The 57,179-nt window shown below is 58.5% G+C and carries 56 protein-coding genes, 1 tRNA gene and 1 pseudogene (2 of these 58 cut by a window edge); 29 read left to right on the forward strand and 29 right to left on the reverse strand.

The features are described 5' to 3' along the window. A protein-coding gene (locus tag FV139_RS14185; RefSeq protein WP_187276547.1) for a glutathione S-transferase family protein crosses the window boundary here: on the forward strand, positions 1-305 show its 3' end. Its footprint begins 505 nt before the window's first position; only the last 305 of its 810 coding nucleotides appear in the window; its start codon lies off the left edge, out of view; the stop codon is at positions 303-305. A 500-nt stretch (positions 306-805) separates the two neighbouring features. Here the strand turns inward: FV139_RS14185 and FV139_RS14190 are convergent, their stop codons facing one another. The 5 genes from FV139_RS14190 to purU form a co-directional block, all read right to left on the reverse strand. After that, positions 806-3,121, reverse strand: a complete 2,316-nt coding sequence (locus FV139_RS14190) for a glycoside hydrolase family 3 N-terminal domain-containing protein (RefSeq protein WP_213004131.1) — start codon at positions 3,119-3,121, stop codon at positions 806-808. A 195-nt stretch (positions 3,122-3,316) separates the two neighbouring features. Beyond that, positions 3,317-4,897: a carboxylesterase/lipase family protein gene (locus FV139_RS14195; RefSeq protein WP_187276548.1), complete on the reverse strand. Its 1,581-nt coding sequence runs from the start codon at positions 4,895-4,897 to the stop codon at positions 3,317-3,319. A 78-nt stretch (positions 4,898-4,975) separates the two neighbouring features. Beyond that, positions 4,976-6,427 carry a cytosine permease gene (locus FV139_RS14200; protein ID WP_187276549.1) on the reverse strand — a complete coding sequence of 484 codons (1,452 nt, stop codon included), beginning with the start codon at positions 6,425-6,427 and terminating at the stop codon, positions 4,976-4,978. A 216-nt stretch (positions 6,428-6,643) separates the two neighbouring features. Next, positions 6,644-7,417 carry an SDR family NAD(P)-dependent oxidoreductase gene (locus FV139_RS14205; RefSeq protein ID WP_148069126.1) on the reverse strand — a complete coding sequence of 258 codons (774 nt, stop codon included), beginning with the start codon at positions 7,415-7,417 and terminating at the stop codon, positions 6,644-6,646. Between the two features lie 190 nt (positions 7,418-7,607). Continuing rightward, positions 7,608-8,465 (reverse strand): formyltetrahydrofolate deformylase, encoded by an 858-nt coding sequence (gene purU, locus FV139_RS14210; protein ID WP_148069127.1) that lies wholly within the window; start codon positions 8,463-8,465, stop codon positions 7,608-7,610. Positions 8,466-8,930: 465 nt separating this feature from the next. Between purU and FV139_RS14215 the strand changes: the two genes are divergently transcribed. From FV139_RS14215 to folK, 4 genes are all read left to right on the forward strand, one after another. Further along, a complete protein-coding gene (locus FV139_RS14215; protein ID WP_213004132.1) occupies positions 8,931-10,394 on the forward strand; it encodes an NAD-dependent succinate-semialdehyde dehydrogenase in 1,464 nt (487 codons plus the stop codon). A gap of 50 nt (positions 10,395-10,444) precedes the next feature. Then, positions 10,445-11,674, forward strand: a complete 1,230-nt coding sequence (locus tag FV139_RS14220; RefSeq protein WP_148069128.1) for a CaiB/BaiF CoA transferase family protein — start codon at positions 10,445-10,447, stop codon at positions 11,672-11,674. A 46-nt stretch (positions 11,675-11,720) separates the two neighbouring features. Further along, positions 11,721-12,116, forward strand: coding sequence for a hypothetical protein (locus FV139_RS14225; protein WP_148069129.1), 396 nt, complete (start codon positions 11,721-11,723; stop codon positions 12,114-12,116). Positions 12,117-12,214: 98 nt separating this feature from the next. Further along, positions 12,215-12,748: a 2-amino-4-hydroxy-6-hydroxymethyldihydropteridine diphosphokinase gene (gene folK / locus FV139_RS14230; RefSeq protein ID WP_148069130.1), complete on the forward strand. Its 534-nt coding sequence runs from the start codon at positions 12,215-12,217 to the stop codon at positions 12,746-12,748. Positions 12,749-12,805: 57 nt separating this feature from the next. Here the strand turns inward: folK and FV139_RS14235 are convergent. Continuing rightward, positions 12,806-13,138 (reverse strand): annotated as a pseudogene (locus FV139_RS14235) (DMT family transporter). Between the two features lie 672 nt (positions 13,139-13,810). Between FV139_RS14235 and FV139_RS14240 the strand changes: the two are divergent. Then, the gene (locus tag FV139_RS14240; RefSeq protein ID WP_148069131.1) at positions 13,811-14,002 is read left to right on the forward strand and encodes a hypothetical protein; all 192 of its coding nucleotides are present in this window, start codon (positions 13,811-13,813) and stop codon (positions 14,000-14,002) included. On the opposite strand, the gene FV139_RS21070 is transcribed toward FV139_RS14240, so the two are convergent. The 11 genes from FV139_RS21070 to FV139_RS14295 form a co-directional block, all read right to left on the reverse strand. Then, positions 13,999-14,340, reverse strand: coding sequence for a hypothetical protein (locus FV139_RS21070; RefSeq protein ID WP_187276551.1), 342 nt, complete (start codon positions 14,338-14,340; stop codon positions 13,999-14,001). The two genes, FV139_RS14240 and FV139_RS21070, sit on opposite strands and share 4 nt — an antisense overlap. Positions 14,341-14,548: 208 nt before the next feature. Beyond that, positions 14,549-15,139 (reverse strand): DUF3237 family protein, encoded by a 591-nt coding sequence (locus FV139_RS14250; RefSeq protein ID WP_148069133.1) that lies wholly within the window; start codon positions 15,137-15,139, stop codon positions 14,549-14,551. Between the two features lie 17 nt (positions 15,140-15,156). Then, on the reverse strand, positions 15,157-16,884 hold the full coding sequence (locus FV139_RS14255; protein WP_235898677.1) for an amidohydrolase: 1,728 nt from the start codon (positions 16,882-16,884) through the stop codon (positions 15,157-15,159). Positions 16,885-16,906: 22 nt separating this feature from the next. Continuing rightward, positions 16,907-19,096 carry a TonB-dependent receptor gene (locus FV139_RS14260; protein ID WP_148069135.1) on the reverse strand — a complete coding sequence of 730 codons (2,190 nt, stop codon included), beginning with the start codon at positions 19,094-19,096 and terminating at the stop codon, positions 16,907-16,909. A gap of 62 nt (positions 19,097-19,158) precedes the next feature. After that, a complete protein-coding gene (locus FV139_RS14265) occupies positions 19,159-20,409 on the reverse strand; it encodes a serine hydrolase domain-containing protein (protein ID WP_148069136.1) in 1,251 nt (416 codons plus the stop codon). Between the two features lie 188 nt (positions 20,410-20,597). After that, positions 20,598-21,731 (reverse strand): helix-turn-helix transcriptional regulator, encoded by a 1,134-nt coding sequence (locus FV139_RS14270; protein ID WP_148069137.1) that lies wholly within the window; start codon positions 21,729-21,731, stop codon positions 20,598-20,600. A 139-nt stretch (positions 21,732-21,870) separates the two neighbouring features. Further along, positions 21,871-22,932: a polysaccharide deacetylase family protein gene (locus FV139_RS14275; RefSeq protein WP_148069138.1), complete on the reverse strand. Its 1,062-nt coding sequence runs from the start codon at positions 22,930-22,932 to the stop codon at positions 21,871-21,873. 3 nt (positions 22,933-22,935) lie between these two features. Beyond that, the gene (locus tag FV139_RS14280) at positions 22,936-23,721 is read right to left on the reverse strand and encodes a glucosaminidase domain-containing protein (protein WP_148069139.1); all 786 of its coding nucleotides are present in this window, start codon (positions 23,719-23,721) and stop codon (positions 22,936-22,938) included. A 78-nt stretch (positions 23,722-23,799) separates the two neighbouring features. Continuing rightward, a complete protein-coding gene (locus tag FV139_RS14285; RefSeq protein ID WP_148069140.1) occupies positions 23,800-24,588 on the reverse strand; it encodes an SDR family NAD(P)-dependent oxidoreductase in 789 nt (262 codons plus the stop codon). Positions 24,589-24,665: 77 nt separating this feature from the next. Continuing rightward, the gene (gene folE, locus FV139_RS14290) at positions 24,666-25,346 is read right to left on the reverse strand and encodes a GTP cyclohydrolase I FolE (protein WP_148069141.1); all 681 of its coding nucleotides are present in this window, start codon (positions 25,344-25,346) and stop codon (positions 24,666-24,668) included. 107 nt (positions 25,347-25,453) lie between these two features. After that, on the reverse strand, positions 25,454-26,746 hold the full coding sequence (locus FV139_RS14295; protein WP_148069142.1) for a DASH family cryptochrome: 1,293 nt from the start codon (positions 26,744-26,746) through the stop codon (positions 25,454-25,456). A 344-nt stretch (positions 26,747-27,090) separates the two neighbouring features. On the opposite strand from FV139_RS14295, the gene FV139_RS14300 reads away from it, so the two are divergent. Beyond that, positions 27,091-28,116: a hypothetical protein gene (locus tag FV139_RS14300; RefSeq protein ID WP_148069143.1), complete on the forward strand. Its 1,026-nt coding sequence runs from the start codon at positions 27,091-27,093 to the stop codon at positions 28,114-28,116. A gap of 34 nt (positions 28,117-28,150) precedes the next feature. On the opposite strand, the gene FV139_RS14305 is transcribed toward FV139_RS14300, so the two are convergent. Further along, positions 28,151-29,461, reverse strand: a complete 1,311-nt coding sequence (locus tag FV139_RS14305; protein ID WP_148069144.1) for a DUF3883 domain-containing protein — start codon at positions 29,459-29,461, stop codon at positions 28,151-28,153. Continuing rightward, a complete protein-coding gene (locus FV139_RS14310) occupies positions 29,458-29,901 on the reverse strand; it encodes an HIT family protein (RefSeq protein WP_328592292.1) in 444 nt (147 codons plus the stop codon). Before FV139_RS14310 ends, FV139_RS14305 begins: the two co-directional genes overlap by 4 nt. A gap of 176 nt (positions 29,902-30,077) precedes the next feature. Between FV139_RS14310 and nhaD the strand changes: the two genes are divergently transcribed. After that, entirely contained in the window at positions 30,078-31,322 is a 1,245-nt protein-coding gene (gene nhaD, locus FV139_RS14315) for a sodium:proton antiporter NhaD (RefSeq protein ID WP_148069145.1), read from the forward strand. Between the two features lie 115 nt (positions 31,323-31,437). Here nhaD and FV139_RS14320 read toward each other — a convergent pair whose 3' ends face one another. Next, on the reverse strand, positions 31,438-32,646 hold the full coding sequence (locus FV139_RS14320) for a Fic family protein (RefSeq protein ID WP_213004133.1): 1,209 nt from the start codon (positions 32,644-32,646) through the stop codon (positions 31,438-31,440). A gap of 290 nt (positions 32,647-32,936) precedes the next feature. On the opposite strand from FV139_RS14320, the gene FV139_RS14325 reads away from it, so the two are divergent. The 5 genes from FV139_RS14325 to FV139_RS14345 all read left to right on the forward strand — a co-directional run bounded on the left by FV139_RS14325 (position 32,937) and on the right by FV139_RS14345 (position 37,073). Then, positions 32,937-33,896: an MBL fold metallo-hydrolase gene (locus tag FV139_RS14325; RefSeq protein ID WP_148069146.1), complete on the forward strand. Its 960-nt coding sequence runs from the start codon at positions 32,937-32,939 to the stop codon at positions 33,894-33,896. Between the two features lie 137 nt (positions 33,897-34,033). Further along, positions 34,034-34,321 (forward strand): hypothetical protein, encoded by a 288-nt coding sequence (locus FV139_RS14330; RefSeq protein WP_148069147.1) that lies wholly within the window; start codon positions 34,034-34,036, stop codon positions 34,319-34,321. Positions 34,322-34,347: 26 nt separating this feature from the next. Further along, positions 34,348-35,067: a C39 family peptidase gene (locus FV139_RS14335; protein WP_187276553.1), complete on the forward strand. Its 720-nt coding sequence runs from the start codon at positions 34,348-34,350 to the stop codon at positions 35,065-35,067. 4 nt (positions 35,068-35,071) lie between these two features. Then, complete coding sequence (locus tag FV139_RS14340) at positions 35,072-36,313, forward strand: helix-turn-helix domain-containing protein (protein WP_187276554.1); 1,242 nt, start codon at positions 35,072-35,074, stop codon at positions 36,311-36,313. Positions 36,314-36,338: 25 nt separating this feature from the next. After that, the gene (locus FV139_RS14345) at positions 36,339-37,073 is read left to right on the forward strand and encodes a pseudouridine synthase (protein WP_148069150.1); all 735 of its coding nucleotides are present in this window, start codon (positions 36,339-36,341) and stop codon (positions 37,071-37,073) included. On the opposite strand, the gene FV139_RS14350 is transcribed toward FV139_RS14345, so the two are convergent. Then, positions 37,061-37,474, reverse strand: coding sequence for a GFA family protein (locus FV139_RS14350; RefSeq protein ID WP_148069151.1), 414 nt, complete (start codon positions 37,472-37,474; stop codon positions 37,061-37,063). The two genes, FV139_RS14345 and FV139_RS14350, sit on opposite strands and share 13 nt — an antisense overlap. Positions 37,475-37,608: 134 nt before the next feature. On the opposite strand from FV139_RS14350, the gene FV139_RS14355 reads away from it, so the two are divergent. Further along, a complete protein-coding gene (locus FV139_RS14355) occupies positions 37,609-37,989 on the forward strand; it encodes a YMGG-like glycine zipper-containing protein (RefSeq protein WP_235898657.1) in 381 nt (126 codons plus the stop codon). Between the two features lie 349 nt (positions 37,990-38,338). Continuing rightward, complete coding sequence (locus FV139_RS14360) at positions 38,339-39,568, forward strand: serine hydrolase domain-containing protein (RefSeq protein ID WP_148069152.1); 1,230 nt, start codon at positions 38,339-38,341, stop codon at positions 39,566-39,568. 82 nt (positions 39,569-39,650) lie between these two features. Here FV139_RS14360 and FV139_RS14365 read toward each other — a convergent pair whose 3' ends face one another. Next, positions 39,651-40,265 (reverse strand): TetR/AcrR family transcriptional regulator, encoded by a 615-nt coding sequence (locus FV139_RS14365; RefSeq protein WP_187276555.1) that lies wholly within the window; start codon positions 40,263-40,265, stop codon positions 39,651-39,653. 152 nt (positions 40,266-40,417) lie between these two features. Between FV139_RS14365 and FV139_RS14370 the strand changes: the two genes are divergently transcribed. The 6 genes from FV139_RS14370 to FV139_RS14400 all read left to right on the forward strand — a co-directional run bounded on the left by FV139_RS14370 (position 40,418) and on the right by FV139_RS14400 (position 46,333). Beyond that, a complete protein-coding gene (locus tag FV139_RS14370; protein ID WP_235898658.1) occupies positions 40,418-41,698 on the forward strand; it encodes an aromatic ring-hydroxylating oxygenase subunit alpha in 1,281 nt (426 codons plus the stop codon). Further along, positions 41,695-42,249: an aromatic-ring-hydroxylating dioxygenase subunit beta gene (locus tag FV139_RS14375; RefSeq protein ID WP_148069155.1), complete on the forward strand. Its 555-nt coding sequence runs from the start codon at positions 41,695-41,697 to the stop codon at positions 42,247-42,249. Before FV139_RS14370 ends, FV139_RS14375 begins: the two co-directional genes overlap by 4 nt. Beyond that, positions 42,249-42,431 (forward strand): type II toxin-antitoxin system prevent-host-death family antitoxin, encoded by a 183-nt coding sequence (locus tag FV139_RS14380; RefSeq protein WP_268939946.1) that lies wholly within the window; start codon positions 42,249-42,251, stop codon positions 42,429-42,431. Before FV139_RS14375 ends, FV139_RS14380 begins: the two co-directional genes overlap by 1 nt. A gap of 332 nt (positions 42,432-42,763) precedes the next feature. Continuing rightward, a complete protein-coding gene (locus FV139_RS14390) occupies positions 42,764-44,281 on the forward strand; it encodes a lytic transglycosylase domain-containing protein (protein WP_148069157.1) in 1,518 nt (505 codons plus the stop codon). Between the two features lie 164 nt (positions 44,282-44,445). Then, a complete protein-coding gene (dbpA, locus tag FV139_RS14395; RefSeq protein ID WP_148069158.1) occupies positions 44,446-45,822 on the forward strand; it encodes an ATP-dependent RNA helicase DbpA in 1,377 nt (458 codons plus the stop codon). Between the two features lie 37 nt (positions 45,823-45,859). Beyond that, positions 45,860-46,333 (forward strand): LabA-like NYN domain-containing protein, encoded by a 474-nt coding sequence (locus FV139_RS14400; protein WP_148069159.1) that lies wholly within the window; start codon positions 45,860-45,862, stop codon positions 46,331-46,333. Positions 46,334-46,664: 331 nt separating this feature from the next. On the opposite strand, the gene FV139_RS14405 is transcribed toward FV139_RS14400, so the two are convergent. Beyond that, positions 46,665-46,955: a HigA family addiction module antitoxin gene (locus FV139_RS14405; RefSeq protein ID WP_235898659.1), complete on the reverse strand. Its 291-nt coding sequence runs from the start codon at positions 46,953-46,955 to the stop codon at positions 46,665-46,667. A gap of 181 nt (positions 46,956-47,136) precedes the next feature. Here FV139_RS14405 and FV139_RS14410 point away from each other — a divergent pair, with 181 nt between their 5' ends. The 4 genes from FV139_RS14410 (at position 47,137) to FV139_RS14425 (ending at position 50,811) form a co-directional block, all read left to right on the forward strand. Continuing rightward, on the forward strand, positions 47,137-47,475 hold the full coding sequence (locus FV139_RS14410) for a helix-turn-helix domain-containing protein (RefSeq protein WP_148069160.1): 339 nt from the start codon (positions 47,137-47,139) through the stop codon (positions 47,473-47,475). Further along, a complete protein-coding gene (locus tag FV139_RS14415) occupies positions 47,462-48,757 on the forward strand; it encodes a type II toxin-antitoxin system HipA family toxin (RefSeq protein ID WP_235898660.1) in 1,296 nt (431 codons plus the stop codon). Before FV139_RS14410 ends, FV139_RS14415 begins: the two co-directional genes overlap by 14 nt. Positions 48,758-49,277: 520 nt before the next feature. Then, entirely contained in the window at positions 49,278-49,562 is a 285-nt protein-coding gene (locus FV139_RS14420) for a helix-turn-helix domain-containing protein (RefSeq protein WP_148069161.1), read from the forward strand. After that, positions 49,555-50,811, forward strand: coding sequence for a type II toxin-antitoxin system HipA family toxin (locus FV139_RS14425; RefSeq protein ID WP_148069162.1), 1,257 nt, complete (start codon positions 49,555-49,557; stop codon positions 50,809-50,811). The genes FV139_RS14420 and FV139_RS14425 overlap by 8 nt, the downstream gene beginning before the upstream one ends. Positions 50,812-51,037: 226 nt before the next feature. Here the strand turns inward: FV139_RS14425 and FV139_RS21075 are convergent, their stop codons facing one another. Then, complete coding sequence (locus tag FV139_RS21075) at positions 51,038-51,184, reverse strand: hypothetical protein (protein ID WP_187276556.1); 147 nt, start codon at positions 51,182-51,184, stop codon at positions 51,038-51,040. Between the two features lie 169 nt (positions 51,185-51,353). On the opposite strand from FV139_RS21075, the gene FV139_RS14430 reads away from it, so the two are divergent. Together FV139_RS14430 and FV139_RS14435 are read left to right on the forward strand one after the other, a co-directional pair. After that, positions 51,354-51,593: a ribbon-helix-helix domain-containing protein gene (locus FV139_RS14430; RefSeq protein WP_148069163.1), complete on the forward strand. Its 240-nt coding sequence runs from the start codon at positions 51,354-51,356 to the stop codon at positions 51,591-51,593. Beyond that, positions 51,580-51,867, forward strand: a complete 288-nt coding sequence (locus tag FV139_RS14435; RefSeq protein WP_148069164.1) for a type II toxin-antitoxin system RelE/ParE family toxin — start codon at positions 51,580-51,582, stop codon at positions 51,865-51,867. The genes FV139_RS14430 and FV139_RS14435 overlap by 14 nt, the downstream gene beginning before the upstream one ends. Positions 51,868-51,946: 79 nt before the next feature. On the opposite strand, the gene FV139_RS14440 is transcribed toward FV139_RS14435, so the two are convergent. After that, positions 51,947-54,355: a TOTE conflict system archaeo-eukaryotic primase domain-containing protein gene (locus FV139_RS14440; RefSeq protein ID WP_213004134.1), complete on the reverse strand. Its 2,409-nt coding sequence runs from the start codon at positions 54,353-54,355 to the stop codon at positions 51,947-51,949. Between the two features lie 110 nt (positions 54,356-54,465). Between FV139_RS14440 and FV139_RS21395 the strand changes: the two genes are divergently transcribed. Together FV139_RS21395 and FV139_RS14450 are read left to right on the forward strand one after the other, a co-directional pair. Continuing rightward, positions 54,466-54,720 (forward strand): type II toxin-antitoxin system HicA family toxin, encoded by a 255-nt coding sequence (locus tag FV139_RS21395; RefSeq protein ID WP_148069165.1) that lies wholly within the window; start codon positions 54,466-54,468, stop codon positions 54,718-54,720. Continuing rightward, complete coding sequence (locus tag FV139_RS14450; RefSeq protein WP_148069166.1) at positions 54,717-55,058, forward strand: type II toxin-antitoxin system HicB family antitoxin; 342 nt, start codon at positions 54,717-54,719, stop codon at positions 55,056-55,058. The genes FV139_RS21395 and FV139_RS14450 overlap by 4 nt, the downstream gene beginning before the upstream one ends. A gap of 34 nt (positions 55,059-55,092) precedes the next feature. Here FV139_RS14450 and FV139_RS14455 read toward each other — a convergent pair whose 3' ends face one another. The 4 genes from FV139_RS14455 to FV139_RS14470 form a co-directional block, all read right to left on the reverse strand. Continuing rightward, the gene (locus FV139_RS14455; protein ID WP_148069167.1) at positions 55,093-55,494 is read right to left on the reverse strand and encodes an MbcA/ParS/Xre antitoxin family protein; all 402 of its coding nucleotides are present in this window, start codon (positions 55,492-55,494) and stop codon (positions 55,093-55,095) included. Between the two features lie 287 nt (positions 55,495-55,781). Continuing rightward, positions 55,782-55,871, reverse strand: a tRNA-Ser gene (locus FV139_RS14460). 123 nt (positions 55,872-55,994) lie between these two features. Further along, entirely contained in the window at positions 55,995-56,195 is a 201-nt protein-coding gene (gene csrA, locus FV139_RS14465; protein WP_148069168.1) for a carbon storage regulator CsrA, read from the reverse strand. Positions 56,196-56,369: 174 nt separating this feature from the next. Then, positions 56,370-57,179, reverse strand: partial view of an aspartate kinase gene (locus tag FV139_RS14470; RefSeq protein WP_148069169.1) — the 3' portion only. Its footprint extends 432 nt past the window's final position; 810 of the gene's 1,242 nt are visible here — the last part of the coding sequence; the start codon falls outside the window, past its right edge — the gene reads right to left on this strand; its stop codon occupies positions 56,370-56,372.

Raw genomic sequence — 57,179 nt, forward strand, 5'->3', positions numbered from 1 at the left:
AGCTGCTGGCGGACATGGACGACGCGCTGCAGCAGCGTGCATGGCTGGCGGGAGATCAGCTGAGCCTGGCGGACTTCAGTTACGTGCCCTACATCGACCGGCTCGATCAACTGCAGTTGTCATTCTGGTGGCGGGACCGGCCGGCCATTGCCGACTGGCTGGAGCGCATGCGTGGCCTGCCCGCTTACGGCACTGCAATCCAGCAGTGGAACAACAATGACTATCTGCAGCTAATGGCCGGGCACGGCAGGGAAAGCGCGCCGGAAGTACAGCGTGTCCTTGCCGCTCTGGTGACAGAAGCGTGAGTCGCGATGGCTCCTGATTGATGTAGTGCCATTCGCTGTTGATTTGCACCCAAAGATGACCCACAAATTGGGGTGAATCCCTGATATGGGAACTTCATTCACATTTCATTAGGCCGCTTTTGACGCAAAATATAGCTCTGGTCAAGATACTGGGTAGATTCAATCGGTGTGGTGAATCAAGCCATGCGCTTATTTGATAAACATAAATGCTTCGTAAAGTGCTGCCAGCGACAGGTGTTCTTCCAGCCCTTGCAAGGCGACATACCCAATGAGCCTTCGAGATCAGGTATCCATTAAAACTGCCTGGTAAATTAATCCTCTGCGAAGCCGTATGTAGCTAATATCCCCTACACTAAATTGGTCGGGAGTGTCGGGATGAAAACCTGCGCCCAAGTTTGTAAAGGGCGCCCCATTTTCACTTGTAGTACTGATAGGTTATCTCTTTTGGGGCTTCACTTTGAGATCTATCTGGTGCATTACCCGTACAATACGCTTGTGATTTACGCGCCGATTAGATTGAACGTGGTCGGTGTGCCTTTCTCTGCAGAGGGCGCAATCCAGACATCGAATTCGCCGGGCTCAACAGTTGGTTGTAAGTCTCGCTTCAAAAACGACAGATTCGCGGCGGTCAACGTAAAGGTTACTGTCTCGCTTTTTCCGGGTGCTAGTTTAATTTTTTTGAAGTCGACCATTTTACGTACCGGTTGCACCAGGCTTGCCACGCGGTCGTGAATATAAAGCTGAACGACTTCTTCAGCGGACCAACGGCGACTCTGGTTGGTGATAGTTGCGCTGACATCAAGTGAACCTGCGAGGTTCAAGTTCGATGCATTACACTGAGTCGGTCCATATTCCACCTCTGCATAACCCAAACCGTGACCGAACGCATACAGGGGTACCTGGGGTATATCCAAAAAGTGGGACGTGAACTTTGTAGTAGAGTCCCCTTGCGGTGGCCTGCCAGAACTTTCGCGTGCGTAATAAAAGGGTTGCTGTCCGGAAGCCAGCGGAAAGGTCATGGGGAGTCGTCCTGAGGGCGATACTTTGCCAAAAATAAGGTCGGCCAACGCCGGCCCGGTTTCAGTGCCCAGAAACCAGCCGACCAGAATTGCCTGAGCATCACGTACGGCACCATCCAGGGCCAAAGCGCGACCGTTGCGTAACACCACAACTACTGGCTTGCCTGTGGCGGAAACCGCTTCGGCCAGATCCTGTTGTGCTGGCGGAACTGTAATTTCTGTACGCGACGCGGACTCTCCGGACATGTCAGTAGATTCACCCAGAGCCAGGATAACTACGTCAGCCTCACGGGCGGCATTTACTGCCTCATCGATACCACCTGCAATCGAGGCTTCAATATCGCAGCCCTTGACCACGTTAAGGTTCGCCCGCTCCTGCATAATTCCACGGATACCGTCGACCAGTGGAACAGAAGGTCTCTCGGGTACGAAAGGTGACCAGGGACCGTCGAGATTTTCCTGGTCTGCAGCAAATGGACCAATCAGGGCAATACGCTTACCTGAGCTTGGCAGGGGCAGAAGGTTGTCGTCGTTTTTTAACATCACCACGGACTTTGTTGCCGCCTCACGCGCAAGCTTGCGGTGTGACGAGGGCGCCGGTGACCTGGCCCGTTGTTCGCTGATTCGCCGGAATGGATCATCAAAAAGGCCCGCTTCCCTTTTGACAAGCAGAATTCGCCGTACAGCCTGATCCAGTACGGATTCATCCAGCTGCCCTGCCCTGACCAGCTCCGGGACATAACGTGGAAATATTCCACTGGCCATACCGATATCGCAGCCCGCACTCAATGCAAGTCGCGCGGCATCCTTTTCATCCGCTGCGAAGCCATGCTTTATCAATTCCAGTTCACTCTGAAAATCTGATAGCACAGCGCCGGAAAAACCCAGTTGGCCGCGTAAAATTTCTGTCAGCAGGTGGTGACTGCCTGTGCTGGGTTCGCCGTCGATGGTATTGAATGCCGCCATTGTGACAATAGCGCCGGCATCAAAGGCAGCGCTAAAGGGCGGCAAATAGACCTCGGCCAGAACCCGCTCTGAAATAGCTGTACCCGCATAGTCGAGCCCTGACTCCGCTGCTCCATAGGCGGCAAAGTGTTTGACGCAGGCCAGCAGGCTGTGAAGATCGTCGCGAGACTCGCCCTGGAAACCGCTCACTCTCGCCGCGGCGAATCGGGCACCCAGAAGTACATCCTCTCCGGCACCTTCCACCACGCGGCCCCAGCGCTGGTCTCGTGCAATATCAACCATCGGCGCATACGTCATATCCAGTCCCAGGTTGGACGTCGCCTCCAGCGCGCAGGCTCGAGCGGTCTGGCGAGCCAGTTCCGGTTCAAAGCTTGCCGCCTCGGCGATGGGTACTGGAAAAACGGTCTGGTGACCATGAATGATATCGGCACCGAACAGCAGGGGGATTTTCAGGCGGGTTTCTTCCACCGCTGTCTTTTGCGCCAGAATTGTGGAATCGATATCTTCCGGTGAAGTCATAAAACCTATGGCGCCAGCGCGAATACGAGCGAGCTGATCATTCAACAGCCCTTCGGCGACTTCCGGAGTAAAATTCGGAGTGAATGGATTGATTTTCTGAAAGTTGGGCTGAATCATGCGCGGCGTGAGCACATTTTCCATGTGCAGCTGCCCCGCCTTTTCTTCCAGCGTCATGCGAACAATCAGGTCTTCAATAAACGGATCTTTCTCCAGCCCCAAGCGCCCACTGGTAGCCTTGCCGTAGGCAGCAACGCTAACGATTGCCGACGTGAGCAGGAAGTTGCGGCGGCTGATAGGCATGTTTTTATCCATGTTGTTCGCCTCTTATTCTTTTCACAGTTGCGATTCCAGGGCTCGACGCACGCTGTGGCGGCTCTGCCGGCACTGCTGGCCGCAGATCGGAGGCGTTTGGCACCCTCCTCCAGGCAGCCGAACGCATCAGATGCCTCGTTGCCCATTAAGGCTCAGGAAGACCCAGCCTTCGGCCAAGGCCCCTTCGAAACTCCTTTATAAGTCTTGTACCAGACGACGCAGGTGCGGACCATACGGCTCATCGACAACAGTCCATTGAGTATCAATGCGCATGGTCGATCGACTCTGTTGCGTATAAACCGGCCAGGACGGTGTCAACTTACTCGATGGATTGCCGGTTGCGGCAAATGCTCCCCAGCTCGATATAATGGCATCTCTGAGCTCAAAGCGGTGTCCCGACGGATCCCCCTTGGCCCGATTACCGGAGATATCTGTGTCATCCCAGATATCGTTCATGTCCAGATGATCGAAGAGGAATACGAGTTCCGTCGCGTGAGTCGCCCATTGTCCACCCAACACGGGATCACGCCAGCCGAAAAGATAGGTGTAGACTGGCGCTGCATCCATCTGCGCTTTGAGTTCCGCTTGCTTAAGCGCCCCCTTCCAGAACCACGCCAGGGATCCCGAACCTATCAATACTTCTTCTCGAGAGGCCGATGGACTGTACTTGCGAAATGCCTGCACCAGCAGGTCACGCTCCCCGGGAGTGAGCCAGGGGCAGATATTTGCAAGTTCGAGATGAAGCGCGCGATCGTCGGGTAGTGCCGGCAGGGACGTCTGTGGGTAGTAGTAAAGTGCTGCCTCCGCTTCATTCGTCCCCACCAATAGGGGAACGTGCGACCAGATTTCCCGTGACGCTCTCGTGTCGAGTTGATAGGGAACAGTCGTCGCATCAAGCACCGGCGAGAACGGCATGCTATTCAGTTCATAGCTCCAGGTCTGGCTGGTCACCTTCTGCGCCACAGAGATCAGGGTTGAAGTATCAACCTCAGCAATCTTGTCGACATCGCGGGGGGATATAGCGAGTTCGTTGAGCACCAGCATTGCTTCCCGGGAAGCAGCCTCAGGAGATCGGACTCGTGTTTGCGAGCCACTCTGCACGATCGCCTTGGAAAACAATCCCTTTGCCTCGGGCATACCGAGCAGCGTACTGATTTTCAGCCCGCCACCGGACTCACCAAACAGGGTGACATTGGCCGGGTCGCCACCAAAGGCCGCAATGTTACGCTGCACCCAGCGCAATGCCTCGATAATATCGAGCTGACCCACGTTAGCATCGTAGTCATTCCCGATGCCGCCCAGGTACAGATAGCCAAACAGATTCAGGCGATGATTCAGATTAAGGACGACAGCGCCGGCGCCCTCCGCCAGAGCCGCACAGTCGTAGAGCGGCACGCCGCCAGAACCTGTGTGGTATGCCCCACCGTGTATAAATATCATCACCGGTAGCGCCTCACTCCGGCCGCGAGGCGCCCACAGGTTCAGAAACAGGCAGTCTTCACTGCCCGGGAGAAGCGGGTCCTGCCATGCATCCAGATCGCGGCTATCCTGTGGCGCAGGGCTTCCCAGGCTCAGGGCATCACGCGTGCCGACCCACGGTTGAACGGGTTGGGGCCGACGAAAGCGATAGTGTCCAGACGTAGCCTCCCCGTAACGGATGCCTTTAAAGACATTGAGGGCCTCAGTCTGTACGCCCCGCAGCACACCTTCAGATGTCTCGACGAGCAGGGATTCTCCCGTCAACGCCGGCTTTTGCTGCAAAGATGCTGCCAGCATCGCAGGAGACGCACCCAGGGAGGCCAATGAGAGACCCACGCCACTGGATACAAGTCTTCTTCTGGTCAACATATGGATCTAAAGCCCAACCTCGGTAATACCGCTTACTGTTTTCCTGTCGCGGGCGAACGGATAGCTTCCCACTCCTGCTCGGGCAATAAGACGCATCAGCAGGTAATACAACACCGCACAACCCAACATCACGGGGATGCTTGCACCCAGGTAGCGGAAAACATCCGCTGTTTCCAGGGTCACTGGATTGTATATCCAGATATACGTTGCACTTCCCAGCGCTACCACGAGCACGGCAACCCAGTTTATCCCGCCCCAGAACCAGTATCGGCCGCCCGGCAAGCGGGCGAACAGATGCTCGGCATCGATATGCTGGCCTCTGAGCAAGTAATAGTCGGTAATACCGATCGCGGTAATGGAGACAAACTGCATACCGACATACACGGTCACCGTAGCCACCTGCGTCAGTACCCATGAGGTACTGAAGGCTGCAAGAGCCACCGGCACCAGCAGGATGGCCAGCAATACACTCCAGGGTATATGTGCCAGCGGCCGCAGTTGCTGGACTGAGACGCCCGCGAAGTAGATGAGCATACCCATGATGGCAATATTGGCAAAAAGAATGAGGATAACGATGCCCGTACCCAGCACCGGCCCACCCAGCAAGGTAATCCACGCCAGCGGATCGGAAGTGGAGAAAGCCGATGCGGCAAGTGCCGCCACGCTCGAGCAGTAGGCACCGCCCACAAGGGTCAAACCAATCATCGACGGCGTCATGACATGACGTCGATGCTTCACAGCTCGAAACATGCCGCCCAGATAGGGCCACCAAGCCAACGATGTCGCTATCCCGAATTCGAGCGCGTACGCCAGTGACTTCAACGGATCCGTGGTATACACGCCTGCCTCAGGCTCTTTGTTCGTCCACAGCGAATCCCAGCCAAAACGCCACAGCAGCAGGGCCAGGCTCAGTGTCGCCAGGGCAATGAGCGCCGGCCCTGCAACATTATTGACCTGCTGTATGAAGGTTAGCCCCTTGCGCACCAGCAACCAGCAAAGCACCACAACGACAAGGGCGACAGCAACAGTCAGCATGGCACCCTCGCCACTCCCGTCGCCGTAAACGAGCTTGGTCACTCCCTGAGCGACCATCGCCATAATAATGGTGCTCCAGGCCAGCGAAGTGCACAGGATGCCGATCATGGGCAGGAATGCGCCCCTGACACCAAACACCGATTTACTGGCATCAACTGTATCGATACCAAACCGGAAGGAGGGCACACCGCTGGCGAGTACACAGGGCACAAACCCGATGATCAAACCACTCGTGTAACCGACGATGCCGAGCTTGACGTTTCCCACAGAAGGTAACAGGCTTCCGACGAGAAACACCCATATGGCGGCACCAAAGGTGATACAGGTGGTAGTGAAGCTCCTGGCGGTCGCAAATACCCGCTCCTGCGGAAGGATCGGCAAACGTCCGTCAAGAACCGCGTGGTCTAAGTCTTCTGATTTCACGTCAGTACCAGCACCCCAGCCAACCAGACCGCAAACCCTGTCAAAGTCCACCACAACGCAGCAAGTAGAATTGGACGACTTCCGGCTGCGCAGTCCTCGTCTGGCGTTATATCACGTAACAGTGTAAGCCTTTTCGCCAATTCCTTATCCAAGGCGTCTCCAGATGGAGCGGCTATCTCACCCACAGCTACCTTTGTGTCCATTGCCAGCTCCTACTCAGGCGGGCGCAGAGTAGTACCCGGAGGTGGCCCCACCGTCGAGTGCGTAAATCATTCCGTGGGAGTATGCGGCTTCTGTAGAACTCAGGTGTGCAACGACATTTGCCACTTCTTCAGGGCGCGCAAATCGACCCAGTGGAACACTTTTCTTGTAGTAGTCCACTTCCTCAGTGCTCATACCATCGAGGAGCTGGTCTGCCATCGGTGTCTCGACAAAGCCGGGGCAAACCGCATTGCAGCGTACACCACTGGCACCATAGTCCAGTGCCATTGCCTTGATGAGACCATTCACCCCGTGCTTGGTGGCACAGTAGGCAGCAAACTCCTGGGCACCCTGGGTGCCTGCATCGGAACTGATCGCGGTGAAAGTACCGCGGGTCTTGATCAGTTCTGGCAGGGTGTACTTGGCCAGGTAAAACGTCCCACTCAGGTTTGTGGAAATCATCTGGTCCCAGGCGTCGAGACCAAAATCATTCACCAGACCTGTCAGAGCAATGCCGGCAGAGGAAACAACCGTATCGATGCCCCCATACTTTGCTACGAAGGCCCCAATCGCATCCTCTACCGCTGACGGCTGCGAGACATCGGCCTGAAGAACTTCAGCTTTGCAGCCGAGTTCCTCTACCTGGGCAGCAACCTCCCTGGCGGCCTCTTCTCTGCGCCCCATTACGCCGACCACCGCGGCTCGAGAGGCCAAACGTATGGCGATCGCCCTGCCAATGCCTGAAGTTGCCCCTGAAACAATGACCCTCTCAGTTCGTTCAGTTGTCACGGCTTATCTCTCCCTAATCTGGTTATCTTTGTTTGCTACCCTCACGCCCCGCAGATGGCAAGGGCAACAATCTGGATAGTGCATTCTTACTACCGCTTATCTACAAACGTTAGTTCTGGGCAAGCCGGGCAGGTAAGGAGAGCTTGAGCGGCCCCTACATACCCCGGATAAAACTGCGTCCGGGCCCTATCTAGCTGCGGAATACAATGGTTTTCTGCCCATCCAGCAGCACCCGGTCCTCGAGATGCAGACGGACTGCTTCGGCGAGCACTTGCCGCTCAATATCACGTCCTTTTCTGACCATATCCTGAGGCGTGTCGGCGTGAGAGACCGTTTCCACATCCTGGTGAATGATCGGTCCCTCATCAAGATCAGCGGTGACGTAGTGTGCTGTGGCACCGATCATTTTTACCCCACGCGCATGAGCCTGATGGTACGGCTGGGCACCTTTGAAGCCGGGAAGGAACGAATGGTGGATGTTGATGCAACGTCCTTCCAGATAGCTTGACATGTCATCGGAGAGGATCTGCATATAGCGGGCAAGTACAACCAGTTCTGCCCCGGTCTCCTCTACCACCTGCTTGATCTGAGCCTCCTGCTGCGGCTTCGTCTCCTTGGTAATCGGGAAGTGCCAGAAGGGAAAATGCTTCAGAGAGGTAGTCCCAATGGATTCGGCAGGATGATTGCTGATCACGCCCACTACATCCATGTCGAGTTCACCAATTCGATTCCGGTACAGAAGATCGGAGAGACAATGATCAAACTTACTGACGAGTAGCAGGACTTTTCTGGCTTGTCTCTTGTCCCTCAGTGCCCAGTCCATACCCTTGGTGTCTGCCAGCACGGTAAAGGCGTCTTTGAATTTTGCACAGGCGCTTGCCTCTGCCAGATCGAACTCAATACGCATAAAAAAGCGCTTTGCGTCTCGATCATTAAAGTTATGAGCCTCAAGGATATTGCCGGTGTACTCAGTGATGCAACTGGCAACTTCGGCGACCAATCCCGGCTGATCGGGACACTGCAGTGTCAAAATATATGTATCAGTCATTGTTCATTACCCGGCGTATTCCTACTGAACGTTAAATCAATTCGAGACGTGCCACTTACCGCTCACCCTGAGCGCCACCGTAACCAGGCAAGAAAACCAGCCCGAAGCAGCGCAGGCTTTCCTTCGGCGCCGATTGCTTTCTCCAGACGCTCCGAGGCCCAAAGCTAAAGCGTTCTTAGTACGCCATCTAGTACAGATGTCCTATACACTACCCCTGATCCAGGCGGATGACAATACCCTTGCAGCAATATTGTTCGACCCGCTGGTCATGTGCCGCCCTGCTGACTCTTTAGGGCAGCAGGACGAAGTCTGCCTGAAACCTGTTGACAAAGCCGGGCGAACCGCTAGAATTTCCCATCTAGGACTAATGTCCTAATCAATCTTGAGTCGATATCGCAGAACCGCTCGTCCGTGGGTTCTGAAATTCGCCACCGCCCACCAAATCCAATGTTAGATGAGGTAGAAATGGAGATGACGGAGTCACAAGTATCAGTAGAAATGCTGGATGTGCGCCTTCTTATTAATGGTGAGTGGGTATCCGGTAGTGAAGGGAATCGACTCACAATTATCGATCCTGCCACAAACTCGCCGTGTGGCCATGTCGCCGTCGCCTCAGAGCGAGATTTGGCGAATGCTGTTGCCGCAGCCGAGGAAGGCTTCAACGCCTGGCGTAATATTCCGCCATTTCAGCGCGCAACCATACTTGGCAAGGCCGCCACTTTGCTACGCGAGCGTGCAGGCGATATCGCGGCTGATCTGAGTGCCGAGCAGGGCAAGCCATTTGCCCAGGCCAAGCACGAGGTTTCCGGGGCCGCTGATGTCATTGAGTGGTTCGCCGAGGAAGGCAAGCGCTGCTTTGGCCAGGTCATTCCCGGGAGAACGACAGACACGCACACCTTGACACGGCTGGAACCGATTGGCCCGGTTGCGGCCTTTACACCCTGGAATTTCCCAGTGTCACAAGCGGTCAAGAAAGTGGCCGCGGCGCTGGCCGCTGGCTGCTCCATCATTCTCAAGGGGCCTGAAGAGGCCCCGGGTGCCTGCGCTGGAATGATGAAATGTTTCGCGGACGCGGGGCTTCCGAGCGGCTCAGTTGGCCTGCTGTATGGCAACCCGGCAGAGATATCCAACTACCTGGTCGCACACGACTCAATTAGGTGCGTCACGTTAACGGGCTCGGTCGCAGTCGGCAAAACCGTAGCGAGTCTCGCTGGTCGCTACATGAAACCCGTCGTCATGGAGCTGGGTGGTCACGCACCGGTAATCGTCTGTGAAGATGCCGACCTGGACCTCGCCGTGGAACAACTGGTGAAAATGAAATTCCTGAATGCTGGTCAGGTTTGTCTTTCGCCAACACGGTTCCTCGTAGCCCGAAAGATCTATGACGACTTTGTCTCGCGATTCCGCGAACGCGCCGTCGCGCTCAAAATTGATGCAGGTGACAACCCGGAAGCGGATATGGGTCCATTGGCCAGCCAGCGTCGCATCGAATCAATGGAAGCACTCGTCGCGGATGCCATTGAAGTTGGCGCAACTCTGAAGTGTGGAGGTCAACGCCTGGAGCGAACAGGCTGTTTCTTCATGCCCACCGTGCTTTCGAATGTACCTACCGAGGCGCGGGCCATGAACGAAGAGCCATTCGGCCCAGTGGCGCTGATCCGGCCTTTCGATACCGTTGAAGAAGCGCTTGTTGAGGCGAACCGGTTACCTTTCGGGCTCGCCTCTTACATCTTTACCAATTCCATCCAGACAGAAGCCTTCCTTACCGAGAACATTCAGGCCGGAATGGTCGCCGTGAACCGTATTTTTTCATCGAACATTGAAGCCCCCTTCAGTGGCGTGAAAGATTCCGGGTACGGCACTGAGGGAGGCACCTTCGCGATCCGCAACTTTCTGACCGAAAAAATGATCACCCGCTTCGTAGGGTAAAGCCACACGATATTGATATAGCAAGATTGCATAAGATGGGAGATGTTTAGATGACTTTGCCACTGGAAGGAATACGAGTTCTCGATTTGAGCCGGGTGTTAGCTGGCCCCCTTGTCGCACAAATGCTTGGAGATCTGGGTGCGGAGGTGATTAAAATCGAGAAGCCAGGAGACGGCGATGACTCGCGTTCCTACGGCCCTCCCTTTCTCCATGATACAGCCGGAGCGAGAACCCGGGAGTCGGGTTTCTACCTTTCGGCCAATAGAAACAAACGATCTCTGACGGTTAACCTTGGTTCCGAGTCCGGGCAGGAGGTTGTCAGGGCGATTGCGAAGCAGTCGGATGTCGTGATTGAGAACTTCCGGGTCGGTACCCTCGCCAAATTCGGGTTGGACTACGATTCGCTATCCAAATTGAATCCGCGGCTGGTCTACCTCTCAATCACCGGCTATGGCCAGACCGGCCGTATGGCTCATCGACCCGGTTATGATGCGATCTTCCAGGCCGCAGGCGGTCATATGGCCGTCTCTGGAGCGCCGGATAACCTCCCTGGTGGTGGGCCAACCCGTAGCGGGCTGAGCATTGTTGATATTCTGACCAGTCACTATGGAGTAACCGCGGTATTGGCAGCCCTTTCCCATCGCGATCGTTCGCCAGAGGGCAAGGGGCAGTACATTGACATTGCCCTCCTCGACTCCATGGTTGCCACTCTCAGCCACCGCGGAATGCAGTACCTGATCTCAGGCAAAATATCACCGCGCCGTGGTAATGTGGGCGGCGGTGGTTCGCCCTCCCAGGCATTCCACTGCTCCGATGGTCAACTCGTACTCACCGTCGGTAACAATACACAGTGGCTCCGCTTTTGTGATGCGATTGGCGAGCCGCAACTGGCGAATGACGAACGCTTTGCTGCACCGACCAGTCGAATCGAAAACCGTGAACTGCTTACTCCTCTGCTTGAGGAGAAGTTCATGAGCAATACCAAGGCCTACTGGCTGGATGCCCTGGAGAAGGCCGACATCCCAAGCGGCCCCGTAAATGAACTGGACGAAGTCTTCAGAGACGAGCAGATCCTCAGCCGAGGCATGCTGAAATCGGTTAAGCACCCCGAATCAGCGGATCTGCCACTCATTTCCAACCCCATTCAATTTTCCGAAACCCCACTGGATCGCTATGAGGCGCCACCCACCCTGGGCGAGCATACCGACATGGTGCTCAAAGACATCCTGGGGTATACCGATGACCAGATTGAGTCGCTCAAAGCTTCAGGAGCGGTTTGATCTCTCTTAACAGAGCCCGCGACAAGAATGTGACGAGGAATAGAATATGAGCGAAATTCGGGTCGAAATTCAGGAGACACTGGATGCGGTGGCACGAGCGGTCCATTCTGGTGTCAATGTGGAGGACATCGCGAAACTACTGTACATGCCCGATATGTTAGTAGTCGGTGAGGGATGGCCAGGCGCGATCCGCAGCATCGAAGCATTTCTCCCTGACTTCACAGAACTCGTTCAAAGTTGGGGCCCAGAGCCCGAGCTGATTTTCACTCTCGTGGATCCGCTCATCGTCGGTAGTGACGCCGTCACCTCGTTGGTCGATCTATCGATCACCTGTAAAGATCCTTCTGTACAGACCGAATACCTGAGAATCGTGTATGCATGGGTTCGATACGAGCAGGGGTGGCGCGTCAAGGCGGAAATGTACACGGTCGGGTCTTACTAGTCTCAGGCCAGGTAGAGACATGCTGGCAATGACTAAAGCATTGCACGAAGCAATCTACGTTAGATAGCAAATGCATGACGCGAAGTAGGTGACTCATTATGACCTCGCATGCTGCAAAAGTTCTTTCTAAAACTTCGCCTGATTCCAGTCCAGTGCAGGTCTACTTGGGACTGGGCAGTAACATTGAGCCGACTGAGTCCCTTTTCCTCGGCATCAATCGCTTGAAAGAAGCGTTTGGGCAGCTTGAATGTTCGTCAATCTATAAGTCAAATTCGGTCGGTTTTGACGGTGATCCATTCCTGAATCTGGTGGCCAGGATAGAAACACAATTGCCCCTCGCGGACTTGTACCGTTCCTTGCGGCTAATTGAATTTTCACTGGGCCGCCCCTTTCCCGCGTCGCCAAACAGCTCTCGTCGATTCGATGCCGACATTTTGCTTTATGGGAACACTATTGGAACATTCGATACTGTCATCCTACCCAGGCCCGAGATACTTTATAACGCTCACGTCCTCGCCCCGCTGGCAGAGCTATTACCCGGAGGTAAGCATCCACGAACTAAAAAAACGTATAAGGAATTATGGGATTCATTTGAGTTGGGCAATCAACGTATTGCGCTCTTTGACGGGTGATCGATCTTTGCGCGGGATAAGCGTAGGGGCGTCGACAACTGGGGATTTTATAGCGGCCTAATGAGTACTGGACTTTGAAAGTAAATTAAGCACGGCGATCCCACAAATTATCAACGCCATACCCAACGCACCCCAGGCATCAAGTTTTTGCCCGTGTAACAGCCACGCGACAACGGATACTAGAACGATCCCAAGCCCGGACCAAACCGCATAAGCAATCCCAACGGGAATCGACTTCAAGGTAAGGGATAGAAACTAGAATGCGGCCCCATAGCCAACAATAACAATGACCGATGGTACGAGCCGGGTAAAACCCTCGCTGGATTTCAGGCTTGAAGTAGCAACAACTTCAAAAGTGATGGCTAGCGCCAGGTATATCCAATGTTTCACGACAACCTCCTATGGGCCTATTGCGCCATAGTAAAATCGGTCAGCGAATACGATTAGCAATCTTATTCATTCCAACCCGTTAGTATCGAATCCGCCATCATTCGACTTAAGTATGCTCCACTACTGCTGCAATGCTGACACGTATAGAAAACCCCTTGACGGTCGTGGGCATCAGTATTGATCGAAGATGTATTCACGTCTGAGGTCGGTTATAGCGCTTTCGTTACCGTTACCGTTGCCGATTGGTAAACGCAGGCATTACGTCCTCAACGAGAAGCGACTCAACAGCCCGTCGGCGACAGGGTCGAGGCCAGGATCATCCTTGGCGACCTACTTTACTACAACCCAAAAGACGCAATTACGTCCCACAAGGACCAGTAGCAGTCTCCACTATACGAAATATCGATCAGCTGATGGTTTGATTATTAGCCGGTTAGTATCCCCCGCATCTTCAACACTTAATTCCCGCTGAGATGTTCATTCTTGCTTTCCAATTCGAACCCCTTCAGAAACATTAACATTGCTCTTTCCCGCCCCCGCCGTATCCTGAATTCACTTAGTCGCGGCTCACAGTCGCATTAAGTCGCAGGGCGACCTGCATCCTCCCCATCCGGGTTTCGACCCCTTGGGGACGAAGCCTGCATGGGATTCATCAAGGTAAGGAGAGTAACCATGCCGAAACACCTGAATGTGTTAGTACAGGAGCCGTTTGAATCTGGCGGTGAAATGAAAACCAGTTACACCAAAGTCGGTGTAGCGTTTCCTCGCGAGAAGGGCGAGGGTTTGAACTTCAAGATCACGATGGGGACCTCGATCTCGGGTGACCTGGTGGTGTTCCCGCCCCGCGACCAGGAATACAGCTAGGTTTCGTTCGAAAACCCCGATCGTTTTATTTGGGTTTTTCTTTTTATTGATTGACCCGCCACAAGGCCGTGCCAGACAACGGCTTCGGTTCCAAGAACAATTCGCTGGATTATGTGATCGGCTTCTACAAAATCAGCCCGGAGTTCAAGACCGAGGGCGACGGCACGACCAATCCGGGGAACGTCACCAACAACGGCTTCACCGCATTCTCCGACCCGCAGGGTTACCTCAACGATGGCAATGGCGTGGACTTGGTCATTGAGACTGACTTTACCAAGTACCCCAAGGTAGCCGTGGCTCCCACGTCGATTCAGGCATCCCACCGACGCGGCCATCATCAGCGGCCGCCTGTTAAGGAGTTTCGATTTCGACGTGGAGTCCATTGCCCGCGACACCGACGGCAACTACTGGGTGGGCGAGGAATTCGACCTATGACACCGGGTTCGTGACGCTGCGCTTCAGCAAGGCTCTGTCGGTAATGGAGATCGAGTAGTCTCGGCACCTCTGTAGCTATCGACTGGCGGGGGGGCGATCCAGGCCCCAGCGCTATCCCACCTGCGTCATCAGGTAGCAACCGATTAACACTTCCTGCTCACTGACATCGTCTATCGTGCCGACGAAGATGTGCTCGGTGAGCCAGTTGTACTTGCCGGGGGGTGTTTTGAACTTTGGACTGGTCAGGCAGTAATAGTCGCGCTCGAGCAGTTCCTCGCCAGCGGCCAGTTTTTTCCGGCCCACGGCATTGGGACGGAAGATGCCCGCGTTATCGATGATCAGCACCTGCTCATCATCGGTCTTCAGCCGGTACAGCGCCTCTATCAGGGTGACTCCGTCGTTGCGACGCACGGACATATCCGCCCCGCCGGGAATCACCTCGCCTTTGAGGCCGCGCCCACTGAAGTAGCCCCCGACAATGGGGTAGTTGATCCGGTGACCGTCTGCACCTGCGCCCATGTCCTCGATAGGCCCCAGTTTGACGTTAATCTGCAACACCAGTTCGGCATTGAGTTGGCGGCCGACAAAGGGCGGCTTCGGCGTCCAGTCGGCGGCCCTCGCCCCTGCGCTGCCCAGGCTCATCCCACCCAGAACGCCGGCCAGGCCGAGCACGGTATCGCGGCGTGTGATCTCGTGGTCCATCGTTGTCTTCCTGTCTGTTAACGGGTGATGAATTGGCCGTCTACCATGGTGCCGACCACCCGGGTGTCGGCGATACGATAGGGGTCCATGGCGAACAGGTCGTCCGCCAGAATGACGAGGTCGGCGTCTTTGCCGACGGCGATCGAACCGACCCGCTCCGGCTGCCGGAACTGGTAGGCGCCGTTAAGGGTGTAACCTTGCAGCAGCTGGTCCAGACTCAGGCGCTCGTGAGCCGGCGCCATTACCGGCCCCTCCCGCCCCAGGGCCGGTTCCTGACGGGTCAGGCCTGTCTGCATGCCGAGAAAGGGGTTGGCCCGTTCGCGCTCGAAGGGCACTACCACGTCACTGGAGAAGGTCACTGTCGCGCCGGCATCGTCAAAACTGCGGGCCCGCATCTTGTGGTTATTGCGCTCGCCCAGGGTCTGCGCGCCCCCCTGGAACAGGTCACCAAACCAGTGGGGGGTGAAGTTGGCGATAACGCCGAGTTCAGCGAAGCGCGGGATGTCGGCATCGTCGACCAGTTCAAGGTGACACAGGGTAAGGCGCGGATAGTCCCAGCCCTGCGCGCCGGCGGCCTCGTAGGCATCGAGTGCTATGCGCGTGGCCCGGTCGCCCACCACGTGCAGGTGCAGGTCGATTTTCTCCCGGTGCAGTTCGCGAATGAATTCGGTGAGCCGCTGCTGGCTGACCAGGGTATTACCGCGGTTGCCGGGCTCGTCGGCAAAGTCATCCAGCACCGCGGAGGTGCGAATCTCATGGACGCCATCGAAATGGATCTTGATGGTGTTGAAGCGCAGGCGTTCGCTGCCATAGCGACGGCGCAGGCGTTTAAGCTCGTCAACCGCGCTATCGATCTGGTGGGGCAGGTGCACGTGCACCGTGCCCTCGTACTTCAGGGGCAGGCGCCCTTCCCCGTCGAGTTCCGCCAACGCCTTGTACACCGTGTCATGCAACCAGAGATTGCCGCCGTCGTAGAGACCGGTCACGCCCTGGCTGGAGAGGTAGTACAGAAAATCGGCGAGATGTTCCTTGAACAACTGCGTGTCCTGCGGCCGCAGTACCCGTTCCTGCACCGGGGCAGTGGCGAACTCCTTCACCCACCCCGTCGGCTCGCCCTGTTCATCCCGCTGGTAGAACGCCAGGCCCGGCGCGGGGTCCGGCGTATTCGCATCCACCCCCAGCGCGGCCAGCGCCCGGCTGTTTAGCCACATGCTGTGTCCGGAGTCATCCAGCAGGGCCAGCGGTCGATGGGGCACCACCCGGTCGAGCAGGGCCTTGTCGGGGCCCTGTACACCAAAATCCCCGGTGCGCCAGAAGCCGGCGACGATAAAGGGGATATCGGGATTTTCCGCGGCGTAATCGCCCAACCAGTCGAGCAGGCTCTCGGGGTCGGAATCTGGCGCTACCGCCAGCGTGGTTGAGGCGAACAGGGAAAGAATGCCGGGATGGCTGTGACCATCGATCAGCCCCGGCAGCACCGTGGCGCCACCGAGGTCCCGCACCACCGTTCCACTGCCAATCCACTGCTGCGCCGCCTCGCGCTCGCCCACCAGGACAAAGCGGCCGTCCTTGATGGCGACACTGTCGGCCCAGGGCTGTGCCTGCTCAGCGGTGTACACCTTCCCATTGAGCAGCACGGTGTCGGCCACCGGTGCCGCCCCCTGGGCAAACCCTGCCAGCGCCAGCGTGGTCGCGCCCGCGAGCCACCGGGCGCCAGCACGCCATACCAGCCACCTTCCCGCCATCGGTTTCACGCCCACTACAGCCTCAGAACCGGAAGCCGACGCGCACACCGTACTCACGGGGCGCCCCGTAGAATTCGGTGGTGAGGAACTGGCCGCTGACATACTCCTCGTCGGTGAGGTTGGTGCCGTAGATCTCCGCCGTCCAGCGCTCGCCGGCCAGGGTCAGCGAGGCGTTGAGCAGGTCCCGCGCATCGAGTACATCCGACACCGGTGAGTAGGCGAGGTAGGTGAACTGCTCATCCACGTGGGAGTACTGCAGACGCGGTGTCAGCAGCATGCCCCCGGGCAGGTTGAGGTCATAGGCCAGCGCCAGGTTGTAGGTCCACTCCGGCGCGAACAGCGCGTTACCACCGTCGGTCTCCACCACAAAGAGCGAGTAGTCAAAGCACTGCGGCGGCGCCGAAGGCTGGCCGGGTGGGCACTGGGGCCCGAGGTTGGTCCCCGGTAGCGCACGCACGTTGACGAAGCGCTGGCCGCCGATATCGGAATCGATGTAACCCGCCGTCGCGCTGATGGTCAGGCCGCCAAAGCGCGCCTGCACCTGGGCTTCCATGCCCTGGATGGTCATATCCGCCAGGTTTTCCGATCCCTCCACCCCGGTACTGGGCTCCAGCACTGCGTACTGGAAGTCGGAGTAGTCGGTGTAGAAGGCCGACAGCTGGGTGCGAACCCGGTCATCCATCAGGCTGAACTTCCAGCCCGCCTCGTAATTGATCACCTCTTCCTTGTCGAACTGGGAGGTCGCCGAATTGAAACCGCCGGGTTTGTAGCCGGTAGAGACCAGGCCGTAGATCAGCGAGTCACCGAGATACCAGTTGAGGGCGACCTTGCCCGTGGTCTGGCTGTCGTCATAGTCGCCTGACAGGTCGGCGACCTGCAGCCCACCGGGAGGGAACACCGGTATGCCGCGACCGATGAAAATCCCGCCAAAGCCCTCGACGTCGTAGGTGGAGCGGCGGATACCGGCCTCGACTTCCAGCGACTCCAGCAGGCGGTAGTTGGCTTGGGCAAACAGGCCAGTCACCTTGCGGTCATTGCCGCCAAAAATGTCGGTGATAAAGCCGGCCTGGGTATCGGTGATCGGCACCCGGATTTCGTTTTCCTGGTAATAGGCGCCCACGATCCAGTCGAACCGGCCCTCGGTGGGGGAGATAATGTTGAACTCCTGGCTCCACTGCTTTTCGTTGGCGTGGTAAAGCTCGCTGATATCACCGTTGGCCTGGATCGGGGCGGAGCTGGCGTCCACGTCGGCTTCGTTGTCGATGGTCTTGTCCTGGTAGCCACTGAGTGAACGCAGGGTAATGCCGCCGGCGATCTCCCAGTCCAGCTTGAGGCTGACCATCTCCCCCTCGTCCTCGTAGGACACCGGCGTGTCGTACTCCAGGGTGAAGGCATCGCCGGTGCGGAACGGCGCATAGCTGGTGCCGGGCACAGGCTGGGCCGGGTAGCCGCCGGTATCGCGGTGATTGACCTGGGCCTTGAGCAGGGCTTCGAACGCGCCGCTACTCCACAGTACGCCCAACCGGGCACTGTATTCCTCGAGCTTGCCTGCCTCGTTGTCGAAGGGGCCGATGTCGTCGTAGTAGCTGTCACGGTCGGTGGTGAAGCCGGCCAAACGCAGGGCCAGGTTGTCACTGACCGGCACATTGAGCCCTGCCTCCAGGCCCCAGCGGCTGAAATTTCCGGCTTCCAGTTCGGCGTAGCCGCCGAACTCCTCCAGTACCGGGTCTTTCGAGTTGATGAAGATGGCGCCGCCGGTGGCGTTGTTACCTACGAAGGTCCCCTGGGGTCCCCGCAGTACTTCCACCGAGGCGATGTCATAGAAACTGCTCGACTGCACGATCGGCGGCTGGAACAGGCCATCGACATACACCGCCACCCCCGGGGTGATATTGGGCGTGTTGGTGGCGATGCCAATACCGCGGATATTGGCCGTGAGCGTCGGCCCGGTGTCGGTCAGGGACAGTGAGGGCGTCGCGGTCTGCAGGTCCATGATGCGGGTCACCCCCCGGTTTTTCAGGGCCTCTCCGCTCAGGGCCGTGGCCGACAGCGGCAGGTCGAGCAGGTTCTGCTCCCGGCGCTGGGCGGTCACCAGCACCTCTTCCAGCATCGCGCCGGCAGGCGCTGTTTGTGCCAGGGTGGTCGCCGGGGCCGACGCAAGTGTTGCCCCGGCACTGGCCAATACGGTAAACAGCCTCGTTTTCTTCATCATGACGTATCCTCGTCGGCGTTATTGTTCAGGAATCAGGTAGGTCCGCTCGGGCTTTCACCCGCTTACTCCGGACGCCAGCGAGCGGCGGCCTCAAAGAAACTGAAGGTTTCCCGCGACGCTGTTTCCTCTGGATCGTTGGGGGGGAAGTAGCTGAGCTTGACAATGACGGTGCGGCTCTCGGGATCGACGAAGATGTACTGGCCCTGCAGCCCGATCGCGGAGTACGCCTCGGTGTTGGAGACCGTCCACCACTGGTAGCCATAATCGAGGGGCGCTTTCTCGTCGCCGGCGGGCCGGGTGGACTCCGCTACCCAGGCGGGTGAAATCACCTGGTGGCCGTTGACCTGCCCCTCGTTGAGCATCATCAGACCGATGCGGGCAAAGTCCCGGAGCACGGCATTGAATCCGGCGCCGCTGAATTCGCGCCCCACTCCCGGCGCACCGTCCATGATGTAGAAGCCATCTGACTCCGCTCCCATCGGCTCCCACAGGGTGGTCTGCATGTAATCGGCGAGATACATACCGGTGACCCGTTCCAGCAACAGGCCCAGCACGGCGGTGTCGATGGTCTTGTAGGCGAAGACTTCGCCGGGCGCGTGGGCGCGCTTGATGGTTCTGGCCGGGTCCACAAAGCGCGACACGTTCTTGACCAGGGCCATGATGTGGTTGCGCGCCGCCAGACCGGGCGCAGAGAAGTCATAGTTTTCTTCGTAGTCCACGCCGGAGCGCATCTGCAGTACCTGGCGCACGCTGACCCCTTTGTAGGCGCCCTCGCTCAATTCCGGTAGATAGCGGGTAATGTCGTCGTCCAGGGATTTGATCAGCCCCGCTTCATGCGCGGCGCCCACCAGAATGGACACCAGCGATTTGGTCATCGACCAGCCCATGAAGTGCGTCTGTGCTTCGCTGTTGTTCAGGTAGTTCTCATACACCACCACGCCGTCTTTCATGATCAGCATCGCATTGGTGTAGGTGCGGTCGAGCACCTCATCCGCCGTGTATTCTTCGCCCTCGAAGGTGTAGTTGAAGTTCAGGTCGTGATCTTCCCGGGGCAATCGCAACACACTGCCGGAGCGCGTCACCGCTCGCGTGGTAAACAGCGAGTGCATGCTGCGGAAGGTCAATGCGTTAATCTCGGCATCGTTCATATGCCAGCGCAGGTTCTGTACCGCCATGGGCACGCTGGAAGCCGGGCCTACCGCGGCAACCTGGGGAGCAACGGCATTTTGCCCCCGGGCTGCGGCCGCCAGCAGGCCGAATGCCAGGCATCCGGCAGCAAAGCGCACAGCTGGACGGTAAAGTGTTGTTTTCATGATGTTGCGTACTCCTGCTCTTGCCGACACGCGTGCCGGGCTACGCCTTGCGGGCGGGTGACTCAAATTGCAGGAGCGATGGTACGCAGCGGTCTATTCACCGGTCATATCCAATTTGAGATATGGCCGATGAAAAAGCCTGATCGGGGCCGGGAGGGCCAGGAGTAAGCGCCAGGGGGGGCGCTGTGTCAGCTCGAGAAGGAGCGGGTCCGCGTGGTGATGGAGGAGCCGATCAGCCGAACCAGTTCCGGCTGACGATTGAGTCCGAGCTTGGAAAAAATACTTTTCAACTGGATGCGCACCGTACCGACCGCGACGCCACGCCCCTCGGCGTACTCGTTCACGGTTGCTCCCTCGCACAGGGCAATCGCCAGGCGGGCCTCCGCGGGAGTCAGGCCGTAGAGTTGAACAACTTCCTCGGGAGAGAGTTCGCTGCGCAGGGCGTCGTCGGAAAGGTAGAGGGCAACGCAGGGCCCGGAAGCAGCGAGCACTGGCACTGCGAGCAACTGAACCGGCCGGTCCCATCCCGGCCCCACCGCGCCTACAAAGCGTTCTCCAGCGGATTCGCCACTGGCGGCAGCGGCCACCAGTTCCGCCAGCCTGTTCGCGTCATCCGGGTCGGCACAACGCAGTCGGCCGTTGGCAAGCGAGAGGTGGCGGCTGCGCTGCAACACCTCCCGTGCGCTGCCGTTCAGCCAGCGCACTTCGCCCGAGGCACCCAGCACCGCCACACCGGCATTGCAGCGGTCGAGGCATTGGCTGAGGGTGTCGTTGGTCTGTTGTAACTGGCTCAGCTTTTCGTAAAGGGAGACAGACTGTTTGAGATGCGGGGCGAGCTGCTGCAGGAACTGCCCGTGGCGGTTGTCCACGGTCTGGCTGCCGTCACAGCGTGGATGCAGCAGCATGCTGAGACTGCTGTCATTGCTGTAGCGGATCCCGAGGATGATCGGGCGGGCCAGGCCCAGCAGCGCCAGTCGTTCGTCCAGGGCGCGAAATTCAGCCTGCCTCATGCGGCCAAAGCCCTGGTCGCCCTGGATCACCGCCACGTCCTGCAGAGGCAGCCTGGACTCGTCCAGCTGCAGCCGAGGGTTCTCTTCATTGTTCACCAGGCAATCGTGGGACTCGGCGTGCTCCATGGAATGGGAGTCACGCAGCACCCATTGCTGCTGCAGCCGGTTGCCGTCGACCCGGAATTTCTGCACCACCACACTGCCGACCTGCAGTTCATCCCGCACCTGGTCGAGCACAAGCTGCCAGTTGCCGGGCTGTTCCGCGCAGCGATAAAAGTCGGGCAGGAGCCGTTCGATAAAGCTAGTCGTCATGGGGTTGCCTGGCGTCGCTACAGCACATGGGCTGCAGGCCGATATGTTCAGTTCTGTGAATGGTCACCACTGTCTGTGGGACACACTATAACACCCCCGGGATCGACGGAAACCCGTCTCTTCTGGTGCACGCCTGGCCTCACTCGTTCAGCCACTGCCCTTCGCCATCGGCCACGGTCCAGATCCGCGAGTACCAGTAAAACTCCCCCGCCGTGCCGGTGCCTGCGGTGCAGTTGACCTTGTTGCGGCCGGCGGTAAATGGCGGCAGCGTCACCGTGAGTTCGCTCCCCTGGGCCGCAGTCTCCAGCGCCCCACCCGAGGAGGAGAAACAATTCACCGCTCCCGGCGCCACCGCGCCCTGCTGGAGAGTGAGTGTGAGGCTACCGGGGTGCTCCTGCCCGGCCTGCAGGAAGAAGGGCTGCGCCTGTTCGCGCTCGACGGGCAGGGGACGGGAGCGCACCGCCGTCGCGAGCCGGTCCAGGGCATCGTAACCCGTGGCCATGGCAAACCGCGGAATGCGCCGGGCCGGTACCGCCGGGCCAAAGGCACCCGATTGCTGGGCAAGGCCGCGCATGCCGGCCTCGGCCACCAGTTCCAGGGTGGCGGCGCTGTACTCGCCGAAGGGATAGGCGAACACAGGTATCGGCGGCTCAGGAAGTTTCGCGGCAAGGCGCTCGGCACTCTCCTTTATCTCCGCGGAGACGCGCTGACGCCAGTCGCTCCCGGTTTCGCCGGGCTTGCGCTGTTCCAGGTGCGCATGACTCAGCGAGTGCGGCCCGATCTCCACCAACCCGCTGGCCTGCATCTCGGCCAGTTGTTCCCAGTTCATGAAGTGGCTGTAGCCTTTATCGACAGCATCGGTAGCAACAAACACCGAAAAGGGCATGTCGCGCTCCCGCAGCAGCGGGAAGGCCGCCTGGTACACCGAGGCGTAGGCGTCGTCAAAGGTGATGGCAACCGCGTTTTCCCGGGTCTCGCCCAGCTCGTACAGATCATCCAGCAGGCGCGACAGGGGAAGGACGCTAAAACCGTGACTGTCCAGCCAGTCCAGATGCTCGCGGAACCGGGTGGGGCTGACGCGGGTGGACGCCGGCCCGTCTTCGGTAACGCGATGGTAAATCAGGATAACACCGTGGTCTGCGGCGTTGGCGCCGGCCGCTACCCCCCAGCACAGCAGTAGCGCCAGCGCCGCACGGATCATGGCTTATGCCTCACCCGCCTTCTCCAGCAGTGACCGGTTGCGGCGCATCATGCCGCTGAGCTGGCTGATGTATTCCTCGCCCCGGGTGGAATAGCCGCTTAGCCCCTTGACCAGGACTTCACCGCGCGGCTCCTCATCTTTCTGGCGCAGTTGGGCGCGGATATCACGGAACCCTCGATATTCTTCGTGGGTATTGAGGTTGTTCATGTAGCGGCGAATGGCTTCCGAGATGCTGGGGAACTCACGCACCTCGAAGCGGGCGGATTTACGCCCCTGCGGCGCAAGGCCACAACCCTCCTCGTAGCAACGCTGGCCAAACAGGTTGTTGGCCTCGACGGCGAACCGCGAGCGCCCCCAGCCGGATTCCACCGCGGCCTGGGCCATGGCAAGCTCGGGCGGTATGGTGTCCACCCGACGCTGCAGGACGGTAAGCACCTCGGGAAGGTTGTCCCCCGAATACTCGACCTCGTACTCCGCGCTGAGGTTGCCAAGCCAGCGCTGCTCCAGCCAACCGGGTTCCTCGCCCTGACCCGCCTTGTCGACCACCGTTGCCAGGCGCTGCCGGTCTTCCTGGATCAGGTCGTTGTGGTAGTGCACGATGGGCAACAGGTAGTCGTAAAAGGCCTGCTTGCGGGTGGCGGTGTCTTCAATGGCTGCCAGGTCTGGCAGATCGGGAAAGCGGGTCTGGCCAGAGACCACAAACAGCAGCGCAGCGACGAGCAGCAGTACCACCGCCGCTCCCCAGCGTCGCGCTTTCGACCAGGTCGAGAGAGTTTCAGAAAATTTCAAGAGCACACCTTCGAGCGTACGTTAACACCATGCCTGTCATGCTAGCACGGGCTTGCGGATCACTGCACGGCGGCTCCCTCAACTGCTGGTGGTATGGCGCCCCACCAGCCCGGTAATCCGCCGTACCAGCCACTTGGGTGTGACGCGCCCCGCCATCGCAGCCGCCAGATTGCTCAGCCCCGGTACGCAAATGGCCTCGCCCTTCATGCAGGCGCTGTAGCCTTCCCGGGCAACCATCTCCACCTCACCGATCAGGAACCGCGGAAAATTCAGGCCCCCGCTCTTCTGCTGGGCCTTGCTGACCATATTGGTGGCGGTTACCCCCGGGCACAGTGCGCTGACGGTCACACCGGTGCCCCGCAATTCCTCGGCGAGGGATTCAGACAACGACAGCACATAGGCTTTACTCGCGGCATAGACCGCCAGCCTGGGCATGGGCTGGAAGGCGGTAATCGAGGCCACATTCAGCACCCGGCCGCTGCCCCGCGCCACCATCGCCGGCAGAAACGCGTCGAGCATGGCGGTGAGGCTGCCAATATTCAGGTCGATGATCTGCTGATGCTCGGCGGGCTCCAGATCCACGAATAACCCGTGCTCGAGGATGCCTGCGCAATTGACCAGGATGTCGACAGCCACACCCTTGCCATCCAGTTTGGCCGCGAGCTTGCCGGCGGCACCCCGCGCGGCCAAATCAACCCGTTCCACCTGCACCTTTACCCCGTACTCGGCAGCGAGGCTCCCGGCCAGGTCGCGCAGTTTGTCGGCGCTGCGGGCGACCAGCACCAGGTCCTGGTTGCCCGCGGCAAATTGCCGGGCGAGTGCTTCTCCTATTCCCGAGGAAGCACCGGTAATGAGACAGGTGGGCATGGTGAGCTCCAGGCAGACGCGTTATTAGAGTTTTTCTGGATATTGCCCCCAGGCAACTGCGGGTGCAAGCCCCGCGGCTATCGCAGGAATTCCGCTCGCGTCGAGGGAATGCTCTTGAATGCCCCGCCCAGCGCCGTGGTGCGGGTGCTGGAGTTGCTGTCCATCACCCCGCGCGCTTTCACACAGTAGTGGGTGGCATTGATAGTGATGGCCACATCTTCGGTTTCCAGCAGGGTCTGCAGGGCCACCAGCACCTGTTGCGTCAGGCGCTCCTGCACCTGGGGTCGCTGGGCGAAGAAGCGCACGATGCGATTGATTTTGCTCAATCCGATAATGCGTTCCCCCGGGATGTAGGCCACCCGGGCGCTGCCGTCAATCGTCACGAAGTGGTGCTCGCAGGTGCTTACCAGATCGATATCGTCGATCAGCACCATTTCCTCCACCTGCATCTTGTTGTCGATCACCGCCACCTTCGGGAACTCGCCGTAATCCAGGCCGGCGAAGATCTCGTCGACGTACATCTTGGCGATGCGGTCCGGGGTATCGCACAGGCTGTCGTCGGTGAGGTCCAGGCCCAGGGTGCGGGTGATCTCCGTGAACGCGTCACTGATGCGCTGGAATTTCTCCTCCCGGTTCAAGCCGTTGTCGATCAGCGGCGTCTCCAGCCCCCGCTCCAGCAGCGCGTTGCGAACCCGACGCGCATCATCAGAGATGGCATCCCGGTGGTGGGTGGGATAGTTGGCGACGACGGCATCCATGGACTTCTCCTTGGCGATTTTTGGCTTGATACGGCGGTGGTGATGGGATGGATTCATTGCCGGCTAAAAAAGAGGCCGGGGCGCCGGAGGGGATCGGCGCGCCCCGCCTAGGCAATCGGCCAGTCGGCCGCATCCACAACAAACTCGGGTTGCGGGGCACACTCCCCTTCCCAGCGCTGCACAAACGCGCCATCGGGGTCGTACAGCGCCGCCTGCTTGTCGATATTGAAATGCCTGCCGCCGCGGGGGTCTGCGCCGACGCCGGCAATGTACTGCCAGTTCCCGTAATTGCTCGCCACGTCGTAATCGAGCAGGTGCTTTTCGAAGAAGGCGGCGCCGTAGCGCCAGTCCAGGTTCAATTCGTTCACCAGGCAACTGGCCGCAATCTGGCGGCCGCGGTTGCTCATCCAGCCCGTGGCAACCAGTTGGTGCATAAGCGCATTCACCAGCGGGTAGTCCGTGGCGCCCGCACACCAGCGGGCAAAGTTGCGCGGTTCGAAGGTTCGGAGGTGGCGCCGCTGCTTGCGGCCAGCCGCGTGGAACAGGCTGGCGCCGTCCTCATAGGCGCGCCAGTGAAAGAACTCGCGCCAGAAAAATTCGCTGTACAGGTGCCGGGTTGACTCGTTGGCCCCGTGCTCTTGCTCGTAGTCCCGCAACAGCCGGGCCACCCGGCGTATCGACACGCTCCCGTTGGCCAGCCAGGGGGACAGGAAGCTGGAAAAGAACAGGCCTTCCAGTTCGTTGCGGGTGTCCTTGTAGCTATCCACCGCCCGCTCACGCAGCATCCAGGCGCGCAGTCGATCATGCCCCGCTGCAGTACCGCCACGAACGATAAAGGCCGGGTGGGGTCGGGCCGATGGCTCGGGCACTGTCCGCACATTCAACCCGTTCGGCCTCGGTGGCAACGCCGGCACCCCCACGGGATGCTCTGCTTCCAGGCCCTGCACCCGATTTCGGAAGGGAGTGTACTGCACTGGCAGGCCGCCGCCCTGCCCCGCCAGTTGCCCAGCCGCAAACAGGGTATTCCCCTCGTGCACTATCAGGGGAACCTCCAGCAGGTGAGCCACCTGTTCCACCTCCCGACGCTCATAAACGCCGGGTGACCGCGAGACACCCACGCGCTTCACCGAATAGCGCTCGACCAGTTCGGGCAGCCACTGCTGCGGCGGGCCCTGCAACACCATCAGCTCCTGGTCCCGCTCCCGCAGTTCCGCCTGCAGTGCCGCCAGTGATTCTGTCAGGAACCGCTCCCGCTGCTCGCCCAAGCCGGTCACGTTGCACCAGCCCCGTGACCGCGGCCAGAAGTAGACGCAGAGCAGGTGAGAGGCACCCGCGTGGGCCGCCAGGCCGGGGTTATCCTCGATGCGCAATTCATTGCGGAACCAGTACAGCTCTGTCATCACCCCTTCCTGGCGTTATCACTTCCTACATTACGGAAGTCGGGCCGTACCGGTTCAGTCGCGTTGATCCATGGGCACCAGGGGTGCGTAATGCCAATGAAACACAAGGACCTGAAGCTGCAATTCACCTCCCGTGACATCGAGGGCATGGCGTACGACAGCCAGATCTAACACCGAGAGTACTCCCGGACTGAACCTCTTCATCCGGCGACTCAGATTAACCTCGAGAAGCTCACCCGTTCGCCGTTGCCTATACTCAGGAATCTCTGGCGTACATAACAGGTGGGCCAAAATGAAATATGACCGAGGCGCCGTGCAGGATGCGCGCCCGAAAGGGGAACAACATGCAGACCGGGGCACGTGCGCTACGCCAGATCATCACAACGGCTCTGCTGGTAGCGACAGCAGGCCTGGTCAGTGAACACTCCTCGGCCGAAACCGACGCGGGAGACCTGGAACTCACCGCGGTCAAACGCTCCGGTTTCAGCATGGCGCTGCCCCCCTGGACCGTGGAGATCGATGACGACATGGGGGCCAGTGGGCGCTACGTTCGCACGGCTCACCTGAAGCGGGCCGAGGTGTCCTGGTACCTCCACCCCGACACAGACCTCGCCCCCTTCGACAGCACCCTCAACGCTATGCGAGACGCCTACGACATGCGCATCGTTGAGCGCAACGCCGCCCCCAACAGCAATCCGCCGCGCCTGGAAGCTCTGCTGGATTACGATGGCCGCGCCTGGTTCTATATCACCCAGCTCGCCTGCCCCGAGGTGGGTGTGGCCGTGACCATAAGCGTTATGACCCCCGGGGCGGATGAGGCCAAAGCACTATCCCAACGCATGCTCTCCACATTTCACTGCCGCTCCGCTGAGCTCCCCCGCCTGGTGGAGCGCTGGCCCGACAGTGACCTGCCGGAGTCGTTCGGCCTTACCCTCGACGGATCGCCCGTACTGGTCCACGCCGATGGTCGCTGGGTCATGGTGGCCCGACAATCCGCCCACACGGTAAGCGGCATGATCACCGACCCGGAGCGCGCCCAGCGCGTGCTCGCTGGCTACGGTGCAGCCCTGGGCGACACCTGGTCAGTATCCGGCGACGGCAAGGAAGTGCGCAACCTGTCCGGCGCAACCATGGCCTGGAGGCTGGATTCCTCACTGGTGGGTGTCGTCGCAGCAAATGGCTTCACCTGTGGCGAGGGTGAATCCGCGTTCCTGATATTGGCGGGGGACGATACCGGCGCCAGTAAAGGCGCGGACCTGGCGAACCTAGCAGTGAGGTTTGGCTGCCCTGGGGCGACGGGTGGGGAATCGGTTGTTGAGAGGCCGTCGGCTTGTGAGGCTGGGGTGGAGGATTTTTGTGACGGGCAGTAACGATAGTCAGCTTGCTTGTAACAATCACTACGGACTACTGTGAAAAACTAGCTCTGTAACTGTTGGGAAGCAGATTTACATGCTTATCCACCGCGCCTGGCAACTGAAAAATTCTCGCCTTCTTTTTGAAGTCAAAAACCCGGTACAAAGAGTATTGCTCAGCACGCTCTTTTGAAAAAGCCAGCTCATTGGCACTGATGAAAAAAGGCTGGTACTTGCCGTTGTTCGTGGTTTTCACTTCGATGAAAAGCTCTGAATCAAGGTCGGGATCAAAGGAACGCACATCGTAACCACGACCGTCCCCCTCTTCCTTACTTGTCCACATAACTTCTGCCGCGAGATCTGCTCTCTCCAATGCGATAAGCCGGCGCCTTTCAAACTCGATAACGAATGCTTCGCCTTGCTCACCCAGCTTTCGGTTCACCCTTTCCCGTTCAGCAAAGTTGGGCCTACTTGCCAAATAGCGTCGATGCGGTTCTTGAATACTAACGATTCTTTCAGGAATTTCAGCATCAAGGACCGCCAACCAATCAATAATCTCAGGAGGTTCAGAGGAAACCTGTGTGGCCTTTTCGAGTATTCGATCAATATCGCTTTGATGTCCAGCCAGGTAAGTGAGAACAACCGATTTCAACTGGGCCTGATAGTTGAAAGCTGGCTTATAGCCTGGAATGTATGGCTGCCCCATCTCCAGCAAAATTGCACTGATATTCTGGTGCTTGTATTCAATTGACCCGTCACTACGGCCGTTGAGCGCAGCCTTCAGCTTCCTACGATGTGCTGCTTTGTTATAAGACACTCCAGACTGCTCGAGATTGAGCATTTCGAAATAATCGCCTACGACCGCTTCACACTCCAGCCAATCCCACCCGGCTCCGACATTAAGCAGCTTACTTAAATCATTTGAATTTAGATTTCTATACAAAGCCGCGCGTAGTAGTTCTCTGCATGTTCCATAACTCAACAACTCAAAGAGCTCGTCATCGAGATAAACAAAGTCAATGTTTTCCTGGATCACAGCAGCACCACTTGCTGTACTGAGGCTGGCATAAACGCCAGAACATCCAGCCTTAACCCTGTGGTGCCAGAACCCGCTGCTGCGCAAATGGAAATAAGGGAGGTGGGGGTTGTCCCGATCCCTTGGTCCGGCCAGCGTATTGAAGTTTGCGGAAAATTTCGTTTTCAGCTTTTCATTGAAATCAATACGGTTTTCATTGATTTCGTTTGCGTCAAACAGATCCAAGACTGCGAGGAGCATGGCAACTTTATGAGGGCTTTTTTCACCGCCGCCGTGTGTATTTACTTTTAGGCTAGAGAAACCTCTCTCGTAGTCAAGCAGGCTCACCGGTCACTCCAGTAACTTGCTTTCTCGGGAACTATCCAGCGAATACCTCCCCTTGGATCTACGCCTGGCTCGCAATAGCGTGGAATCAAGTGAATATGCAAATGGGGGATAGTTTGCCCTGCTGAAGGTCCATCATTTATTCCAATATTGTAGGAATCGGGACTGAACTTCTGGTCAAGGTAGGACTTAGCATGGTCAACTAAGTCCAAAAGTGATTTCCTCTCATCCTCTGTCGTCAAGAAAAAAGAAGATACATGTCGCTTTGGGATAATGAGGCTATGTCCTTCCGTAATGGGAAACCCATCAGCTATTAGAAACGCGCACGGGTTCTCTTGAAGTATTCTCCCGTTACTCCTGCCCTGCGCGATATCGCAAAATGGGCAATCATCCACCCCCATATACAGCCCTCCATTGGCAGCAGCGTTGATAATAGCAGCCATTATCTTACTGGGACCAATCACAAACCCATAATCGTGATTAGGACTTATTGATGACGCCTCCGCCTACCACAGCATGATCGACTAAAGTCCGATAGACCCAAACCAGTGAGCGTGATTTCATTCGCCCGCCGGATTTCTCCCGCCCTGAACCACTGCAAACCCAGTGAGGTAGCGCCATGTTCGAGATGTACCTGATCGCCCTGGCAGTGGTCGCCCTGGCCTGCATCGTTCTCGAGGAGGCCATACACGTCAACAAGGCCAAGACCACGCTGTTGCTGGGCTGCCTGGCGTGGATCAGCCTGTTTATGCATGCCGGTACGCGCGAGGCGCAACACCTGGTGTCGGAGCGGCTGGATGAGAACCTGCTGGAGATCGCTTCGCTGTGGCTGTTCCTTATGTCGACCATGACCTTTGTGGCCTACCTGAACGACAAGGGGGTGGTGCAGAACTTTGTGCGCAGTATTTTTCCCCAGCGCCTGTCGGTGCGCAGCCTGTTGCTGCGGGTGGCGGTCTTTGCCTTGCTGCTCTCCTCCATCTGCGACAACGTCACTGCGACGCTGGTGAGCCTGGGGCTGATCCAGGTATTCGACCTGGATCGCAAGACCCGGCTGAAACTGGCGACCCTGGTGGTATTTGCGGTGAACTCCGGCGGCGTCGCGCTGATCACCGGGGATGTGACCACGCTGATGATCTTCCTCGCGGGCCATGTGTCCATGTCAGAGCTGCTGACCCTCATGCTGCCGTCGGCAGTCGGCGTACTGGTGCTGGCCGGCCTCTTCGCCATCAAGCTGGAGGGTGAACTGGTGCTGCACCCGGTGGAGATGCGCTATGAGCGGGTGGATATCTGGATCGCCGCCATTTTCTTCACCACCATTGTTGCGACCATGGTGCTGAATGTCTTTTTCGGCATCCCGCCGGTACTGACCTTCCTCACCGGCCTGTCGCTGATGTTCCTGATTGGGCGCACAGTAAAGAGCGACAGCGAGCAGTCCCGTATTCTCGAGTACATTCGCCAGGTGGAGTACGACACGCTGCTGTTCTTCCTGGGGATTCTGCTGCTGGTCGGTATGCTCAAGGAAATCGGTACGCTGGAGATGCTGGCCCGGGCCTACGGCGAATTTGCGCCTGAGGTGTCCAATTTTTTTGCCGGGGCCATCTCCGCACTGCTGGACAATGTGCCCCTCACCGCGGCACTGCTGAAGGCCAACCCGGTGCTGAACACGCCCCAGTGGCTGGCGCTGACCTACGCGGTGGGGGTTGGCGGTTCGCTACTGGCGATCGGTTCGGCGGCGGGTATTCTGGCGATGAGCAAAATCGAGGAGCTGACGTTCATGAGCTACCTGCGCTATGTGCCGGCGCTGGTAGTGGCCTACGGTACCGGTTATGCGCTGACCCTGGCACTGGCGAATTTTATCCATTGAGTGATCACCGTGAGGCGGGCTGAAGTTCACTGGCGATAATGCTTGGGTACATGACTGAACTCTGGTTCCCGTTGTCTAATTCTTCGGTGTATTGCTGGTATGAGAAAAAGTCTTGTCACGCATCGGGAAACAACCCCGGCATCCAGCGCCCCGCCAGGCGCGCGGGAAAGGCGATGTAGAGTGGCGCCCTGGAGCTGGCTGATTGCAGCACACCCGCGCTCACCAGCGCCGATACCACGCGCCGCGCCTGGCGCTCCCCTGTGCCGACGATGCCGGGGACATCCGCCCTGAATAGCTCACCCCGGTACAGCACCGCCTCCAGGACGTTGGCGGACTTGGGCGGCAATTCACCCACTGACACCGCCTCATCCACCCACCGGCGAATGCGTCCATGCAAACTCCTGGGTTGGACCAGCGCCTCCATGAAAGCCACCTGATCGATACAGGTTTGCAGGAAGAACCCGGAAAATTCCGCAAGCGCCGCTTCACTCAGGTTACCACGGCCGTCGAGGTCGCCACGCCGGGGCTGGTCACAGGCGGCCAAATGACGTTTGTAGTCAACCTCGTGCCTGGCGAGCCCCCGGGCTATGGACCAGATGCCGCCGGTATCGAGTGCGTCACGCAGCATTGAATAGGAGACCAACCTCGCAACGCGGCCATTGCCATCGAGAAAGGGGTGAATCCACAGTAGCCGATGGTGGGCGGCGGCGGCATTCACTATCGTTGCGGCCTTGCCCTGCCCGGCGAAGGCCTGCTCGAAGCGCTGCAAAAAGCGCGGCAAAGCCCCCGGGCTGACACCAACATGATCGCCGACAATGACATCGCGCTGCCGGGGAATGCCCGGTTCGACCAGTACGCGCTCCGACGATTTCGGCTCCTGGACCCACAGCAGGTCGTCGGGCAACCGTTCGCAGAACCGGCGGTGCAGTTCGCAAATGCCGTCGACGGTGGCCGCCCGGCCCGCCAACCCGCCCTCGTCAATCCAGGCCTGCACCGCCACGTGAGCCCGCGCTTCCAACTGCAGGTCGCGTTTGCGAGGCTCATTGCTGTAATCACTGTGCAACGCCCGCTCAATATCCACCGGATGGGTATCGTGACCCTCAATGAGGTTGGAGTAGTAACAGTTCATCGACCGGACCAAAATGGAAAGCGCTGTAGTTACACCTTCGGGCAGGGAGCGACGCAAGCCAGCGGACTTCGCGGTGAGTTCGACCGCAAGCTCAGTCAATTTAGCCCGGTGAGGCGAAGCGTCGCCGATGACCAAAGGCTCCATACTCGCAATGGCCTCACCGCGATCGACAAAGCCTGTCGTGCCCGCTTTCATGTCCGCTTTTGTGTCCGGTTAATAACGCAAAATAAAATTATTTATAACATGTAGTTACGTATTTATGTATGAACATTTTTCAGCCAAATATGACCGGTTTATACGCCAATTAGATCAGGCGAGCAAGCCGGTCAGGTATCGCCAAACCCGGGACTGCGGAATCGCCGGGGTGATCTCCTCGCTGCTGGATAACGTTGTCCATTGACCGCTTGCCCGGCGGCTGAGCCGCGCTGGTCTCCGGATATTCGGTACACTGTGACGGAACCCCGCAGCCCCCGAACGGAGACACCATGAGCTTCCAGATGTATGAAGATATCGGCCACGGTATCACCCGTATCGATACCGCCATGATGCGCGAGGAACTGGCCGCCTGTTACCTGCTCGGGGGCCCTGAGTACGCCATTATCGAGACCGGCACCCACAATACGGTGCCGATCATTCTCGACCTGCTCGACCAGCGCGGCATTGCACGGGACCAGGTCAGGTTCGTCATTCCGACCCACGTACACCTGGATCATGCCGGCGGTGTGGGTGGCCTGATGCAGGCACTGCCAGACGCCACGCTGCTGGTCCACCCCGCCGGCGCCAGACACATGATAGACCCCGCCAAGCTGAAGGCGGGCGCCATGGCCGTTTACGGTGAAGCAGCCTTTGCCGAAATGTACGGTGACATCATTCCGGTGGAGGAAAGCCGGGTCAGGACCATGGCCGACGGAGAGCGCATTGAGTTAGGTGACCGCCAACTGGTGTTCTACGATACCCCGGGCCACGCCCGTCACCACTTTTGCGTTCACGACCCGCTGTCACAGGGCATTTTTACCGGCGATACCTTCGGGCTGGCCTACCCGCGGCTGACCACCCACCAGGGGCCATTCATCTTCCCTACCACGACACCGGTGCAGTTTGACCCTGCGGCATTGAAGGCCTCCATACGCCGGTTGCTGGCGCTGAACCCGGCGCGTATCTACCTCACGCACTACGGCATGGTGGATGCCCCGCAGGCATTGGGAGAGCGCCTGCTGGCGCAGGTGGACGACTATGTGGCGCTGGCGGAAGACGTTGCGGCCAGTTCACCGGCCGAACAGTGGGAAGGCGAACTGATGGGCAGGATGGCCGATTACCTGTTTGCCAGCGCGCGGGAGCACGGCTGTGCACTGTCAGAGAGTGAACTGCAGGACGTGCTGGGCATGGATGTCAGGCTCAACAGCCAGGGGCTGGCGGTCTGGTTAAGCGCTCGCAACACTGGCTGATTGAGGGATTTCAGGGAGCCGCCATGGCGCTTGCGGAGCCCCACTTCTGGACTATACTCCTGAGCGAAGATTCGGCAGCACCACCCCCTCCCCTGCCTGGCTTGTGAACGCGGGTCCTCCCGTGAAGGAGAACAGCCATGAGAATCACCCCCCTCGTATTCGCTACCGCTTTTGCCCTGGCATCCGCCACCAACGGACTCCAGGCCAACGAACCTCTCGCTACCCTCGCAGATGTTCCGGCGGTAAAAATGACCAGTGACGAGCTGGCCCAGGTCCGTGGGGAGGGTCACGTACGCCTCCTGGTGTTGCAGCAAACGGGCAAGACCGAACTGCCCACTGCAGCGGCTGCCGCTGCCACTGATGCCGCGGGATCGATAGGCGCTGTAGGTAACGATCGGCCGGCGATTCTCCGCCTCCTCAATTAGGCCTGATCATCCGGCACAGACCGGAGTTGCCACGGCTGTTTGACTGCCGGGTCATCGCGACGGCGGTGACTGCCACGCTCGTGGCCGCCGGGCCCGCTGGGGCCGCGAGCGTCTCCATCGGTAACGGGGACCGGGTCAACGCGCCCGTCACCTCCTTCCGGGCGCTGCGCGACGCCAACCTGGTGCGCCAGCAGTTTGACTTCTCCTGCGGGGCTGCTGCCCTGGCAACCCTCCTGCGCTACCAATTTGGCGATGCGGTCACCGAGCGCGAGATTCTTCACGACCTGTTCCAACTGCTACCCGAGAGTGATCAGGCACTGCGGCGCGCCGAGGGCTTTTCTCTGCTGGATCTGCAGCGTGTAGCACGCGCGCGCGGCTACCGGGCCGAGGGCTATCGCCTGACGCCGGAATCCCTCTCTCGCCTCAACGGCCCGGTGATCGTGTTTATCGAGCCCCAGGGTTACAAGCACTTTGCCGTGCTGCGTGGCACCCGCGGTGACCGCGTCTACCTGGCCGATCCTTCCCGCGGCAATATCCGTCTGGCGGGCTACCGCTTCCTCGACTCTTGGCTGGACGACCACGGACAGGGAATCATCTTTGTGGTGGAGCCGCAGCAAGGTCTGCCGGCGGCGTCGAGCCCACTGGCGGTGCCGGACACCGACCAACCCCAACCAGAGATGCTCAGCGCGCGCGAATTACTGAGCGTCGGCAGCCCCTTTGAACATTTACCCAACCTGTCGAGGTAGCGCCGTGACATTACTCGCCAACCCGGAAGCAACCCCGCATTGCAGCGGCCGCGCCCTGCTACTCGGCATCCTGATCACCTGGGCCACCACCGTGGCGGCGACCGACGGACACCAGCCGGAGCCCGCCCCGGAACACTGGCCCGAGGTCCTGACCCTGGATCAGGCCGCTCGCTACCTGCAACTGGACCCGGCAAGCCTGGGCCTGCTGGCCCTTGAGGACGGGATACCGGCCCGACGTGTCGGGAATGACTGGCGCTTCAGTCGCCAGGCATTGCAGGCCTGGCTCGCCGGGGACTGGCACCTGATCGCCTCCGCCGAACGGTTCGACGGCGAGCCCCCTCTCACAACCACTGCCCTGGCCAGTGTTCGGGGCGCGGGCACCGGGCGCACGGCGGAGGACGCCGGCGAACTCGCGAGCGAGCGCTCCCCCGAGCACATTGGTGAGGCTCCCCAGGAACGCAGCGCCGGTGATATTTTCCTGCGCGGACAGCGGGTGCTGCTGCGCCCGGGGGACGTAACGCTGGATTTCGGCAGCTTTTATTCACAGAGCAGCGCCCAGCAACTGGTACAAATCGATGATGGCATCGCCCTGGCGGACCTGGAGAGCGAGGGCCTGACCGGCCTCCTGCTGGCTCGCTACGGCCTTTTCGAGGAGACGGAGATCTTCCTGAGCACCTCCTGGTCCGACCAGGACACCAAGCTGCGCGTGGCCGACCAGACAATCGCCAGCGACAATCGCTCGGAACTGGGCGATTTTCGCCTCGGATTGCGCCGCACCCTGCTCACCGAGACGGTTGGGCGCCCGGATATCATCCTGACTCTCAACGGGCGCATTCCCAGCGACAGCGACCACTCCTCCTATGCACTGGGGGCCGGCCTTGGCGTGGTGAAAAGCATCGACCCGGTGGTGCTGTTTGCCAACCTCCACTACCGCCATACCTACAGCGATGACTTCGAGGACATTACCCGGCTGGAACCCGAAAACCGGCTGGACCTGAATCTGGGCTACGCCTTCGCCATCAACGACACCCTGTCCCTCAACACCACGCTATCGGGACTGTTTATCGACGAGACCCGTTTCGACAATGCCACCCTGCTCAGCGACGAGCTCTTCAGCCTGCAGTTCAGCATGACCTCCTGGCTGGCGGAGGGCCTGTATATCGAGCCGGCCGTCGGGTTCCGGCTGAACGGCCCAGGCAAGGGATTCTTTATCGGTATGACACTGCCTTATACTTTCGAGCCATAAGGACAAGGTGGATTGCCATACCAGTATGAGCGAAACAAGCCGCTCAAAGCGCGCCCGGCTGGACCGCTTTATCAGCCAGCAGACAGGTATTGCCCGCAAGGACGTACGCCCGCTGGTGGCGCGCGGACGTATTGCGGTGGACGGGCAACCGGCCCGCGCAATCAACCAGGTCATCGAACAGTTTACTCACGTCTCCCTGGATGGGCGCATTCTGCAGGGCGCAACACCGATCTACCTGATGATGAACAAACCCAGGGGGGTGGTGAGTGCCACGCAGGATGAGCAGCACCGCACGGTGATCGAATTGCTGGGTGAAGAATACCCCGGCGATTTACACATTGCCGGCCGCCTCGACCTCAATTCCACCGGGCTGCTGCTTCTGACCAATGATGGCCGCTGGTCGCGCTGGCTGTCATCGCCTGAGCAACGTATCGCCAAGCGTTACCGCGTCACCCTGGCGCGGCCACTGACACCAGAATACATCGAGGCTTTTGCCCAGGGCATGTACTTCAGCTATGAAGGCATCACCACGCGCCCGGCTGGCCTGAAAATCCTGTCTGAGTTCGAAGCAGAAGTTGAACTCACCGAGGGTCGTTACCACCAGATCAAACGTATGTTCGGCCGCTTCCGTAACCCGGTATTGACGTTGCATCGGGTAGCCATAGGCGAGCTGGAACTGGATGAGACCCTGGCACCCGGACAGAGCCGGGCGCTAAGCTCGCAAGAACTGGCGCAGTTCGCCTGCCCTCAGGACGGGTAACGGTCGAAGCAGGCAATGTCCGTGGTATCGCAGGACCAACTGGCTCGCGAGTCCTGGAAGATACGCGCCTGTGGCATGAAGTTCGGGTCCTGATCCAGCGACCCTGCCGGAATGAAGACCATGCCCATCGCCTCAATAAAGAAAGGCAGCCGCGAACCGCATTCGCTGCAAAACGAGTTGGAAAAGCGCTCCGCCTCCGGCAATTGGTAGCGCTTGATCAGTTCCTCTCCCCTGTCCCAGCGCAATGTCCCACGTACAAACAGATTGGACGCGTGCCCGGTGCCAGTCACCTTGCGGCAGCGGGAACAGTGGCAGTGGTAGAAACGTTCGGGTTCGCCAGTGGCGGTGTAATGGACTTTGCCGCACAGGCAGCTGCCGGAAAGTTCTGCTGTAGCAGTCATCGATGTTCCTCGTTGATGAAGCGGGTGGCCTTGGCCAGAACTGGTTTACACTTCTTTACATGCATGGCGAAGCCTTTACAACACATAAGTGGTCCAATCAGTACTGAGACCCACCCATCAGGGAGAAGGGCATCATGGCAGCCGGAATTCACAAATTCACCGCCACACCCATGGCGGCCTGTCTCGCGGTGACTCTCGCCGCCTGCACCACGACCGATGAGGTCATCATCGACAAGAAGGGCGTTAACATGGCCCGCTACGAGCAGGACCTGGCAGAGTGCCGTTCCTATGCAGACGAGGTCCGCACCGGCGAGAAAGTCGCCAAGGGCGCGGCCTCCGGTGCCGTTGTGGGCGGCCTGATTGGCGCAGCCGTTGGTAACAGCCGGGACGTGCAGCAGGGCGCCGGTGTCGGCGCGGTCAGCGGCGGCGCCCGCGGTGCGGCTCAAGGTGAAAGAGAAGAAGTGCGCGTGGTCAAACAGTGCCTGCGCGGGCGCGGGTACCGGGTGCTTAACTGAATCGCCAGTCCCACTGACTTCTGCACGTTCAACCTTGCCAGATCCTGTGCCACCTGCAGTGCAATTTTCGCTTCGCCAAGGTTAATTTGCGCATGCTGCTGTTGCCTGACCACTGAACCGCTGAAATTGCGTACCCGTTGAGTCACGGTTTCAGCGTACTCGTTCTAGGCACCCAGCAAGCCGCCGGTGACAACACCAGGATCCGGCGTTATATCCGCAAAGAACGGGCGTGCATTTGATCTATTGTTATGTTATTAAATTATTTGTTCATTCAATGCACGACATCCAGAACCATGGATGCCTTCTTACCTGATCTGTATTTCGATACGGGCTTCGAAAGGACCAAGAGATGAAAAGTGGTGTATATCTTGCCGTAATCTTCAGCCTCCTGCTCTCCCGAGCATTTGCTGCCGACATGCCGCCCGGCATCCCCGACCCCGACAAAGCCATCCAGGACCCGTCATACAACGACCCGGTATTCTTCTGGCGCCTCACCTCCCAACCTGAAAACCCGTACGAGCCTGAACCCTATTTCTACTGGCCTCCGGGTGTCGTTCATGGCGCCCCCCAGCCGTTCTTTCCCGCGCGAGCGCAGGGTGACCACGAGGGGACGGCGGGAGAGATATCCGATGCCACCCTGAAGGCCATGGCGACCTGGGCAGAAGAACACGGAAGCAATGCGCTGATTGTCATTCACAAGGGGCGCCTGCTGACGGAAAACTACTGGAACGGAATGACGGCGGACGAGATCGTGAACGGGCGCGCAATCACGCGCAGCGTTACGCCGATGCTACTGGGATTCGCGGTCGCCGATGGCAAGCTGAAACTGGACGACCCGATCGGCCGCTACATCACTGAATGGAAGACCGACCTGCGTGGCAAAGTCACCGTTCGTCAGCTCGCCCAGAATGTTTCAGGCCTGGAGGTGGCCCCTCAGCTGGGTTTGCGGCCGGTCTATGGCAACAAGGATCTGTGCCTGGTGTATTGCGGTGACGTGGTGCGGGCCGCCTTGAGCTATGACTATGCCATTGAGCCCGGCACGAAGTTTGAGACCGCGCAGGAGAATACGCAGTTGCTGGCCCTGGTCATCGAACGTGCCACGGGCACCTCGGTCCAGGAACTGCTGTCCGAGCGTGTGTGGAAAAAAATCGGGGCAGCGGATGCCGCCTTCCAGCTGGACCGTCCTGGCGGCGTCGCGCGGGTCATGTGCTGTATGCGTGCAACCCCGCGGGACTGGGCAAGGCTCGGTGTTCTGGTCATGCAGAATGGCGTCTGGGAGGGGCAGCAGATCCTTCCCAAAGGATGGGTGGACATCATGGCAACACCCTCGAAACAGTACCGCAACTTCGGGCTGGGACTCTGGCTTGGCTCCCCGCTCGATAAAGTGCGCAGCCAACGCATCCCCCAGTCTGAACCGTTCAAGGCTGATGACACCTGGATCATGGAGGGCGGCGGTTTCAGGATCGTCCACATGGTTCCGTCACAGGACCTGGTCATCTACCGGCACGGTGTCAGTGTGCCGGACTGGGACGCCTCGTACCTGGTAAATACCGCAATGGGAGACCTGCTGCCAGACTGACAGCGTATGCCGGGGGGGGCCGGACCGCATGGCCCCCTTCACTCCGCTGCAGCAGTAAGGGGCGGCCGGCGTCCCCCACCGATCAATCGAGCATAATGGCCAGTTGCACTCGGGCCAGTAACTGCTTTTGCTTCTTGAGAATGCTGTCATCGTCCAGTTTGTGCTGGTCGCCGACCATGGACGCAAACGCTGACTGACACAGAAAATACCCACAGCACAGATTGAACATGGCGATGATACGCAAGGCCATGTCCTCCCGGCTCAGGCGCGTTCCGCCAAGACTCTTCGTGGTTTCCATACCGCTGGCAAACAGCTTTTGCAGCCACTCAGTCATGATTGCGCCGCCCTCTCCGTCGTCTCTGCCCTGCAGCGCCTGCAGGAACAAGGCAGGCATGGCGGGGTGCTCGGCCAGCAATTCGGTCATGACCGCGGGCAGGCTGGCGAAAGCTTGCCCGGAGTCGGGATGCTCGAGGTGCTCCCGCATGGCATTTTCCATGGGCATCAGCGCGCGATCGAGCATGGCCCGATAGAGGGCGCGCTTGTTCTCGAAGTGGTTGTAAATGCCAGGCACCCGAATGCCGACGGCACTGGCAATCATGCGCAGACTCGTCGCCTCATAGCCCTGCGCCGCAAACAGGGGTTCAGCCGCATTCAGGATACGGTCGGTGGTCTGCTGGCCCTTGGTTCTGGCTTTCACTTTAGCGTCTACCCCGACTATCACTTACTGTTCGTTAACTTAATTGGTCCATACTAGCAATTTCGAGGTATTAGACGGCTATATTTTGCATATTTAATTAACGACTGTTAGTTTTTATCGGCCTACTTCCTGAAAACCGACGGAGCGACCTCGTGTTGGATCCCTATTCCCTGGTAAACGACGACGCCAGCCTCATCAGCCGCCGCTGCTGGAGTGATGCGTCGGTCTACGAAGCAGAGAAGCAACGCATATTTGGCCGCTCCTGGCTGTTCCTGGGGCACGAATCCCAGATCCGCAAACCCGGGGATTTTGTCCAGGCGTACATGTGCGAAACACCGGTTATCCTCGCCCGGAGCGAGGATGGACAGGTACATGCCAGTATCAACAGCTGTACCCACCGGGGCCTGCCGGTGTGCCGGGCCAGCCACGGCAACACCCGGCGCTTTGTCTGCCCTTACCACAACTGGTCCTACTCGGTGAGCGGCGACCTGGTCGCCATTCCCCAGGAAAAGCAGGTCGCGCAATGCCCCGACAAATCCGCCCTCGGCCTGAAGCGGGTGCCGCGGCTGGAGAGCTGGCGTGGCCTTATCTTCGGCTCCTTCAACGACAGTATCGAACCCCTGGAAGACTACCTGGGGGATATGCGTTTTTACCTGGACGCCTTCCTGCTGCGCTTTCCCGCGGGCATTGAATTTGTGGGCTCTCCCCAGCGCTGGGTCATCGATGCGAACTGGAAGTTGCCGGTGGAGAATCAGCTGGGCGATGTCAATCACGGTCCCTTCCTGCACGCCGCCATCATTCCGGCAGAGGCCAATCAGGAGATTGTGGATTACGGTTACTCGGTGGTTACCCAGCCAGGTCACGGCGCCACCTTCCGCCTGTTGCCGGAAGACGCTCCGGTGGAATCCGTGGGCTGGGGCTTCGAGTCCATTCCCGGCCAAACAGGTGGTGCCGAATTGCAGGAGTATCTGCGCGAAGTCCACGCGCAAGCCAGCGACCGGGTTGGTCCCATTCGCGCGCGCATGAAAGGCCTCACCTACGGCATTTATCCCAATCTCTCCTTTCTCTGGTCCAACGCCGCCTTCAAGGTGTCCCACCCCCGGGGCCCGGGAAAGGTGGAGTACTGGTCCTGGTCGGTGGTACCCGCCGATGCGCCGGCGCACCTGAAGAAAATTCTGCGGGCCAATCACACCTCGTTTTTTGGACCCGGAGGGATTCTGGAACAGGAAGATTCCGAATCCTGGATGCAGCAGTTAAAGGGCGCCAACATCGGTTTTGCCGACGACCGCCCCTTCTACTACGGCCTTGGCCTCGGCGAAGAAAAACCGCACGCTGATTTGCCCGGGTTGGTGAGCAGCACCGCCAATGAGTTCTATGCGCGGGCATTCTTCCAGCGCTGGCGGGACGATCTGGCTGCGGAGGTAAGAGCATGAGCGCGCCCAACATCACACCGGAACTGCAGTGGTCGATCGAGCAGTTCTACTACCGCGAAGCGAGGCTGCTCGATAACCGCCAGTACCAGACCTGGCTGGGCCTGTGCAGTGAGGACATCAGCTATTCCATGCCCGGGCGCAACAACCTGCTGGTAGACAATCGCGAGCGGGGCCACGAATCCATGATCGAGGTCGACCGGGAACTGGAAGGCATCGACTCCGACGGCTGCCCCATTCGCGATGAAAACTACATCTACCTGATGTTGCGCGTGGAGCGCAGCTTCAAGATCAATGCCTGGGCGGAAAATCCCCCCGCACGCACGCGGCGGATTATCGGCAATGTGGAGATTCTCGATATTGCCGGTGATGAGTACTCGGTGGTGAGTAACTTTCACTTGCACTATTCCCGGCCGGGGGCCAGGGACTTCTTCTACGCCGGTCAGCGCCGCGACCGCCTGCTCGAAGTTGATGGCGACTACCGGATTCGCCGCCGTGAAATCCTCATGGACATGGCGGATGTGAACGTGCCGACGCTGGGGCTGTTTTTATAATTGAGTGCGAAGCGTTACGACATGTCAGTGAGGAGCAACGTCTCATGGTCATCACACAGCACGGCGAAGCGAAAGCGGTACTGCAGGACATCGTCAGTTATGAACAGACCCAGGAGTCGTTGGCATTACTGAAAATGCTCGCCCAAAGTAGCCAAAGTATTCAGGCGGGAGGTTCACTTTAAACCGTATCGCGTCATTTACGAGATAAGCCAACGGTCCGTTTACGTCTACTTTGTCGTAGACGGGCGAAGGGATATGCAATCGCTACTGGAGAGGCGGTTGACGAGGCAGGGGTGATTACGACGCTGAGCCGGGCACGCACGCCCTTCGCCGCTGACGCGGTTTGTCGAAGCGGAGAGTTCGAACCAAGTCGTCGCGCGGCGCCACTATCGACCATTTCCGCCTGATCCCTTGTCGGCACCGCCGGCCGTGCTGCTGAAAAACCCCCGGATATTCGCTTACACGGCGCGGGAATTCTGCTATAACCAGCACAACAACAAGCGGAAGAGCGGGCATGATCAGGGGACTGATAGCCATCGCCGCACTGGCGATGACACTGGGGACGCAAGCAGGTGAGTTTCCGCGGCCAGTTTCGCTGGAGCCGGCGGTGCAGTTCTGGACCCGGGTCTACACCCAGATCACCACCAACCAGGGTTACATTCACGACGCCGAGAATCTCGCTGTCATCTACGATACGGTGAACCTGCCCGCGTCCGGCAGCAATGCCGAGCGCGAGCGGCAGGTGAACAACGCCAAGCTGCGCACGGCAAGTGCGCTGACCTCTCTCGGGAAAGGCAAGCGCACCAACCTCTCGGATACAGAGCGTCGGGTGCTGTCTACCTGGCCGCAGGGCACGTCCAATCACACTTTCGCGCGCGCCGCGCAGAACGTCCGCTTCCAGTTAGGCCAGTCCGACCGCTTCCGCGAGGGGCTCGTGCGCTCCGGGCAGTGGAAGCCGCACATCCGCGAGGTGCTCGCCGCCCGCGGCCTGCCACGCGAGCTGGAGGTGCTGCCCCACGTTGAGTCCTCCTTCAACCCCGATGCCTGGTCCAAGGTCGCCGCGGCCGGCATGTGGCAGTTCATGCCATCCACCGCCCGCCAGTTCATGCGCGTCGACCACGTGGTGGACGAGCGCATGGACCCGTTTACCGCCACCCAGGGCGCGGCCGAATTGCTCAAGCGCAACTACCAGATCACCGGCACCTGGCCGCTCGCGCTGACCAGCTACAACCACGGAACCGGGGGCGTGCTGCGGGCTGCCAGGACCGTGGGCACCAAGGACATTGGCATGCTTATTCAGGAGTACAATGGCCCGGCATTCGGTTTCGCGTCGCGCAACTTCTATCCCTCGTTCCTCGCGGCACTGGAAGTGGACACGCACGCGTCGAACTATTTCCCCGACCTCAGCGTCGCGGCACCGATGGACTACGACCAGGTCATCCTCGATGCCTTCATCCCCGCCAGTGCCCTGGCGGCCGCGACCGGCGTGCCGATCGCGGAGTTCCGGGCGTCCAACCCGGCGCTGCGCGACCCGATCTGGAGTGGCGAGAAGTACATCCCGCAGGGCTACGCGGTGCGTATCCCCCGCTCCCGTCTCGGCGGGCCGCTGGAGGGGTATATGGCCGCAATTCCAGGCAATTCGCGCTTCGGCCATCAGCAGCCAGACCTGACCCATCGCATCCGTTCCGGCGAGTCGCTGTGGACGATCGCGCGGCGCTACGGCACCAGCGTGTCGAAGCTGCAGGCATTGAACGGCTTGCGCGGGACCAGTATCCGCGCCGGCAAGACCCTTATCCTGCCCGGTACCGTGATGCCCGAACCGCGCCTCGCGCGCCAGACCGCAACTCCGGTACGTGCCGCGCAGAACCACGGCGTCTACGTGATCCGCAAGGGCGACTCGCTGTGGAGTATCGCGCGGCGCTTCAACATCTCCCAGCAGCAGCTCGTGAGCTGGAACGGCATTTCCACGAAGCAATACCTGCAGCCCGGGCAGAAGCTCAAGGTGACCGCGGCCGCCAGCGGCCAGAGCTGACATACCGCCTGCCTGCGATAACAACTCCTGATACTGTTCACTATCCTCCGTGTCGGAACTGGTAGAATCCAGGACGGGCCTGGCTTTCTCGCCACGCTGGTATTGCACGGGCACGGCGCTTCGGCACTGCCCCTGCCCCATTACCGAATGAGAATGAATTTGCCATGACCCCCACCGAATTTTCCAGCCTCTCGCTGCCCGCCGATGTTCTCGCCAATCTCGACGCACTCGGCTACAAGGCCATGACACCGGTTCAGGCCGGGAGCCTGCCGGCAGTGCTGGCGGGCCAAGACGTGAAAGCAAAGGCCAAAACCGGCAGCGGGAAGACGGCCGCCTTCGGCATAGGGCTGTTGCAACGCCTCGACCCGCGCCGCTACCAGACCCAGGTGCTGGTGCTGTGCCCGACGCGGGAACTGGCCGATCAGGTCAGCAAGGCCCTGCGTTCTCTGGCCAGGCCGCTCGCCAATGTGAAGATTCTCACCCTTTGCGGCGGCACCCCCATGGGCCCGCAACTGGCCTCGCTGGAGCATCCGCCACATATCGTGGTGGGCACTCCTGGACGCCTGCTCAAACTCTGTCGCAAAGGTTCGCTGAAACTCGACCAGGTGCGCGCGCTGGTGCTCGACGAGGCCGATCGCATGCTGGACATGGGCTTTCTCGACGACATCACTGCCCTGATCGCTTTCACCCCGGATCAGCGCCAGACCCTGCTGTTTTCAGCAACCTATCCCGAAGAGATTCTCGACATCAGCCGCAAGGTTCAGAGAGACCCGGTCGAAATAACGGTGGAGAGCGTGCATGACGACAGCGTCATCAAGCAGCTGTTTTACGAGACCGGGCTTAGGGAAAAGACCGGGGCACTCGTGGCTCTGTTACAGCACTTTCGCCCCGACAGCTGCGTCGTGTTCTGCAACCGCAAGCTGCAGTGCGAGGAGCTGGCCGACGCACTCAGGCAGCGGGGAATCAGCGCGGTCGCCCTGCACGGTGACATGGAACAGAAAGACCGCGACCGGGTGCTGGTGCAGTTTGCCAATCGCAGTGTCAGCCTGCTCATCGCTACCGACGTCGCCGCCCGGGGCCTCGATATCAAGGAACTGGCTGCCGTCGTCAACTACGAGTTACCTCACGACCCGGAAGTGTATATTCACCGCATCGGACGCACCGGGCGTGCCGGCAATGAAGGTCTGGCATTGAGCCTGTTCCAGCCGTCCGAGGCGGCTCGGGTGAATGCGATCGAGGAGTTGCTGGGCAAGGCACCGACCCTCGGCAACCTGCCCGCGGCCGCTGAACGCGATGCGCCCATCCCGGCCGCCATGAGAACCCTGTGCCTGAACGCCGGACGCAGGGCCAAACTCCGCCCCGGGGATATCCTGGGCGCACTCACTGCGAGCGGGGAGCTCACCCGTGACCACATTGGCAAGATCGACATCTTCGACACCGTGGCCTACGTGGCGGTGACAAGACAACAGACTGGCAAGGCACTGGCCATTCTGTCCGCAACCCGTGTAAAAGGCCGGAAAGTGCTGGCCAGAAAGGTGTGAGCGCGGCACCGGCGCCCCTGGAGATGACAGCTTAACCATGCCCACTATCGCCCTGTTCGTCGATGTACAGAATATCTACTACACCACGCGCGACACCTGGAAGCGCCCGTTCAACTACCGCAAATTCTGGGACACGGTCAGCGCACAGGGCGATATACGGGTGGCGAATGCCTACGCTATCGACCGGGGCGACGAAGGTCAGCGACGCTTTCAGGATGCCCTCAGACACATTGGCTTCACGGTACGCCTCAAGCCCTATATCCAGCGTGCGGACGGCTCCGCCAAGGGAGACTGGGATGTGGGCATTACCATCGACGTGCTGGAGGCCGCGAGTCGCGTCGATCGCGTCATTCTGCTGAGCGGGGACGGTGACTTCGACCTGCTGTTGGACAAGATTCGCCTCGATCACGGTGTGAGCACGGAAGTGTACGGTGTGCCCGGACTGACAGCCCACTCGCTGATTCAGAGCGCGGATACGTTCCACCCGATCACTGAAACCCTGTTGCAGTGACCCCTGGCCCAGTGCGGCAACCCAGGAACCTGTCGCGGGGTAAACGGGGCAGGGACTGATATGCGTTACCGGGGTCGCGCACGACCTTCGCCGCGTTTCGGCTCGTCTCAAATTGCTGCGCAATTTGTCGAACCGGAGCGGCCGGCGTCCCGGGGTTCGAACCAAGTCCTCGCGCGGCGCCGCTAACGAATGCCCTCCCATGCCTTTAAAATCAAAGAGTTAGAAATTGGGCTGGGCGTAGGGTGGCATAAAAAGGCGCGTGCGTGATCCCATGGTGGTCCCAAAAATTCCCGAAGGAATAGCAGGGAAGTCGGCCAGTGACGCATAAACTTCAAGCGGCGATAGGCTTGGCCTTCTCGATTCGGGCACGCCGCTTCGGTGTATTCAGCGCTTTCCAAAGCTCGTTCCGCTGCTGCAGGTTCAGCCAGAAATCTGCCGTATTGCCGAAAACCCTGGCCAGCATCAACGCAGAATCCGCCGTAATGGTTCGACGATTGGTACACAACTCATTGACAGTTTTTCGACTCACACCCATGGCCTGTGCCAACTGTCCCTGGGTCAAGCCAAGGGGCACAAGGAATTCCTCGGTAATCATCTCGCCGACACTGACGGGTTGTCGCACAGTAACGTACCTGGTTACTTTGGCCAACCTGTGTTCATTGGCGCCAGCCCCCGCAGATGTAATGATCTATTTACAGTACATTTGCGCATCAGAAGCCTTGCCAAACTGGCAACTTACTGCGAGTATGACTCACAAATGAAGCATTAGATACCATTATGACCTTTTTATAGATCTATCGCCCATGGCAAAACCCGCACACAGAAGCTATTCCCGATACGCCCGAGAGGCTGTCGAGCTTCTCGGATTAATGGTTCGTAACGCACGCATTGAGCGCGGCCTGACGGTGGCAGATATCGCCGAGCGCGCGGGAGTTTCACGTGGCCTCGTACACCGGATAGAGCAGGGTGAAATGGGCACATCCATCGGCGTCGCATTTGAACTGGCCGCGATTCTGGGGCTCCGCCTCTTTGAAGCCGAACCGGCTACACTGACACGACATCTGGCTGTTGAGCACAATAAACTCACCCTGCTCCCACAAGCCGCCCGCAAGAAAAAGCAGCAGGTCGATGATGACTTCTGAGCGTCCACGATTGGACGCGCCGGATGAAGCCTTCGTCTGGCTTTGGCTACCGGGCGCGACAAAGCCTATGGTCGCCGGGCGAGTTTCTCGCGACGGCGATCGGCTAATTTTTAACTACGGCCAAAGCTATCTGCAGCGCGATAACTGCATGCCAATATACCTCCCGGAATTGCCCCTACGCCGCGGGGCGATTCCGCCCGAAACCGGCCTGAACATGGCCGGCTGCCTGCGCGACTCTGCACCGGACGCATGGGGGCGCCGGGTTATCCTGAACCGTACCTTCGGGCGCAAAGGCAAGGACATCGACATGGCGGCACTCAATGAGTTGACCTACCTGCTGGCGTCTGGATCAGACCGTGTGGGCGCACTCGACTTCCAGCCCTCTCCCTCAGAATACGTGCCGCGTACGATGGAGACAGCAACAATCGAAGAGCTCTTGAGCGCCGCAGAGAAAGTTGAACAAGGGATCCCTCTCTCGCCCGACCTGGATCAGGCTCTGTTTCATGGCTCCTCTTTGGGGGGTGCGCGCCCCAAAGCACTACTTGAGGATGGCGACAGGAAACTGATTGCCAAGTTTTCCTCGTCGACGGACACCTACAACGTGGTGAAGGCTGAGTACGTTGCCATGCGCCTTGCTGAAAAAGTTGGGCTTAGCGTCGCCCCGGTCCGCCTTGCGCACGCTGCTGGAAAAGATGTGCTGCTGATTGAGCGATTTGACCGCGCCCGAACAGCGGATGGCTGGACACGCAAGTTCATGATGTCTGCGCTTACCCTCTTCGGCCTCGATGAAATGATGGCGCGCTATGCCAGCTACGAAGACCTCGCGGAGATTATCCGGCACCGCTTTACCTCCCCAAAGTCGACCCTGCACGAGTTATTTGGCCGGCTGGTATTTAACATCCTGTGTGGTAACACGGACGATCATGCCCGCAACCACGCAGCTTTCTGGGACGGAGAACAATTGTCCCTGACACCCGCCTATGACATATGCCCTCAGAGCCGCACGGGTAATGTGGCCAGCCAGGCCATGCTGATCGCTGGCGATAACAGAGCGAGCACAGTGGCAAACTGCCTTGAGGCCGCTCCTCACTTTCAACTCGATGGAGATGCAGCGAAAGGAATCATCAAGCGGCAACTCAATGTTATCCGAAGTACCTGGGGCGACATCTGTGAAGAAGCGGAATTGACCACGGTAGAGCGCAACCTGTTCGGTCAGCGCATGTTCCTCAATGAGTTTGTTTTCGAAGGAGCGCCAGTTGGACTTCAAGCTTGGCAAAGCTAGCCCGGAGCATCAATGCCAGGGTCGTCGCCAATCATCGCCAGTGTTTCGTTTACTGCTTATAGGCGGTGGGCGTGTTAGTGCACTTGGTCACAAAAGCAGGCACGAGTGGCAGGAATATCCCGGCCGGGACCAAGGGAGCAAGACGGCGACGTATGGCCACATGGAGATCGCATGAGGCAGTACAGTGACTTTCGACGAAGGAGTACGGATGGTTTGTTAAAAAGGTGAAACCCTGGCGGCCCGTGACTCCCATAGGGGCCGCCAAACTTCTCTTTAAAAACGCTGGTATGAGTTGTGAGGTCTGAGTGGGCGGCCGGCATCCCGGGGGTTCGAACAAAGTCCTCGCGCGACGCCTCTAATCTGTAGCTCTATACTGGCGGCCATCTATTTTTACCGCACGTGATACAAATGTGCTCAGGCAAGCCAGCAACCTAATATTTGTCACGTACGGTATTAATATACTGCTTTAACGCCATACTCATGCTAATTTGTACCGTACGCTCGTTTATCTGGACAGATTATGACTCAAGATCAGGTGCAATACGGTGCAATCCGATCCGCTGAGGATCTCGGTAAACTGGTGCGCGCTCACCGGAAACAGCGAAAGCTAACGCTGGAAACGATCTCGGGGCTGGGCAACCTGAGTACCCGCTTTCTATCCGAATTCGAGCGTGGCAAAGAAACCGCCGAACTGGGCAAAGTGCTGAAAGCGCTACGCACCCTGGGCCTGGAAGTGGTCATCCAGCCCCGCGGGCACGCTCCGTTAAAACCGCCAATCGAGCCCGAAGCAGGAAGCCATGCTTGATCCGGATGGTCTCAACGTCTGGAGCGATCAACGGCTTGTCGGCTACCTGTGGCGCAATACCCAGGGGCAGATCGGCTTTCGCTATGAAGAGGACTGGCTGGCACAGGGCGGGTTTGCAATTTCCTATACCTTGCCCCTGCAACACGAGGCTTCTACGCCCGAAGAAGGGCTCGCCCACCGCTTCTTCGCCAACCTGCTGCCGGAGGGTGGCGTTCGCGAGCGGGTTGTTCGCGATCTAAAAATCGCCAATACCGATTTTGATCTGCTCAGGGCCATTGGCGGCGAATGCGCAGGGGCATTGTCCGTATTGCAAGCGGAGCATCAACCATCCACTGAGTACGAGTACTACAAGGTCGCGGATGAAGATCTCGCCAATCTGGTGGCACGTCGTGGTCAGGTACACACGTGGAGCGCAAACGAACGCCCGCGACTGTCTCTGGCCGGAGCACAAGACAAGTGTCCGCTGTTGGTCAGGAATGGCGCTTACTGGCTGCCTAAAAAAGAATCGCCTTCCAGCCATATCCTCAAGTTCGAATTGTCTGATTACCGCCACCTGCCCGCATACGAAACTTTCACGACACTACTGGCCGGCGCTATTGGTTTGCCGGTGGTCGACATCCAGCTGCGATCCATTGCAGATACGCACTACGCCTTGATTGAACGCTACGACCGGCACGGCACTGAGCGCAATCAGATTGTGAGACTGCATCAGGAGGATTTTTGCCAGGCATTAGGCTTAGGGCACGAACGCAAGTACCAGGCAGATGGCGGTCCGTCTTTCGCCGATTGTTATCGGCTGGTTCAGGACGTTTCCAGTGATCCCGCCAACGATCTGCAGCATTTGCTGCGCTGGCAAATCTTCAACGTACTGGCGGGCAATTCGGATGGCCACGCCAAAAACCTTTCACTGCTGTACCAGGCCAACGGCGAAATTCGCTTAGCGCCTTTTTATGACCTGGTTTGCACCCGTGCCATCGAACGTATTGACTACCATCTGGCATTTTCCGTTGGAGAGGAACGCAATCCCGGTGTCGTTTCCCGGAAACACTGGGACACACTTGCGCAACATTGTGGCGTGCGCCCTCGATTTCTCCAGGATCAGGTTCAGGATGTCGCGGCTCAACTACTGGAACAACTGCAACCCACTCGAGAAGCTTTCGAAAGACTGTACGGGGACTACGCCGCGCTTCAGCGGATCGAACAGATCGTGATGAAACAGTGTCGGCGCATGATCGAAGAATCAGTGTGATTGGCAATGTTCTCAACGAGTAGAGAATACATTCGCCTACCTCCGCGAGGGATGGATCACAACGGCCTATGGGCCGTTGTGCCCCTCGGCCGGGGTCGCGCACGATCTTCGCCGCTTTGCGGCTCGTCTCAAAATCGCCCCTGGGGCGAGTTTGTCGAAGCGGAGCGGCCGGCGTCCCGGGGTTCGAACCAAGTCCTTGCTCTCCCACGCCCTTAAAATCAAAGACTTAGAAATTGGGCTGGGCGTGGGGTGGCATGAAAAGGCGCTCGCGTGGTCCCATGGTGGTCCCAAAATCCAGCCCCGGATCCAGCCGCACATGCCCCCGGGCTTCATCAAGGTAGGTACTGGCAAAGCCTTCCATGCATACCGTCATCAACACGAAACCCGTCGCACCTCACCATGAGTCGCTCACTTTCGATTATAGCCCTGTCGTAGTCACGCGTTTCAAGCGAGGTTCCCTGGTAGCAACCCAGCATTGACACCCATCGATACAGGCGCATAATTGGTGCATATTTACACCACGCATATCCGGAGGCCGCGAGATGTCCAGACAAAGTATTTCCTTCACACCACCTAACGACGAATGGCTCCGAGCGCAGGTCGAGAGCAAAGAATTTTCGAGCAAGAGTGAGGTTATCAACGATCTCATCCGCAAGGCACGGGAGATCGAGGCCATACGTGCCAGGCTCATCCACGCGGAAAGTAGCCAATTCACCAGTCAGGGAAGAGCGGAGATACTCGCTGAAGCCAAAGCGGAAGCGCGGCACAATGGGGACCTATAGACTCACGGAAGATGCGAAGTCCGATTTAAAACGCATTTACGCGCGCGGGCTCCGTGAGTATGGAGAAGAACAGGCCGATATCTACTTCAACGCGTTTTTTGATCGATTCCAACAGCTCGCAGCACAACCATTCTCATATCCAGCCGTGGACGAAATCCGAGCCGGGTACCGGCGCAGCGTGTGCGGAATCGACAGCATCTATTATCGGGTTCAGGGCGAAACCGTGGAAATAATGGCCATTATTGGGCAGCAGGATCTGGATCAGTGGCTCTGACCAACGATTAGTATTACAACATTGATAAATGCTGCAGGAAAACCCAACAAATTCGGTACCCGTTGCGACCAGGATCATATTACTGAGGCGGGAGGGGTAAGTTCGCCTGAAACTGAGCTTGTGCCGCCCCATCAGCGATGGAATAGCCAAGGGCCGCATACGCTTTTTCCCGACGCCCGAACATACGCTCCAGTGTCGGGATGGTGGTATCGAGGTAGTCGTAGATCCGCACCGTGTCCTTATCCACAAACTGCCGGTGAATCCGCCCTGCGTATTGCGCGAGCGAGCCCTTCCAGGAAATCGGTAGGCACAGGAACAATGTATCAAGCCGCGGGAGATCAAAGCCCTCCCCGATATACTTCCCTGTAGCAATCAGAACTTGGGTAGTGTCCAAGGCTGCCATCGCGGCGTTTCGCTCTTTGACGCCCATGGCTCCTCTCAGTACCTGGCAGGAGACACCAAGCTCTCGAAGGCGATCCGCCAACAGCGAGGCATGCTCCCGGCGCTCAGTCAAAAGTAATGGGTTGCGCCCCTCCGATACCGCAGCGACCACGTCTCCAATGATTAATTGGTTCCGTTCATCGTCCAGTGTCAGCCAACGGTAGATGTCCGCAATATGCGGCCGACTCTCTGGAATGGAAAGTTCCTGTGGTGGCGCCCGATGAACACGACGGACTATTACACGCTGCTCAAAAGTATGGCGTTGATCATCTTTGACCGCGTACCGGATTGGACCGGCCAACATGAAAATCAGCGATTGATGACCATCCTGCCGATGGGGCGTCGCTGTTATACCGGCGAGATATTTCGCCCGTGCCTCACTGATTAGTGCCTCATACCTGGGAGCGGCAATGTGGTGACATTCATCCACTATGATCTGGCCGTAATCAAACAGCCGCGGGTCGACAGCGTTAGTTTTACGATCGAGCATACTCTGATAGGTCGCAATATCGATCGCTCCACTGGGTTTTCGCTTACCACCACCAATGACTCCAATATCGCAGCCTTCCAGGAACACCTCCAGTCGCTCTTTCCACTGATCGAGAAGCTGCCGACTGTGGACCAGGATAAGCGTATTGACCTTACGTTTATGGATCAATCCGATAGCCGTCACGGTTTTTCCGAACGCGGTCGGGGCGTGCAGGAGACCAGTCTCGTGCTTGGCGAGCGCCGATACCGCTTTCGTCTGTTCAGGCCGTAGACGGCCCTTGAACTGCAGTCCCCGTAATCGCCTGCCACTCATCCGCTTATCATCAATAGTTACCGAAATCCGATGTTCTGCGAGTAATGCCAGCACTTCGTCCATGCATCCGCGTGGCACGGATAAGAAACCTTGCTCGATCTGCGCCAGGCTGATAAAACGCGGTATGCCCTGAGTAGAAAATCGTAGAGCCTGGGTTTTGAAAAACACCGGGTTGGAGAAGCTCGCGAGGCGTTTCAGTCGTGCGAGTAACCCTTGTGGTAGCGTCTCCACCGGCAGGTACAGACGGTTCGCCAGCGTAACCTCAATGGCGTTGGGGCAACCGGTAATAGCGACTTTAGACACCGGCAGTCCCTGCTCCCAGGGCTTCGTATCGTAGTCAGATATGCCAGGATCCTGCAGGCGGCTCAAACACTGTTCTATCTGTTCCGGTTCTATTTTCCTGACACCGGCAAGGTAGGCCCACTGGTCAACGAATGGCTCGAAGTGTACATCGACGAATACCGAGTTCCCCAATTGCCTCGGCCCCTGTTGCAAGGGGAGCGCAATCAGATTGCCAAACCCGGCCTCTGGTAGCGTATCCTGGTTAGGAAACAGACGATCATAGGACTCAAAGGAGAGGCCGGCATGTTGATCCATCGCCCGGTCCAAAATTGCAAATCCCAATCGACGTGCGCGCACCGCCGGCACCGGCTGAGTAAAGAACAGCCAGACATGGGCACCCTCACCGGAACGGGAGCGCTCCACCGAACAAGGTACGCCATGTTCTTCACAGACGCGGCAGAAGGCCCGTACCGTCTGTTGCCAGTCACTTTTGTCGAAATCGACGGCCAGAATCCAGGTCTGATCGTCGCGCAGTAGCGGATACACCCCGACGGTTTTCTTCCCGGACAAATGCGCATAGACCGCGCGATCATCCAGAGGAAGGAAAGCCTGGTGGCGACAGTCTCCACACTTGACCTTCGGTTTGTAACAGATCCCCTGGCGCCACTCATTTTCGCAGGCCAGGGCATAACCTCGACGCCCCTGAGTGTTCTCCCAGCGCAATGCGTGAACGTCGTCCCGCCCGCGGAACAAACTACGAAACAATGCAATTTTGTCGCCCGTCGACACCGGCACTTCGATGGCCGGCACCGTCCGATCGTTGACCCGCTCCATGGCAACAAGTTGCCGTTTGCGTTCAAGCAGCGACTGCCTTTCCAACTCAAGGGCCATGAGCCTGGCTTCAATGACCTCCAGTTCTGTCTCGGCAGTCGCCTCATCAACTTCAGCCGGATCAATTTCCAATCTTCATCCTCCAGCCGCAGAAATACTGATCTACTTACAGTTTAGAGCATAGCGAACATGTAATTTTCGGACCGCTTGCAATAGTACTAATATTCAGTACCATATTCGAGATGAACAAACGACAGCACCGTACTCTCACGAGGATATACTCCCGCCCTGTAAGCGGCTCGATTCCGTGGAAGGAGATCGAGTCCTTACTGCAGGCACTGGGCGCTGAAGTTGAAGAAAGAGCTGGAAGCCGCGTAGCAGTGGTTTGGAAAAACGAGGTGCGGGTATTCCACAGGCCACACCCCAGTCCTGATACTGACAAAGGCGCTGTGGCAAGTGTAAAGAAATGGCTGGAAAGTCACGGGGTAACGCCATGATCAAGATGATGGAAGTAAATGGGTTTCGGGCAACAGTTGACTATGACCCGGATATCGAAATGTTTCGCGGTGAATTCGTTGGCCTCAACGGTGGCGCTGATTTTTTCTCAGACAGCGTAAAGGGCCTGAAGCGGGAAGCTGAACGCTCCCTCAAGGAGTTTATAGCCGTCTGCGAGGAGCGGGGTCTGCCTGTGAAGAAGGACTACTCAGGCCGTTTCAATGTTCGAGTTGATCCGCAATTGCATGAAGAGGCTGTGCAGGTAGCCCGAGCTGCAGGAATCAGTCTGAATAAACTGGTGGAGAAGGCGTTGGAGCACGAACTCAAAGACAGTGCTTGAGGTGTGTACTCTTACCCTCCTACATTTTCTGCGATCAGCAACCGCCCCTTTCCGCATCGAGAAAATTTCGAACTACCGCCAGATCGCTCACCTGACCGGCCAGCATGTGATCCAGTGGTTTTGTACCTTTGAACAGTGGATTGTCGTTCGGGGTAGCTAGCCACCGGTCAGCCTGCGTCTGCTCGGGCAGCAGAACCTGAAGGGACTTGAATATTCCCAGAATGTAACTGGTCCGCTCCAGTTGATCCCCCGTTAGCTTGGCCTTATCCGGCTGGCTCTTCCAGTTGCACAGAGTCTCCTCACTGCCAAGCCCCAACAGGATTAATTGCTGTGCAGCGGTAAGGCGCCATTGGCTGAAGATTTTGAGTATCGCCGGCAGCAGTGAGCCAGTGACATTTGAATCAAGGTGCAACAGACGTTCGGCTTGAATAACCATGCTTTTCTCCTGTTCGCATTCTCTACCGTATCGTTATTGAATTAACAACGATCAGTCCAACGTTACTATTTCAGGTAGCCAGGAACACCGCCTTTCAAGCATTCAAAAATACGGATAAGAGGAGTACCGCGTTGGACTATGCGTACAGAAAGAAAATTTGTGCCGCGACTGGTGCTGAAAATCAGGTCGGTGGGATTTAGAATTTTCGAGTCGATGGTCCCAATTTGGTCCCACGGGAAATTGACATGATATATTTTCCTGTAACTTCAATAACTTACAGAGAAAAGTGGCGGAGAGCGAGGGATTCGAACCCTCGATAGGGATTAACCTATACACCCTTAGCAGGGGTGCGCCTTCAGCCACTCGGCCAGCTCTCCGGATTGTCTGTGTCGATGAATTTCCGTCTGGGGAAATCTGCGATATTCCCTTGGCATACCGCCCTTCAACACAGGCGCGGCATCATACCACAATGGCTATGAATTCAAAGCCTTGCGGGGGCTTTAGCGGGAAGATTCTTCTTTTTTGGGTGCGTCCGTTTCGCCGTCCTGGATCCGGTTGTAGATCTCTTCACGGTGCACTGCTACATCACGCGGCGCGTTCACGCCGATGCGCACCTGGTTGCCTTTGACACCAAGGACGGTAACGGTGATTTCGTCGCCGACCATCAGTGATTCTCCAACCCTGCGTGTCAAGATGAGCATAATGTCCTTTTCTCCAGTCTTGGGCCTGTTGGGTTGTGGATATAACGCAACGTGCTACCCGCCACCGATCCTGGTGGCGTGGGGCAAACCAAGTACTTCCAATAACCTAGTTGTAGTTCAGTTTTACAAGATAGCAAAACTGGACCCTGAATCCGAATCCGCCTTCCGTGGGTATTAGGCAGGTGATTCGTTCTGAGGTTCCTTGGACAGGCCAAATGACGAATGCAGTGAACGCACGGCCAGTTCGAGGAACTTCTCTTCGATGATCACCGAAATCTTGATTTCAGAGGTGGTGATCATCTGGATATTGATGCCGACTTCCGCCAGGGCGGCGAAGGCCTGGCTGGCAACACCGGCGTGGGAACGCATGCCCACACCGACAATGGAGACTTTGGCGATTTTGTTGTCGGAGCGAACTTCTTCAGCGTTGATGTCCTCGGCCACTTTCTTGAGGACTTCTTCGGCGCGGGCAAGATCGCCGCGGGATACGGTGAAGGTAAAGTCGGTAGTGTTGTCGTGCTCCACGTTCTGCACGATCACGTCCACTTCGATGTTGGCCTCGCCAATAGGGCCGAGAATGCGGTGGGCAATACCGGGCATGTCGGGCACGCCCACTACAGTGAGCTTGGCCTCGTCGCGGTTGAAGGCGATGCCTGCAATTGTTGGAGTTTCCATTTGCGAACTGTCCTCCAGCGCAATCAGTGTGCCCGGGCCTTCCTCAAAGCTGTGCAGGACCCGCAGCGGAACGTTGTACTTGCCGGCAAATTCCACGGCGCGAATCTGCAGTACCTTGGAGCCCATGCTGGCCATTTCCAGCATTTCCTCGAAGGTGATGCGGTCCAGACGCCGGGCGCCATCCACCATGCGCGGGTCGGTGGTGTATACGCCGTCGACGTCGGTATAGATCTGGCATTCGTCGGCCTTGAGGGCCGCTGCCAGCGCCACCGCCGTCGTATCCGAACCGCCGCGACCCAGGGTGGTGAT

It is taken from the genome of Parahaliea maris (genome assembly GCF_008064665.1).
In the GTDB taxonomy this organism is placed as follows: Bacteria; Pseudomonadota; Gammaproteobacteria; order Pseudomonadales; family Halieaceae; genus Parahaliea; species Parahaliea maris.

Coding starts and splice junctions, on each gene's coding strand:
- FV139_RS14190 (WP_213004131.1), bottom strand. CDS start 3,121: ATGGATAAAAACATGCCTATCAGCCGCCGCAACTTCCTGCTCACGTCG.
- FV139_RS14195 (WP_187276548.1), bottom strand. CDS start 4,897: ATGCTGGCAGCATCTTTGCAGCAAAAGCCGGCGTTGACGGGAGAATCC.
- purU (WP_148069127.1), bottom strand. CDS start 8,465: ATGACTGATACATATATTTTGACACTGCAGTGTCCCGATCAGCCGGGA.
- FV139_RS14215 (WP_213004132.1), top strand. CDS start 8,931: ATGGAGATGACGGAGTCACAAGTATCAGTAGAAATGCTGGATGTGCGC.
- FV139_RS14220 (WP_148069128.1), top strand. CDS start 10,445: ATGACTTTGCCACTGGAAGGAATACGAGTTCTCGATTTGAGCCGGGTG.
- FV139_RS14225 (WP_148069129.1), top strand. CDS start 11,721: ATGAGCGAAATTCGGGTCGAAATTCAGGAGACACTGGATGCGGTGGCA.
- folK (WP_148069130.1), top strand. CDS start 12,215: ATGACCTCGCATGCTGCAAAAGTTCTTTCTAAAACTTCGCCTGATTCC.
- FV139_RS14240 (WP_148069131.1), top strand. CDS start 13,811: ATGCCGAAACACCTGAATGTGTTAGTACAGGAGCCGTTTGAATCTGGC.
- FV139_RS21070 (WP_187276551.1), bottom strand. CDS start 14,340: ATGATGGCCGCGTCGGTGGGATGCCTGAATCGACGTGGGAGCCACGGC.
- FV139_RS14250 (WP_148069133.1), bottom strand. CDS start 15,139: ATGGACCACGAGATCACACGCCGCGATACCGTGCTCGGCCTGGCCGGC.
- FV139_RS14255 (WP_235898677.1), bottom strand. CDS start 16,884: ATGGCGGGAAGGTGGCTGGTATGGCGTGCTGGCGCCCGGTGGCTCGCG.
- FV139_RS14260 (WP_148069135.1), bottom strand. CDS start 19,096: ATGATGAAGAAAACGAGGCTGTTTACCGTATTGGCCAGTGCCGGGGCA.
- FV139_RS14265 (WP_148069136.1), bottom strand. CDS start 20,409: ATGAAAACAACACTTTACCGTCCAGCTGTGCGCTTTGCTGCCGGATGC.
- FV139_RS14270 (WP_148069137.1), bottom strand. CDS start 21,731: ATGACGACTAGCTTTATCGAACGGCTCCTGCCCGACTTTTATCGCTGC.
- FV139_RS14275 (WP_148069138.1), bottom strand. CDS start 22,932: ATGATCCGTGCGGCGCTGGCGCTACTGCTGTGCTGGGGGGTAGCGGCC.
- FV139_RS14285 (WP_148069140.1), bottom strand. CDS start 24,588: ATGCCCACCTGTCTCATTACCGGTGCTTCCTCGGGAATAGGAGAAGCA.
- folE (WP_148069141.1), bottom strand. CDS start 25,346: ATGGATGCCGTCGTCGCCAACTATCCCACCCACCACCGGGATGCCATC.
- FV139_RS14295 (WP_148069142.1), bottom strand. CDS start 26,746: ATGACAGAGCTGTACTGGTTCCGCAATGAATTGCGCATCGAGGATAAC.
- FV139_RS14300 (WP_148069143.1), top strand. CDS start 27,091: ATGCAGACCGGGGCACGTGCGCTACGCCAGATCATCACAACGGCTCTG.
- FV139_RS14310 (WP_328592292.1), bottom strand. CDS start 29,901: ATGGCTGCTATTATCAACGCTGCTGCCAATGGAGGGCTGTATATGGGG.
- nhaD (WP_148069145.1), top strand. CDS start 30,078: ATGTTCGAGATGTACCTGATCGCCCTGGCAGTGGTCGCCCTGGCCTGC.
- FV139_RS14320 (WP_213004133.1), bottom strand. CDS start 32,646: ATGAAAGCGGGCACGACAGGCTTTGTCGATCGCGGTGAGGCCATTGCG.
- FV139_RS14325 (WP_148069146.1), top strand. CDS start 32,937: ATGAGCTTCCAGATGTATGAAGATATCGGCCACGGTATCACCCGTATC.
- FV139_RS14330 (WP_148069147.1), top strand. CDS start 34,034: ATGAGAATCACCCCCCTCGTATTCGCTACCGCTTTTGCCCTGGCATCC.
- FV139_RS14345 (WP_148069150.1), top strand. CDS start 36,339: ATGAGCGAAACAAGCCGCTCAAAGCGCGCCCGGCTGGACCGCTTTATC.
- FV139_RS14350 (WP_148069151.1), bottom strand. CDS start 37,474: ATGACTGCTACAGCAGAACTTTCCGGCAGCTGCCTGTGCGGCAAAGTC.
- FV139_RS14355 (WP_235898657.1), top strand. CDS start 37,609: ATGGCAGCCGGAATTCACAAATTCACCGCCACACCCATGGCGGCCTGT.
- FV139_RS14360 (WP_148069152.1), top strand. CDS start 38,339: ATGAAAAGTGGTGTATATCTTGCCGTAATCTTCAGCCTCCTGCTCTCC.
- FV139_RS14375 (WP_148069155.1), top strand. CDS start 41,695: ATGAGCGCGCCCAACATCACACCGGAACTGCAGTGGTCGATCGAGCAG.
- FV139_RS14390 (WP_148069157.1), top strand. CDS start 42,764: ATGATCAGGGGACTGATAGCCATCGCCGCACTGGCGATGACACTGGGG.
- dbpA (WP_148069158.1), top strand. CDS start 44,446: ATGACCCCCACCGAATTTTCCAGCCTCTCGCTGCCCGCCGATGTTCTC.
- FV139_RS14400 (WP_148069159.1), top strand. CDS start 45,860: ATGCCCACTATCGCCCTGTTCGTCGATGTACAGAATATCTACTACACC.
- FV139_RS14410 (WP_148069160.1), top strand. CDS start 47,137: ATGGCAAAACCCGCACACAGAAGCTATTCCCGATACGCCCGAGAGGCT.
- FV139_RS14415 (WP_235898660.1), top strand. CDS start 47,462: ATGATGACTTCTGAGCGTCCACGATTGGACGCGCCGGATGAAGCCTTC.
- FV139_RS14420 (WP_148069161.1), top strand. CDS start 49,278: ATGACTCAAGATCAGGTGCAATACGGTGCAATCCGATCCGCTGAGGAT.
- FV139_RS14425 (WP_148069162.1), top strand. CDS start 49,555: ATGCTTGATCCGGATGGTCTCAACGTCTGGAGCGATCAACGGCTTGTC.
- FV139_RS21075 (WP_187276556.1), bottom strand. CDS start 51,184: ATGACGGTATGCATGGAAGGCTTTGCCAGTACCTACCTTGATGAAGCC.
- FV139_RS14430 (WP_148069163.1), top strand. CDS start 51,354: ATGTCCAGACAAAGTATTTCCTTCACACCACCTAACGACGAATGGCTC.
- FV139_RS14435 (WP_148069164.1), top strand. CDS start 51,580: ATGGGGACCTATAGACTCACGGAAGATGCGAAGTCCGATTTAAAACGC.
- FV139_RS21395 (WP_148069165.1), top strand. CDS start 54,466: ATGAACAAACGACAGCACCGTACTCTCACGAGGATATACTCCCGCCCT.
- FV139_RS14450 (WP_148069166.1), top strand. CDS start 54,717: ATGATCAAGATGATGGAAGTAAATGGGTTTCGGGCAACAGTTGACTAT.
- FV139_RS14455 (WP_148069167.1), bottom strand. CDS start 55,494: ATGGTTATTCAAGCCGAACGTCTGTTGCACCTTGATTCAAATGTCACT.
- csrA (WP_148069168.1), bottom strand. CDS start 56,195: ATGCTCATCTTGACACGCAGGGTTGGAGAATCACTGATGGTCGGCGAC.